This window comes from Rhizobium cauense (assembly GCF_019511525.1).
Lineage (GTDB): Bacteria > Pseudomonadota > Alphaproteobacteria > Rhizobiales > Rhizobiaceae > Rhizobium > Rhizobium cauense.
Genome location: NZ_JAEUAT010000028.1, coordinates 1 through 57,671 on the forward strand (window position 1 = coordinate 1; position 57,671 = coordinate 57,671).

47 protein-coding genes, 2 pseudogenes and 1 riboswitch are annotated in these 57,671 nt (G+C 58.3%); of the genes and pseudogenes, 31 read left to right on the forward strand and 18 right to left on the reverse strand.

Translation table 11 applies throughout. From position 1 onward, the window contains the following. Window positions 1-207 precede the first annotated feature (207 nt). Complete coding sequence (locus JNB88_RS30875; RefSeq protein ID WP_220358779.1) at window positions 208-1,287, reverse strand: diguanylate cyclase; 1,080 nt, start codon at window positions 1,285-1,287, stop codon at window positions 208-210. A 202-nt stretch (window positions 1,288-1,489) separates the two neighbouring features. Next, on the reverse strand, window positions 1,490-2,194 hold the full coding sequence (locus JNB88_RS30880) for an MOSC domain-containing protein (protein ID WP_220358836.1): 705 nt from the start codon (window positions 2,192-2,194) through the stop codon (window positions 1,490-1,492). Window positions 2,195-2,559: 365 nt separating this feature from the next. On the opposite strand from JNB88_RS30880, the gene JNB88_RS30885 reads away from it, so the two are divergent. Beyond that, entirely contained in the window at window positions 2,560-2,745 is a 186-nt protein-coding gene (locus tag JNB88_RS30885; protein WP_220358780.1) for a hypothetical protein, read from the forward strand. Window positions 2,746-2,945: 200 nt separating this feature from the next. Here the strand turns inward: JNB88_RS30885 and JNB88_RS30890 are convergent, their stop codons facing one another. Genes JNB88_RS30890 through JNB88_RS30900 form a run of 3 tightly spaced genes read right to left on the reverse strand, consistent with a single transcriptional unit; the run spans window position 2,946 to window position 6,812 of the window. Next, window positions 2,946-3,914 carry a substrate-binding domain-containing protein gene (locus JNB88_RS30890; protein ID WP_037136154.1) on the reverse strand — a complete coding sequence of 323 codons (969 nt, stop codon included), beginning with the start codon at window positions 3,912-3,914 and terminating at the stop codon, window positions 2,946-2,948. Beyond that, a complete protein-coding gene (locus tag JNB88_RS30895; RefSeq protein ID WP_220358781.1) occupies window positions 3,901-5,226 on the reverse strand; it encodes an ABC transporter permease in 1,326 nt (441 codons plus the stop codon). Before JNB88_RS30895 ends, JNB88_RS30890 begins: the two co-directional genes overlap by 14 nt. Next, entirely contained in the window at window positions 5,223-6,812 is a 1,590-nt protein-coding gene (locus JNB88_RS30900; RefSeq protein ID WP_220358782.1) for a sugar ABC transporter ATP-binding protein, read from the reverse strand. The genes JNB88_RS30895 and JNB88_RS30900 overlap by 4 nt, the downstream gene beginning before the upstream one ends. Before the next feature lie 214 nt (window positions 6,813-7,026). Here JNB88_RS30900 and JNB88_RS30905 point away from each other — a divergent pair, with 214 nt between their 5' ends. The 3 genes from JNB88_RS30905 to JNB88_RS34465 all read left to right on the forward strand — a co-directional run bounded on the left by JNB88_RS30905 (window position 7,027) and on the right by JNB88_RS34465 (window position 8,972). After that, complete coding sequence (locus JNB88_RS30905; protein WP_220358783.1) at window positions 7,027-8,046, forward strand: LacI family DNA-binding transcriptional regulator; 1,020 nt, start codon at window positions 7,027-7,029, stop codon at window positions 8,044-8,046. A 221-nt stretch (window positions 8,047-8,267) separates the two neighbouring features. Further along, window positions 8,268-8,540, forward strand: a complete 273-nt coding sequence (locus tag JNB88_RS30910; RefSeq protein WP_220358784.1) for an antitoxin — start codon at window positions 8,268-8,270, stop codon at window positions 8,538-8,540. Between the two features lie 93 nt (window positions 8,541-8,633). Then, window positions 8,634-8,972: a PIN domain-containing protein gene (locus JNB88_RS34465; RefSeq protein WP_338111062.1), complete on the forward strand. Its 339-nt coding sequence runs from the start codon at window positions 8,634-8,636 to the stop codon at window positions 8,970-8,972. On the opposite strand, the gene JNB88_RS30915 is transcribed toward JNB88_RS34465, so the two are convergent. The 4 genes from JNB88_RS30915 to JNB88_RS30930 all read right to left on the reverse strand — a co-directional run bounded on the left by JNB88_RS30915 (window position 8,870) and on the right by JNB88_RS30930 (window position 14,112). Further along, entirely contained in the window at window positions 8,870-9,670 is an 801-nt protein-coding gene (locus JNB88_RS30915; RefSeq protein WP_037136143.1) for an inositol monophosphatase family protein, read from the reverse strand. The two genes, JNB88_RS34465 and JNB88_RS30915, sit on opposite strands and share 103 nt — an antisense overlap. A gap of 34 nt (window positions 9,671-9,704) precedes the next feature. After that, window positions 9,705-10,766: an ABC transporter ATP-binding protein gene (locus tag JNB88_RS30920; protein WP_220358785.1), complete on the reverse strand. Its 1,062-nt coding sequence runs from the start codon at window positions 10,764-10,766 to the stop codon at window positions 9,705-9,707. Then, window positions 10,763-13,000, reverse strand: a complete 2,238-nt coding sequence (locus JNB88_RS30925; protein ID WP_220358786.1) for an ABC transporter permease — start codon at window positions 12,998-13,000, stop codon at window positions 10,763-10,765. Before JNB88_RS30925 ends, JNB88_RS30920 begins: the two co-directional genes overlap by 4 nt. Before the next feature lie 83 nt (window positions 13,001-13,083). Next, entirely contained in the window at window positions 13,084-14,112 is a 1,029-nt protein-coding gene (locus JNB88_RS30930) for an ABC transporter substrate-binding protein (RefSeq protein ID WP_220358788.1), read from the reverse strand. Window positions 14,113-14,292: 180 nt separating this feature from the next. On the opposite strand from JNB88_RS30930, the gene JNB88_RS30935 reads away from it, so the two are divergent. From JNB88_RS30935 to atzF, 14 genes and pseudogenes are all read left to right on the forward strand, one after another. Further along, window positions 14,293-15,309: a LacI family DNA-binding transcriptional regulator gene (locus JNB88_RS30935; RefSeq protein WP_220358790.1), complete on the forward strand. Its 1,017-nt coding sequence runs from the start codon at window positions 14,293-14,295 to the stop codon at window positions 15,307-15,309. 388 nt (window positions 15,310-15,697) lie between these two features. Beyond that, window positions 15,698-16,519 (forward strand): DUF1206 domain-containing protein, encoded by an 822-nt coding sequence (locus tag JNB88_RS30940; RefSeq protein ID WP_220358792.1) that lies wholly within the window; start codon window positions 15,698-15,700, stop codon window positions 16,517-16,519. A gap of 419 nt (window positions 16,520-16,938) precedes the next feature. Further along, complete coding sequence (locus JNB88_RS30945; protein ID WP_220358794.1) at window positions 16,939-17,688, forward strand: GntR family transcriptional regulator; 750 nt, start codon at window positions 16,939-16,941, stop codon at window positions 17,686-17,688. 68 nt (window positions 17,689-17,756) lie between these two features. Continuing rightward, a complete protein-coding gene (locus JNB88_RS30950) occupies window positions 17,757-19,280 on the forward strand; it encodes a putative N-acetylmannosamine-6-phosphate 2-epimerase (protein WP_338111063.1) in 1,524 nt (507 codons plus the stop codon). Between the two features lie 41 nt (window positions 19,281-19,321). Beyond that, window positions 19,322-20,650 carry an extracellular solute-binding protein gene (locus JNB88_RS30955; RefSeq protein WP_220358798.1) on the forward strand — a complete coding sequence of 443 codons (1,329 nt, stop codon included), beginning with the start codon at window positions 19,322-19,324 and terminating at the stop codon, window positions 20,648-20,650. A gap of 53 nt (window positions 20,651-20,703) precedes the next feature. After that, entirely contained in the window at window positions 20,704-21,576 is an 873-nt protein-coding gene (locus JNB88_RS30960; protein WP_220358800.1) for a carbohydrate ABC transporter permease, read from the forward strand. Then, complete coding sequence (locus JNB88_RS30965; RefSeq protein ID WP_220358802.1) at window positions 21,573-22,394, forward strand: carbohydrate ABC transporter permease; 822 nt, start codon at window positions 21,573-21,575, stop codon at window positions 22,392-22,394. The genes JNB88_RS30960 and JNB88_RS30965 overlap by 4 nt, the downstream gene beginning before the upstream one ends. 376 nt (window positions 22,395-22,770) lie before the next feature. Beyond that, a riboswitch (guanidine-I (ykkC/yxkD leader) is annotated at window positions 22,771-22,879 on the forward strand. 74 nt (window positions 22,880-22,953) lie between these two features. Further along, window positions 22,954-24,027 carry a putative urea ABC transporter substrate-binding protein gene (locus tag JNB88_RS30970; RefSeq protein WP_220358803.1) on the forward strand — a complete coding sequence of 358 codons (1,074 nt, stop codon included), beginning with the start codon at window positions 22,954-22,956 and terminating at the stop codon, window positions 24,025-24,027. Window positions 24,028-24,084: 57 nt separating this feature from the next. After that, window positions 24,085-24,903 carry an ABC transporter permease gene (locus JNB88_RS30975; RefSeq protein ID WP_037136125.1) on the forward strand — a complete coding sequence of 273 codons (819 nt, stop codon included), beginning with the start codon at window positions 24,085-24,087 and terminating at the stop codon, window positions 24,901-24,903. After that, window positions 24,900-25,724, forward strand: a complete 825-nt coding sequence (locus tag JNB88_RS30980) for an ABC transporter ATP-binding protein (RefSeq protein WP_220358804.1) — start codon at window positions 24,900-24,902, stop codon at window positions 25,722-25,724. Before JNB88_RS30975 ends, JNB88_RS30980 begins: the two co-directional genes overlap by 4 nt. Further along, window positions 25,721-26,542, forward strand: a complete 822-nt coding sequence (locus JNB88_RS30985; protein WP_220358805.1) for an urea amidolyase associated protein UAAP1 — start codon at window positions 25,721-25,723, stop codon at window positions 26,540-26,542. The genes JNB88_RS30980 and JNB88_RS30985 overlap by 4 nt, the downstream gene beginning before the upstream one ends. Before the next feature lie 10 nt (window positions 26,543-26,552). After that, on the forward strand, window positions 26,553-27,203 hold the full coding sequence (locus JNB88_RS30990; RefSeq protein WP_220358806.1) for an urea amidolyase associated protein UAAP2: 651 nt from the start codon (window positions 26,553-26,555) through the stop codon (window positions 27,201-27,203). Window positions 27,204-27,205: 2 nt separating this feature from the next. After that, window positions 27,206-30,745, forward strand: coding sequence for an urea carboxylase (gene uca, locus JNB88_RS30995; RefSeq protein ID WP_220358807.1), 3,540 nt, complete (start codon window positions 27,206-27,208; stop codon window positions 30,743-30,745). 3 nt (window positions 30,746-30,748) lie between these two features. Further along, window positions 30,749-32,559, forward strand: a pseudogene (atzF, locus tag JNB88_RS31000) (allophanate hydrolase). Between the two features lie 244 nt (window positions 32,560-32,803). On the opposite strand, the gene JNB88_RS31005 reads toward atzF, so the two are convergent. Then, a complete protein-coding gene (locus tag JNB88_RS31005; RefSeq protein ID WP_220358808.1) occupies window positions 32,804-33,445 on the reverse strand; it encodes a metallophosphoesterase family protein in 642 nt (213 codons plus the stop codon). Between the two features lie 453 nt (window positions 33,446-33,898). Between JNB88_RS31005 and proV the strand changes: the two genes are divergently transcribed. From proV to JNB88_RS31030, 5 genes are all read left to right on the forward strand, one after another. Beyond that, window positions 33,899-35,131 carry a glycine betaine/L-proline ABC transporter ATP-binding protein ProV gene (gene proV / locus JNB88_RS31010; protein ID WP_051977118.1) on the forward strand — a complete coding sequence of 411 codons (1,233 nt, stop codon included), beginning with the start codon at window positions 33,899-33,901 and terminating at the stop codon, window positions 35,129-35,131. Window positions 35,132-35,166: 35 nt separating this feature from the next. Continuing rightward, the gene (locus tag JNB88_RS31015; RefSeq protein ID WP_220358809.1) at window positions 35,167-36,048 is read left to right on the forward strand and encodes an ABC transporter permease; all 882 of its coding nucleotides are present in this window, start codon (window positions 35,167-35,169) and stop codon (window positions 36,046-36,048) included. 67 nt (window positions 36,049-36,115) lie between these two features. Then, window positions 36,116-36,988: a glycine betaine ABC transporter substrate-binding protein gene (locus JNB88_RS31020; protein WP_220358810.1), complete on the forward strand. Its 873-nt coding sequence runs from the start codon at window positions 36,116-36,118 to the stop codon at window positions 36,986-36,988. A 64-nt stretch (window positions 36,989-37,052) separates the two neighbouring features. Beyond that, a complete protein-coding gene (locus JNB88_RS31025; protein WP_220358811.1) occupies window positions 37,053-37,325 on the forward strand; it encodes a helix-turn-helix domain-containing protein in 273 nt (90 codons plus the stop codon). A gap of 43 nt (window positions 37,326-37,368) precedes the next feature. Next, on the forward strand, window positions 37,369-37,683 hold the full coding sequence (locus tag JNB88_RS31030) for a DUF7674 family protein (protein WP_220358812.1): 315 nt from the start codon (window positions 37,369-37,371) through the stop codon (window positions 37,681-37,683). Window positions 37,684-37,796: 113 nt separating this feature from the next. Here JNB88_RS31030 and JNB88_RS31035 read toward each other — a convergent pair whose 3' ends face one another. Then, window positions 37,797-38,474, reverse strand: coding sequence for an HAD hydrolase-like protein (locus JNB88_RS31035; protein ID WP_220358813.1), 678 nt, complete (start codon window positions 38,472-38,474; stop codon window positions 37,797-37,799). A gap of 365 nt (window positions 38,475-38,839) precedes the next feature. Here JNB88_RS31035 and JNB88_RS31040 point away from each other — a divergent pair, with 365 nt between their 5' ends. The 3 genes from JNB88_RS31040 (at window position 38,840) to JNB88_RS31050 (ending at window position 42,784) form a co-directional block, all read left to right on the forward strand. Then, window positions 38,840-39,037: a hypothetical protein gene (locus JNB88_RS31040; RefSeq protein ID WP_220358814.1), complete on the forward strand. Its 198-nt coding sequence runs from the start codon at window positions 38,840-38,842 to the stop codon at window positions 39,035-39,037. Window positions 39,038-39,415: 378 nt separating this feature from the next. Further along, a complete protein-coding gene (locus tag JNB88_RS34250) occupies window positions 39,416-39,538 on the forward strand; it encodes a hypothetical protein (protein WP_262928102.1) in 123 nt (40 codons plus the stop codon). Between the two features lie 345 nt (window positions 39,539-39,883). Further along, window positions 39,884-42,784 carry an ATP-binding protein gene (locus JNB88_RS31050; RefSeq protein WP_220358816.1) on the forward strand — a complete coding sequence of 967 codons (2,901 nt, stop codon included), beginning with the start codon at window positions 39,884-39,886 and terminating at the stop codon, window positions 42,782-42,784. On the opposite strand, the gene JNB88_RS31055 is transcribed toward JNB88_RS31050, so the two are convergent. Further along, window positions 42,781-43,989 carry an MFS transporter gene (locus JNB88_RS31055; protein WP_223217402.1) on the reverse strand — a complete coding sequence of 403 codons (1,209 nt, stop codon included), beginning with the start codon at window positions 43,987-43,989 and terminating at the stop codon, window positions 42,781-42,783. The two genes, JNB88_RS31050 and JNB88_RS31055, sit on opposite strands and share 4 nt — an antisense overlap. 169 nt (window positions 43,990-44,158) lie before the next feature. Between JNB88_RS31055 and JNB88_RS31060 the strand changes: the two genes are divergently transcribed. The 4 genes from JNB88_RS31060 to JNB88_RS31075 all read left to right on the forward strand — a co-directional run bounded on the left by JNB88_RS31060 (window position 44,159) and on the right by JNB88_RS31075 (window position 47,953). After that, on the forward strand, window positions 44,159-45,013 hold the full coding sequence (locus JNB88_RS31060) for a VOC family protein (protein WP_220358817.1): 855 nt from the start codon (window positions 44,159-44,161) through the stop codon (window positions 45,011-45,013). Window positions 45,014-45,105: 92 nt separating this feature from the next. Further along, window positions 45,106-45,534: a putative quinol monooxygenase gene (locus JNB88_RS31065; RefSeq protein ID WP_220358818.1), complete on the forward strand. Its 429-nt coding sequence runs from the start codon at window positions 45,106-45,108 to the stop codon at window positions 45,532-45,534. A 116-nt stretch (window positions 45,535-45,650) separates the two neighbouring features. Further along, entirely contained in the window at window positions 45,651-46,370 is a 720-nt protein-coding gene (locus tag JNB88_RS31070) for an SDR family NAD(P)-dependent oxidoreductase (RefSeq protein ID WP_220358819.1), read from the forward strand. A 350-nt stretch (window positions 46,371-46,720) separates the two neighbouring features. Continuing rightward, window positions 46,721-47,953 carry an MFS transporter gene (locus JNB88_RS31075; protein ID WP_220358820.1) on the forward strand — a complete coding sequence of 411 codons (1,233 nt, stop codon included), beginning with the start codon at window positions 46,721-46,723 and terminating at the stop codon, window positions 47,951-47,953. Window positions 47,954-48,419: 466 nt separating this feature from the next. On the opposite strand, the gene JNB88_RS31080 is transcribed toward JNB88_RS31075, so the two are convergent. From JNB88_RS31080 to JNB88_RS31090, 3 genes are all read right to left on the reverse strand, one after another. Beyond that, window positions 48,420-49,790, reverse strand: coding sequence for an NAD-dependent succinate-semialdehyde dehydrogenase (locus JNB88_RS31080; RefSeq protein WP_220358821.1), 1,371 nt, complete (start codon window positions 49,788-49,790; stop codon window positions 48,420-48,422). 134 nt (window positions 49,791-49,924) lie between these two features. Beyond that, a complete protein-coding gene (locus tag JNB88_RS31085; protein WP_220358822.1) occupies window positions 49,925-50,665 on the reverse strand; it encodes an SDR family oxidoreductase in 741 nt (246 codons plus the stop codon). A gap of 42 nt (window positions 50,666-50,707) precedes the next feature. After that, window positions 50,708-51,127 carry a GlcG/HbpS family heme-binding protein gene (locus tag JNB88_RS31090; protein ID WP_220358823.1) on the reverse strand — a complete coding sequence of 140 codons (420 nt, stop codon included), beginning with the start codon at window positions 51,125-51,127 and terminating at the stop codon, window positions 50,708-50,710. Window positions 51,128-51,547: 420 nt separating this feature from the next. On the opposite strand from JNB88_RS31090, the gene JNB88_RS31095 reads away from it, so the two are divergent. Beyond that, window positions 51,548-53,242: an FAD-dependent oxidoreductase gene (locus JNB88_RS31095; protein ID WP_220358824.1), complete on the forward strand. Its 1,695-nt coding sequence runs from the start codon at window positions 51,548-51,550 to the stop codon at window positions 53,240-53,242. Here the strand turns inward: JNB88_RS31095 and JNB88_RS31100 are convergent, their stop codons facing one another. From JNB88_RS31100 to JNB88_RS31105, 3 genes and pseudogenes are all read right to left on the reverse strand, one after another. Then, a complete protein-coding gene (locus JNB88_RS31100; protein ID WP_223217405.1) occupies window positions 53,243-55,828 on the reverse strand; it encodes an ATP-binding protein in 2,586 nt (861 codons plus the stop codon). Between the two features lie 56 nt (window positions 55,829-55,884). Next, window positions 55,885-56,130 (reverse strand): annotated as a pseudogene (locus JNB88_RS34470) (winged helix-turn-helix domain-containing protein); the annotation flags it as partial. A gap of 336 nt (window positions 56,131-56,466) precedes the next feature. Then, window positions 56,467-57,573, reverse strand: coding sequence for an NADH:flavin oxidoreductase/NADH oxidase (locus JNB88_RS31105; RefSeq protein ID WP_220358825.1), 1,107 nt, complete (start codon window positions 57,571-57,573; stop codon window positions 56,467-56,469). Window positions 57,574-57,671: the final 98 nt, after the last annotated feature.

The window sequence follows — 57,671 nt, forward strand, 5'->3', positions numbered from 1 at the left end:
CTTGACCGGCAGACGCCGGATCAGGCTTACTTCAACGCGCTGACGCCAATGATGGTGGCGGCATAATCGAGGCGGAAATCCACTTAGCGAAACGCCCCAATCTGTTCAGACAAACCGAACCAGCTCTTTCCGCGACTACGGTTCCTTCTGTCAGATCCATGGGACGGGCCAACTCCCGAACAATTCGGTCTGCAACCCTTTGTGCGACTACTTCTCCCCTTCGAGCAGCACAGCAAATTCATCGCCGCCTAACCTTCCTACGGCATCGCTCGGTCGCACCGCAGCCCTGAGTCTTGAGGCCGTCTCGATGAGAACGCCGTCGCCCGCGGCGTGACCGAGGGTGTCATTTATCTCCTTGAAGCCGTCGAGATCTATCGTAAGCACCAGGTAACCCTTGTCCTTCCGAACGCGGTCGAATTTCTTCTGCAGGCCTCTCCGGTTGTAAAGGCCTGTCAGCGTATCTGTGTCGGCATCACTCTCGAGCTCCACCCAGCGTGCGTGCTCCTCGCTGTAATCGATGACCACACCGATTATACGGAACGGCTTTCCCGAGGCATCTCTGAGAAGGCGGCGGTCACAACGCATCCACCGTTCACCGTCGACAGTGTTCAGTCGATACTCAGCCACAGCCTTCTCGACATGTCCTTCAAGCAGCGGCGTCAAGCTAGCCGCTGAATGGTCATCTGGATGCATTTTCTTCAGATAGCCCTTGAGGTCCAGGCGGGCGGCATCTTCTCCGCCGATGAAACGCGACAGGCGATCGGACGTTTCAAATGTCTGCGTTGTCACATCAAGGTGCCAGAACCCGCCTCTAACCGCCTCCATTGCGAGCTCCAGCTGGGTCGCCCGCTCGATAAGCTGCCGTTGCGTGCGCTTGGCCTCAGTGACATCTTCTATCATCGAGAGAAGCCTGACGACCTCGCCCGAAGCCTTTCGCATAGCAATCACCGTCAACTCGGCTTCGACAATGGTCCCGTCGGGCCGCAAGTACCGCTTCTCGCGCTTGAAGCCATCACGCGACCCGTTCAGAATCTCGTCAAAGAAGGCCCTGTCGATCGCGCGGTCGTCGGGGTGAGTAATCTCGCCAAAAGGAAGTTTTGTAAGCTCGTGAGCATTCCGCTGCAGCATTTTGAGGAGGCTCCCGTTTGCCTTCACGATTTGACCATTGGGGGCGACGAGAGCGACGCCGATAGGCGCGGCTTCGAATGGGTAATCGAACAATGCTGCGCGTTCATCGAACGGGCTGAGGGCGAGGCCGCGCATTGGTCTGGCGTTCTCGGGCTGCATGGTTGCTCCCCTCATTTGAAATGCATGATAGCGCATATGAGCCGACGTGACCGAGCGTCAACGGTTGAATGGACAAATGTAGGTTAGGGATTGGTCCAATGCCTGCTGGAAGCTTCTTACAAGAAGGTCAGCCAGGGCCGTTACGACAGCCGAAAACCAGATAGTGCCGTACCCGTAAAAGTTTCGTTCGGTTATAGATGCGCTATTGCCGGGAAGCTAGTTCGGTGCCGTCCAATCGGCGGCCCCAGTCTTCCACGCGGCCACTTTCTAGTCTCCTAGACGCATAGCTTCGCCAGCCCTCTGCCAGCCAAGGAAGTTCAGTGATAGCTTTCAACTCCTTCAGGTTGAAGGTATCGACATAAAACGTCTTCCAGATGCGCTGGATTGTCCATTCGGGAGCCTTCCTGTCCAGAAGGATTAAGGTGTCCTCTGGCTTCACAAGGCCTTCCTGCCGAACTCGATAATACCATCCCGTTCTGCCGGTGTTCTGAACCTCGCGCGACATCGTTTTTCTACCAAATCGCTCATTAAGGCGCCAGCAGGGTTGACGCCCTTGGCTCACCTCGACAACCGCCGCGCCGAGGGCGAATACGTCGCCAATGGCGACGACGTCCTCTGTCAGTCGCATCGTAGACAGGTTCTCCCCGAATGCACCCGGTGCCATGAGCAGATCATGCTCTCCAAGGTCTTCCCTCCACGCTCCATAGTGCTCGAACGGGTAGTGGTGAACAGCTTTTTCAGGGCCCCCATGTTTGATGGTATCGCCCTGCGCGTCTCCTTCTAGGCCAAGGCTAGAGAGCATTAACGCCTGGTGCACCTGATGCTTGACAATGCCGCTCGCTACCCCGCGTGGACCAAGCGGTGCAACCTGCCCTATGCACAGGCCAAGTAGTGGGAAGGTGTTCATCATCCGCACGGGAATGCTCCGTTGCTTTCTTGCAAGTCGTCCATCGTGGTGTCCATCGGCATCCCCTATTGCGTGCCAATACTGACACATTAATCTACCGACCGCTTTGCCCGACTTGTAAACTGCCATAGGTTGTGTATTCTTGCGCCGTATAAATCAATCCAAAGGAGGCGTGTAATGGCTGTATTCATCATTTCCCACGCCACCGTGGCCTGAGATTTCATCTCCTTCTGACGGCTTTACAGCTGTCTCGCCTTTTCAAGCTGAAATCCTGAAACGGACTGGCGGTTCGCGCGGGACGTTGAACGCTCCGCAAATCCTCTTCCATGCTTGAAGAAGGCGCGGCTGATTAGTCGCGATCCATCATGAGAAAAACCAGAACGACGGCCGTCGACGAAACGTCTTTCACAACGGCACAACCATTCCTGGCGGCGATTGGATCAATTGGCGTACTCGTCATGCTTGTCGTTGCGCGTATTGGCGTCAAACGCCGCGTCGACACGGTGACATCCCTATCTGACTGGATCAGGAAAGATATCGGAAGCCTCTGACTGACTCAGGGCGACCTTAGGTGAGAGTCTGAGGTCGCGTTATCCTGGCTCCACCGCAAATCTGCCTCGAGTTGAAAATCGAACGGGCGCCATGCGCCGACATTTCAGCGTAGCAGACCGGTCGAACGAACGCAGACGCACCAAAGCAAAGAAAGGGCCGGCTGCAGCCGGCCCCGTTATGCATTGCGCGACGCGCGGCGTTAGAGACCGTTGTCCTTCATGATTTGGCCCGCGTTGTCCTTTGTGACCTTTAGCGTCGGCAGGACGACATTCTTTTCGACTTTCTCACCACCGAGATATTTTATCGCCTGGCGCAGGCCTTCCGCTCCCGGTGTCGCGTAAAGGAAGGTTGCACTGAGTTCACCATTGTTCACCCAGGTCACACCTTCGCCGGGCAACGCATCGATGCCGATGAACTTGATCTCCTTCTCGCGGCCTGCGTCCTTGGCGGCAAGATAGGCTCCATAGGCCATCGGATCGTTGTGGCCATAGACGAGGTCGATCTTCTCATTGTTGCGCAGCGCGGTGGCCATGATGTTGTAGGCCTGATCCTGTTTCCAGTCACCTGACTGCTGGTCAAGGAGGTTCTTGATGCCGGGCTCCTTGTCGGTGAATTCATGGAAGCCGTCGTGGCGATCATGCGCCGGCTGTGTTCCCATGCCGCCCCAGATCTCGACGATGTTGCCCTGCGCCTTCCCGGCGCCGCCGAGAAGTTCAACGGCATATTCGCCCGCCGCCCGACCAATCAATTTATTATCGCCGCCGACGAACTGGACGTATTTGTCGGTCTCCACGTTACGATCCAACACGAAAACCGGGATCTTTGCGTCGATTGCTTGCTGGACGACACCCGTCAGGCCGGCGGATTCCTTCGGCGAGATCAGGAGCGCATTCACTTCCTGGCGGATGAGGTTCTCGACATCCGCCACCTGCTTTTCGGTCTTGTCTTCGCCGTCGGTTATAATCAGCTCGACTTCAGGATGCTTCGCGGCTTCCGCGATGATGTCCTTGTTGAACTGAGCCCGCCAGGGCTCGATGGTGGTCGCTTGGGAGAACCCAATGCGCCATTTCTTGTCTTGTGCTAGCGCGTCATGCGTAGTGAAAAGCGATGTGGTGGCGAAAAGTGCGGCAGTGACGACCGCGAACTTGAATATGTCACGACGTTTCATTTCCGTTTCCTCCAGTGTTGAGAGACATTGTCTCCTTGCGCGGACGCTCCTCCCTGGATGCCTCCGATCGGGCGGGTCGCGGCAATGCCAGCCTCAACCGCGCCAGAATATCGCGCGCATTGCGCTCCTGAACGAGCACAGTGCCAATGATGATCAGCCCCTTCAGCACAAGCTGAAGATTGGAATTGATGTTGTGTAGCTGAAGAATATTAGACAGCAGCCCGAAGATCAGCACGCCGCAAAATGTGCCGGCAAGGCTGCCGCGCCCACCCATCAGACTTGTACCGCCGATTACTACGGCCGCGATTGCATCGAGCTCCAGACCAGTCCCTGCATCGGGTTTGCCCTGGCGATACTGGGCAACATAGAGGATGGCAGCGATGCCTGCGAGCAGTCCGGAGACGGCATAGGTGACGATCTTTACCCGACCGCTGTCGATGCCCGATAGCCGCGCCGCCTCCTCATTGCCACCGATTGCATAGACGAAACGCCCGAACGGTGTGTACTTGAGGACGACCGCGTAGATCGAGATTGCGACGATGAAGAAGATACCCGGCATGGGAATAATGCCGAAGACCAGTGAACGCAGCACATCGAAATCGGCTGTAGCATTCGAGCCCGTGTATACAGGCAGAACCGCGTTGTTTTGACCCGCTGTCAGCCGCGCGATGCCAAGCGCAGTGACCATCATCGCCAACGTGACGATAAAGGGCTGAAGGCGGCCGACGACAATGATGATGCCGTTCATGGCGCCAAACAGAAGTCCGACGGCCGGCACCACCACGAGCACGCCCAGCACGCCGAACTTGGTCTCGCTCTGCGACACGATGTAGAAGAGCAGCACGATGCCGAGCGCGATACCGACGAGGGCTGGAAGGTAGATGCCCCGAATGCGGTCGAGCGTCAGGTCGCGGCCGTGAGTGAGGTCAGTGCGGCTCTTTTCGAGATTGGAAAAGATGAAGCGGGTGACGGCGACCCCGATAACAAGTGCAGCAAGCATCACCGACGGCACGCCGAGAAGGAAGGCCGGCGTCTCCCCCGGCACCGTCAGCAACATGGCGCACACGACAGTACAGATTGCCATCAGTGAGCCGACAGACAGATCGATCCCACCTGTGATGATGACAGCCGTCATGCCGGTTGCGATAAGACCCGTCGTCGACACCTGGCGCAGTACGTCGAGCAGATTGCCACTCGAAAGAAATATGTTCCTGCCCGAAGATGTAACGGGTGACCAGACGACACCGACCAGGAAAATTGCGATCAGGCCCCAGTATAGCTTCGTGCGGGAAACAAGCCTTATGACGCTCATGTAGAAGCCTTCCCGTGCCTGATACCGGATCGCGGGGCCGCCAAGTGCATGATCCGCTCCTCCGTCGCCATGGCGCGGTTCAGGATGCCGGTCTGGTGTCCTTCCGACATGACAAGAATTCGGTCCGAAAGATGCAGCAGCTCAGGCATCTCCGAACTCACGACGACGATCGACATACCCGCTTCTGCCAGGCGGAAGACCAGATCGTATATCTCGCTCTTTGCCCCTACATCGATGCCGCGGGTTGGTTCGTCGAGCAGCAGGATATGCGGCATCGTGGCGAGGCATTTCCCGATCACGACCTTCTGTTGGTTTCCGCCAGACAGGGTCGCCGTGACCTGTTCGATGCCTGACGCTCGAATACCAAGCGTCCTGATGGCAGTGGCGGCAACCGCCGCTTCCGCGCCAAAGTTGCGCAGTCCGAAGCGCGCCAATCGGCTGACAAGCGGCAATGCGACGTTATCCGTAATAGTATCGTGCAGGTGCAGGCCCTGCGTCTTGCGGTCCTCCGTCACGAAGGCAATCCCAAGCCGGCGCGCGTCGGCCGGTGAGCGGATCGCTGCCGGCTGCCCGTTAATCAGGATCTCGCCGCCGACCTCGCCATTGCTGGCACCCGTGATCGCCTGGAGGATTTCAGTGCGCCCTGCCCCGAGCAAGCCGCCGATGCCAAGGATTTCTCCTGGAGCGACATCAAAATCGATGCTGCTAAGGACCTGTTTCCAGCCCCGCCGGGTGGCGACCGATAGCGAAAGATTCCGAACCGACAGCACCGCACCGCCCGTGGCGGTCGCCTCATGCCTGGAACTCTCGGCGCGGTTGAGATTGCGGCCGACCATCGCCGCGATGACCCTGTGCTCGTCGATCTGCGACTTTGGCCTGGTCCAAACGTGCCGTCCGTCCCGCAATACGGAAACGCGGTCGCTGAGCTGCATCACCTCGTCGATCCGATGTGAGATGTAGATGATACCCACCCCTTCTGAGGCAAGCTGGTGCATGATGGCGAAAAGCCGCTTGCACTCGTTTGGCGACAGCGCTGATGTCGGTTCATCCATGATGAGAATGCGGGCGTCGAGCGACAGCGCCTTCGCGATCTCGACAAGTTGCTGTTCGCCGATCCTGAGCGATGAAACGCGTGCTTCAGGATCAAGATCAATACCAAGCCGGGAGAGCAAGCGTCGGGCAGCATTCAGGCTTTTGCGCCGGTTGACAAAAAGCCCGGCGATCAAGGGTTCCCTACCGAGAAATATGTTGTCGGCGATCGAGAGTTCGGGAACGAGATTGAGTTCCTGGTGAATGATGGCGACACCGGCAACCTCCGCATCGCGCACGGTTCCGAACCGAGCGGGAGACTGATCTATCATGACGGAGCCGCTATAGTCGGTGTAGACGCCGGCAAGGATCTTCATCAGCGTGGACTTGCCCGCGCCGTTCTCTCCCATCACCGAATGGATCTCCCCGGCGAACAGGTCAAAATTCACGTGGTCAAGGGCGACGATTCCGCCAAACGTCTTCGAAACGCCGACCGCTTCCAGCACGGGGGACGAAGTGGGCGCACGTGAAGGCAATTGGTTCACTTCTTCCTGCATGACAATGACGGCCTCCCTTCCATCTTTGTCTCGCGGCTGTAAGCGACAGTAAAAGCTAATCTAAACGTTTCAATTTTGTCAAGGTATACTCGAGACGAAGCGCCGTGATCTTGATAAGAACCGGCCATTCTCGTACGATGCTCGACGAATTCTGAATCTAAACGTTTTGATCATGGACAGGGTTTCTTCCAAAAGGCGAAAATCCCAGCCGACCATGCTGGACGTAGCTGCAACGGCGAGCGTGTCAGTTGCTACGGTCTCGGCAGTCGTCAACGGCACCGCGCCGGTCAGCCCCGAATTGAGGGGACGGATCGAAGATGCGATTGCTGCCATTGGCTACAAACGCAACGCCATTGCCCGGAGCCTGAAAACCGGCGCTACCAAGACGATCGGGCTCGTCATCGCAGATATCACGAACCCGTTTTTCACCGATGTCGTCGCCGTCATCCAGGATGTGCTGCACCGCGCGGGTTATGCGATGATGCTCTGCTGCACCGATGAGGATCCAGAACAGCAGGAAGAGCAGATTTCGCTTCTCTTAGACCGTATGGTGGATGGACTGATTATCGCGCCGGCTGGCGACGACCACGCCCTTGAGCGGGTACTCAAGCGTGCCGGCATTCCCACTGTTCTCATCGATCGCATCAACCACGGCATAGCAGCGGATGCCGTCGTCCTCGACAACCAGCGCGCTGTTCTGGACGCCATCGACTATCTTGTTGGCCTTGGGCATTTGCGGATCGGCTACATATCGGGTTCGCATGACACATCCACCGGCCTTGGTCGGTTGGCAGGCTATCGCGGCGCACTTGAGAATGCCGGCATTCCATACGACGACGCCCTGGTTCGGATAGGAAATTTCCGCGAGAAGGATGCCTATCATGCGGCCATGCAATTACTCGTCATGCCAGATCGGCCAAGTGCTATCTTTTCAGCTAACAATCTAATGGTCATCGGCGTGATGAAGGCCATCCGGGACATGGGGCTCCGCTGTCCGGACGACATCTCTGTGTCGAGCTTTGACGATTTTCCCTGGGCGGATGTCTTCCAGCCGAGCCTCACGACGATTGCTCAGCCGGTGCAGGCCATTGGTGAACACGCAGCCCAGCTCATTCTCGAGCGCCTTGCCACTCGCATGGACCGGCCTCCACGGCAAATCGTGCTTTCAGGTCGCCTGATGATCCGATCGTCCTGCCGCCCGTTTTACGGGGCTGACAGGTCAACCGTCGCCTGACCGCAAACGGTTGTCTTTCGCTCTATCCATGTGAACTCTAGCATCCACGGCTTGAATTGGTGGTTGCCACGAACTTCCATGGGAACTCCAGATCCCACGCGCAGCATTCGATCAAGCGTTAGGCGTAGCGCAGCTTTATTTGACGACTGCGAATGTGCCGTACTTTATCTGAGTTGGCTTGGCATATACGTTGGAGCATATACGAAGGAGGATTTGCACTGATGCCAGGTCCGTCAATACCATCACGATCGAAGGAAGTGAAGCTATTTCGCAATAACCGCAGCCAGGCAGTTCGTATTCCAGCGGAATTTGAATTGCCGGGAGATCGTGTGTTGATCCGTCGCGATGGAGATAAACTCATTATCGAACCGGTGGTACGGCCTACAAATATTGTGGAGCTACTCGAGGAATGGAAGAAGGAAGCACGCCTCGGTCCCGAAGACCATCTCCCCGACATTGAAGATGCTCCTGCTCGGCCGGAGACGCTCTTTTGAGCGCGTCAGAGTTGCGATACCGCTGCGCAAAAAAGGATCCGAGAGGTTGCTGCAAAGGTTGAAAGCCTACTGACGATTGTTCCGACACTGCCCTTGGATGTTCGAACCGACATTAGGTATGGAGGCATCCGCGCCGAGTTGGAGGCGGCGGTTCAAACCATTGGCTTGAACGATCTGATGATCGCCGCGCATGCGTGTACTCTCAACATGACGCTCGTTACTGGCAATGTTCGTGAGTTCCAACGTGTCCGTGGTCCGCGCGGAACTCAATGCTTGTTACCCGGCCGCATCTGCTCACGCTCCAACAGTGCGCGCCCAGCAGACGTTTTTCAAACACCTGCAATACTTCTTAAGTCGTCAATTGCTCCTGGTGCGGCCGCAAGGACCGGCGCGCCTTTGGTCAGTCTTTCACCCTTTGCCGGGAAAGGGTGATACCAGCCACCCGCTTCCTTCACGAGACAATAGCCAGCCATGCAATCCCAAGCATGCATATACGGCTCGTAGTATCCAACCAGCCGGCCCGCCGCGACGTATGCGAGCATCAGTGCGCCGGAGCCGTTGCGGATAAAATTGCCGCCTGCGTCCAGTAAGCTTTCGACCATTTTTGCAACGACGGCAGGCGAGACGTAGTTGTTTGCACCGATCCCGGTCACCGCGTTGCGGATGTTGCGCGTTGGGTCGAGTGCGAGTGTTTCGCCGTTGAGCGTGGCACCCATGCCGAGGGCAGCAGAATAAAGTTCGCCGTGACAGGGCGCGGAGATAACGCCTACCACGGGCACCTCATCATGGAGAAGGCCGATCGAGACGCACCAATTGGGCATTCCGTTAACAAATGGACTTGTGCCGTCAATCGGATCAACGACCCAGGTGAAGCCCGATGAGCCATGTTCGATCCCGTACTCCTCACCAAGGATGCCGTCTTCAGGATAGGCTTCATGAAAACGTGCGCGGATGAGGTTCTCTACCTCGCGGTCGGCGATTGAAACCACATCCTGCGGATCTCGTTTCGTCTCGATAACGAGGGTTTGGCGCTTCCTGAAATAGTCGAGCGCTACTTCGCCTGCCTCGCGAGCAACGGCCTCAGCAAGTGCGAGACGTGCCTCGAGACCAGGTAGGATATGCGATGCCATGAAATGCTTTCCTTCTTGCAGGAATGGATTTGCCTCAACCGATAATGGCGATGCCGCGATTCTTGAAGCCGATTGTCACTTCTGTTCGGGGCGCAAGTGCCTGCTCGACAGTCGGATCGACAACGAAGAGCATTCCGTTGCTCGTCTTGACCTCGTATTCGACATGGTCTCCGAGGTAGGCGGCATGGGTGATCTCGCCGTTGAATGGCCCGTCGGGCGTGCGGGGCGAGAGAGTGATTGCGTTCGGACGGATGGCGAGTTGCGCAGGTCCGGTGCGGATATTGCGGCCGACAACGCGATGCTGCAGGCCCTCAACGCTGATCGTTGCATTGTTACCCTCGATGTTTACGACTTCACACGGCATCACGTTTGCTTCCCCCATGAAGTCGGCGATGAAGGCGGATGCCGGACTGTCGTAGAGGTCGCGCGGGGCACCCGCCTGAGCGATCTGGCCATCTTTCATGACAATGATGCGGTCGGAAACGGCAAGTGCTTCGTCCTGGTCATGGGTGACGTATACCGCCGTGAAGCCGAGACGCTGCTGCAGGTCACGAATTTCCGTGCGCACCCGCCGACGAAGGCGGGCGTCGAGATTGGAGAGTGGCTCGTCGAGCAGCAATACCTGTGGCTCCAGCACCAGGGCACGGGCAACGGCGACGCGCTGCTGTTGGCCACCGGATAGTTCGGCTGGCAGGCGTTGCCCCATGCCGGCGAGACCGACCAGCTTCAGCCCTTCTTCCGCCCGCTCGCGCGCCTCCTTGCGACGAAGGCCGGAGGATTCCAGGCCATAGGCGACGTTGTCGAGGGCCGTCATGTGAGGAAACAGTGCGTAGGACTGAAAGACCATCGAAACGTCGCGTTCGTTGGCCGGAAGCATCGTGACGTCTTTGCCGCCGATCAGGATGCGGCCGGCGGAAGGGTGTTCCAGTCCTGCCAGCATGCGAAGTGTCGTCGTCTTGCCGCATCCCGATGGCCCAAGCAGCGTAACGAGCGTTCCGGGCTCGATGGTCAGTGAAAGGTCGGGGATCGCGGTGAAAGCCCCGAAGTTCTTTTGAACATTTTCGAAAACGACGGAGCCGGCGGCGGTAGTGATCATACGATTTTCTCCTGACCGAGGGGCGCGGAAGCGGCAGTGGGGCCAACAAGGGCGACCCGATTTTCGCGCCGCAACCTACGTTCGCCGACAAGTAGCTGGAAGCCAGTGATGACGGTGATCATCACCAGTATTAGCGCTGAGGAATAGGCGATGGCCACGCCATATTCACCGTTCTCGACAAGGCCGACGATATAGGCGGTGGACATGTTATATTGCGCGCTCACCAGGAAGATCACGGCACTGATCGAGGTGATTGCCCGCACGAAGGAGTAGACGAGTGCTGCGGTGATTGCCGGCCGCAGGAGCGGCAGGATAACCTTGCGGATTGTGCGGAAGCTGTCGGCGCGCAACGTCAGCGACGCTTCGTCTAGGCTCTTGTCGAGCTGGCTCATGGCCGCCACACCGCCTCGCACGCCGACGGGCATGTTGCGGAAGACAAAGCAGGCGACGAGGATCAGCGCTGTACCTGTCATCTCGAGCGGAGGCAGATTGAACGCCATGATGTAACTGATGCCGATGACGGTACCGGGAATGGCGAAGCTCATCATCAGCGCAAATTCGAAGAAGCTGCGACCGACGAACCTCTGGCGGACGATTAGATAGGCCGTGAGGAGGCCGACGGCCGCCGTGAGCGGTGCGGAGATCAGGGCGATCTCCATTGTCGTCCAGAAAGAGTCCCACGCGACACCCGTCCAGGCAATCCCACCATCTTCACGCCAGCCGATGGAAAAGGCCTTCACGTAGTGTTCGACCGTCAGGGTGTTGTCGAGGCCCCAGGTGCGTACGAAGCCGCCAAACAGGATCATCGCGTAGACGACGACGGTGAAAGCCATCCAAGGGATGACGATGGCATGCACGCCGATCGACAGCCCACGCGGTAGGGCGATGTGGGCGCCTGAATCCCCCTTCCCTGTCACCGTGGCAAAACTCTTGCCCGAGAGCCAGACACGCTGCGCGACGAATGCCGACATGGTGAATAATAGCAGTATCATCGCAAGGACGGCGGCCCGCGAGGGATCGTTCTGCGAACCGACGACGGCAAAGAAGATCTCCGTCGACAGAACACCATGGCTGCCGCCAAGCACCATTGGGTTGCCGAAATCTGCCATGCTCTCGATGAAGGCGATCAGAAAGGCATTGGCAAGGCCGGGCTTCATCAGCGGCAAGGATACCCGAAAGAACGTGCGCCAGCGGTCGGCGCGCAGCGTCTGAGACGCCTCCTCCATCGATGGGCTGACGCCTTCCACGACACCGATCAGCACAAGGAAGGAGATCGGCGTGAACGAAAGAACCTGCGCAATCCAGATGCCCGTCAGCCCATAGAGCCATCGGCCGGGTTCCGTACCAAAGAGGGTTGCCGCCATTTGGGTGACGACGCCGGCACGCCCGAACAACAGGGTCAGCGCCAGTCCGACGACGAAGGGTGGCGTGATGATCGGCAAGATTGTCAGCAGCCTTAACCCCTTCTTGAAGGGGAACCGTGTGCGGGTTGCAACGAGCGCAAAGCAAAGACCGAACAGCGTTGCACCGCTCGCTGTCAGGATGGCGAGCCAGAGCGTGCGCCAGGCGACACCGCAGCGCTCGCCTCCAATGACACAGCCGAGGCTCCAGACGGAAGAGTCCTGAATGTTGGTCACGAAGCCTGTTGGATCGAATGAACCGTCGAAGGCCTGAAAAGCGCCGACGAACATGCTGCCAACCGGATAGAAGACAAAGATTGCGACGAGTACGACGAGCATGGTGATGGCGCTGACAAGAAAGGCATCACCCTTCATTGCGCCGCGCTCGGCAAGGCCGAAGGAGAAAAGAAGGACAAAGACGACGCCAGCAAGGATAGCGCCTGCGCCCATTGAGGGTTGGCCGTCAGAGAGCGCGCCGAAAAGCGTCTCGCTGATCGTCCAGCTCCACCCAGAGGACGCAATTGCCAGGCCCTGCAGTGCCAGGTAGGAAAATCCGACGACACCTGCCCACGCAAGCACCGCGCCGCGGCGGATCGGATTAGACATAAAGCGTGCTGCGCCGCCAACAATCAGGAGCACGGGGGCAACGGCAAGCCACCATCGTCCGTGCATCAAGATCTGCAAGATTCCGGGAGCCGCCGAAGGGTCACCCGGAAAGCCGGAGAGCCATCCGAAACTGTAGAATCCCCCCTCGATCCTGTACCAAGGAAGCAGGGCGAAGGCTGCAAGACCAAGAAGCAGAGCGATATCGATCCGTCGATTACCATGGGTCATGATCGCGTCCGCATCTCCTTACATTTCCAGCTGAGCCTGCGGGCCGGACATATATGCCGGCCCGGGCATTGGCGACATCAGGCTCAGTTGGCCTTGGCGCCGATTTCCTTATCCCAGCGGGCAAGAAGCGCCTTGCGAACATCGGGATTGCCGTATTTCGCGAAATCGTAGTCGATGAGCTTGATGTCCTCGAATTTTGGCGCTTCCTTCGGCACTTCAGCGGACTTATTGGACGGAAGCTGGTAGGATTTCGCTTCCTTCATGTGCGACTGCGCCTCGGCCGAAAGCGCCCAATCGTACCACTTCTTGGCATTTTCCAGATTTTTGGCGCCTTTGACGATCGACATCGAACCGATCTCGTAGCCAGTACCTTCGCAAGGCGCGACGGCCTTGATCGGGAAGCCTTCTACGGTCTGCGCGACGGCATCGTGCATGAAGACGATACCGATGGCGGATTCACCACGAGCGGCCGCCTTTACCGGCGCCGAACCGGACTTGGTGTACTGCGAAACATTGGCATTCAACTTTGAAAGATAGTCGAAAGCCTTGTCCTCGCCCATGATCTGCACCAGCGTGGCGAGCGTGTTATAGGAGGTGCCGGACGAATTCGGGTTGGCAATCTGGATTTCGCCCTTGTAGCTCGTATCGAGCAGATCAGCCCAACACTTCGGTTCCTTGAGCCCCTTCTTGGCAAGGATCTCCGTGTTGTAACCCCAACCAAGCGCGCCCGCATAAACGCCAACAGTGCGGAACTTGGCGCTTTCTGCCTGTTTCTTCGCCCAGTCTTGAAGCTGATCGAAAAGTGGTGATTTGTATTCCTGGGTCAGGCCCTCTGCTGCTGCCTGCAGATGGGGATCGCCGGTGCCAGCCCACCAGATATCGGTCTTTGGATTGCGTGCTTCGGCGCGAATCTTCGCATAGGTTTCACCGGCCGACAGGCGAACCATGTTCACCGTGATGTCAGTCTGCTTCTCGAAAAGCCCCTTCATCAATTCGCAGACCTGCGGGTCGGCCGAGCAGATGACATTTAAATCGCCGGCGGCGTGAGCCGAAAAGGCAACGAAGGACGTACCCGCGGCAAGCAATGCCGCAGCCAATTTGACCGATCGCATGATTTCCTCCTGGTTGGGACGGCGCCTCCACGCCGCCGCTTTTGCAAGCGTGTGCAGAGCTTGCATATGATAAAAATAACTGTCAACTCGTTTTTCACAAAAACATCACGAAGGCATCACGCAAATCTCTTGCACGCACGTGCAACAACCGGCTAAGGAAAGACCGCGTGGGAGGGAAACGTGCGGTCGAAGATTTTCGTTAGTGCGCAGGAAGTCGCTGAAAAGGCCGGGGTGTCGCGGTCAGCCGTCTCTCGGACCTTCACCCAGGGTGCAAGCGTTTCGGCAGAAACGCGCGAACGTGTGCTGCGGGCGGCCGAGGAGCTTGGCTACCACGTCAACCATCTCGCCCGTGGCCTGATGCGCAACGAGAGCGGCATTGTCTGCCTTATTGCGTCCGAGGTCGCCACGCCTTACCGGTCGGCCCTGCTCAGGGAGCTTACGCTGCAACTGCAGAATGCCGGCAAGATCGCGATGTTCATCAACACGGACCGTTCCGACGGCAGTGTCGACCGGGCACTTCAGCAGGCCATCCGCTACCGCGCCGATGCATCGATCATTCTTTCAGGATTGCCGGACAAGTCGATAACGGAGCTTTGTCTTCGCAATGGCCAGCGCCTTGTACTCATCAACCGTGACGAGGACCAACCTGGTCCGCTTCGGATCAATCTGGACGACGACGAGGTTGGTGGTCGGGTCCTGACGGCCTTCGCGCGGGCTGGGTGCCGCAGGCTCGCCTTTGCCAATTCCGAGGCCGGAACGCCGAGCCTCATGGGGCGTGAGCGCGCGTTCGTTGCTGCTGCCCATGGGCTTGGAATGGATGTGATCGTAAAACGCCACGGCTGGACGGGCTATGAGGCCGGGCGCGTTCTTGCCCACCGGCTACTGACTGCCAAGGAGCGTCCCGACGCTGTCTTTTGCGCGACCGACCTTTTGGCCTGTGGTTTCATGGATGCGGCAAGGCATCAATTCGGCCTGTCCATCCCAGACGAACTCTGCATCGTGGGTTTCGATGATATCGAGCAGGCATCCTGGTCTTCCTACGAACTGACGACATTCGCCCAGCCTGTCGCGGAAATCGCTTCAAGGGCCATCGAGTGGTTGAGCAGGTTCGGGCCTAAAGACGGAAAGGGCGAGGTTCAATCCATCAGGTTGAAGGCCGAGTTGATTTGGCGGAAGTCTGTTAGGGCAAAAAAATGACCCCAATCGCGCGCCGATCGCCGGACGATCGTGCTTGTGCGTGTAAGTCCGTCCGGCGACCTTTGTGGTGGTGAACCCGCTTCGGTTCCCTCCTCACATCCTTATTCACCAGATGGCAGCAACTGGTATCGGGTATTGTGAAGATGAGACGCCCCTGTTCGGGACGCCCCCGAAGATGCAGCCGCCGAAGCCGCCGAGTGCGAGCGGATCAACGCCGTGGAGAAGCTCATCCTAAACACGGTTACTGTGCTGGTTCCAGGCCATTGCCCTCAAGCGATATCGACGGGAAACCGCTGTTCCGGCTGCGGCTAATTCAATCAAGGCAGGCAAAACCTTTTGGGCATTCATACGTTCTGATAGACGCCACAGTCCCCGGTAGGATGATTTCATGCCTCGAAAGCCCAACTTTGAATTTCTCGCCAGATCGGGCTATGCCGCTCGCGGGATCGTCTTCCTTCTGGTTGCCGGGCTCGCACTCCTTTCGGGTGTAGCCGGAGGCAAGGCAGATACGAAGTCGGCTGTATCGACCTTGCTGCAGCAACCATTCGGTCGCGTTTGGGTCGGGCTTATAGGTCTCGGTCTTCTCGGCTTCGTTGGCTGGCGGTTGGCGCAGTCGCTGGGTGATAGCGACGGTCACGGCACGGATCGGAAGGCGATCGTGATCAGAACGGCGATGTTCGGTAGCGCGATCACCTATCTAGGCCTCGCTGGCTACGCACTTGGTCACGCGCTTGCAGGCATAGGCGGTAGTGAGGAGCCCGGCGAGAAGGGCCTTGCTCAATGGGTCATGTCCCAGCCGTTCGGATCGTATGTCGCAATCATTATCGGCATCGGCTTTATCGTCGGTGGCCTGGTGACATCGGCGAAGGGCATAACTCATAAATTCGAAAAGCACCTGCGGCTTCCTGATGCCAAAGGCGTCCTCAGCATGATTTGCATTTATGGGTTGGTGGCACGGGGCGTCGTCTTCGCAATTACGGGCGTATTGTTCACCTACGCGGGATTTATGGTGGATCCCACGCAGGCTGGGAGCATCTCGGAGGCTTTGTCCTGGCTAAGGCAATTACCCTTTGGGTCAATTCTCTACATGGCCGTTGCCGTTGGATTGGCGGCATTTGGAGTATACAATCTTATTGAAGCCCGCTACCGGATCGTGCGGGGGCCATCCGTCGGCGATGTCAAACGCGCACTGCCAGTTAGAGGCATCTGACGCGCCAGTCCGCGCAGTGGAATACAAAGAGCGGCGTCGTGTTGAGGCAGATCATGGAGGAAGCCCAGGAGGGAGCCTCAACCTTCAAAGCTTGCCCTGTAATGTCAGACGCTACCTCCTCCGCTCAGCATCTCCCAAGCTCCTTGGCGTTTTGTTTCAAATTCGAAGGCGCCGAATTGAATCAAAGGGTCGATATGCCGCGGTGAGGTTGGCCGCATCTATGGCATAGCTTGTCCGGCTGCCATCTCGACACCTGTTTGTTGCAGCTTTGCGTCGTGGGCCGCTGGCGATTCATTCAAAGCCTTCTTCCGCTAAAAATGTTCAACATTGCGGAAGTCCTCATGCAATCATTTGTCACCATACGATAATACCAGTATATATCCAGTCAGTTTTCTTGAGTCGGCGGTTGGTGGATTTCCATGGCAGAAACCCAGGTCATCGATGCGATTGGAAAATCCCTGGAACAGATACCGGCCGATATCCCGCTCTATAAGCGGTTAAAGCTGGCAATCGAGCAGGCGATCCAAACGCGAGCGTTTCAAGCCGGTAGCGTTCTACCGGGCGAGCGTGTGATAGCCACTTCTTTTTCGCTTTCACGGGTCACCGTGCGAAAGGCGCTGTCCTTGTTGGAAGACGAGGGGTTGCTCAGCCGCCGCCACGGTTTCAAGACGGAAATCGGGTCGCGCGTCGAGAAGTCGTTGTCGACGCTTACCAGCTTTTCCGAAGATATTCGCGCCCGCGGCCAAGTGCCTGGATGTATTTGGATATCAAAGCAAGTCTCCCGTGCGTCCTCGACGGAAATGATGGCGCTCGGCGTTGCGGGAAATGCGAATGTCATCAGGATGAAACGAGTTCGAACCGCGAACGGACTGCCCATTGCCTTGGAAACGTCAATCGTTCCTGTCCGTTTTGTGCCCACTCCCGACCTGATCGACCAATCACTCTATGAAGTGCTGCAAGAGCGCGGTTTCATGCCTGAGCGAGCGATACAGCGCATGCGCTCACGCGCCGCCACTGCCGAAGACGCGGGCCATTTGCATTGCGAGGCAGGGTCGCCACTCCTTGTCACCGAGCGTCGCTGTTTCACTGCCGATGGCCAGATCGTCGAAGTATGCGAAACGCGCTACAAAGGCGAGGTCTACGACTTCGTCTTCGAACTGCAGAGATAATACCAGATATAAACTGGTTGCTATCTGGTATTTTCCTACTATCGTGATGCCCGGAAATGGAGCATCCCGTGAAGCGCGACGACGTCAGTAACAGCCTTATCGTTTCCTGCCAGCCGGTACCCGAGGGTCCGATGGACGACGCCCGGTTCGTCGTTGGTTTTGCCAACGCAGCCGCCGCAGCAGGTGCAGCCGCTGTCCGCATCGAATCCGTTGCCTATGTGAAAGCTGCCCGACCGCATGTGACAGTACCGATCATCGGTATCGTCAAACGTGACCTTGGCGACAGCCCGGTCCGCATCACCCCATATGCTGCTGATGTCGTTGCGCTTGCAGAGGCGGGTGCCGACGTCATCGCCTTCGATGCTACCGATCGTATTCGCCCTGCCCCCGTTGCCGCGCTTGTGGAGGCAGCAAAAGCCAAGGGCAAATTGACGATGGCCGATTGCTCGTCGATCGACGACGCCAGGCGGGCACTTGCCGCCGGTGTCGACTTCGTCGGTACGACGCTTTCCGGTTATGTCGGCGGACCCGAACCCGTCGAGCCGGACATCGCATTGATCTCTGCGATGCGCGAGCTGACGCCCTATGTGATCGCGGAAGGTCGCATACGAACACCAGAGCAGGCAGCCCAAGCAGCGTCGGCGGGCGCCTTTGCTGTTGTTGTCGGTTCAGCCATTACGCGCACCGAACATGCGACTGCCTGGTTTCATGAGGCCCTCGACGCCGCCTTTGCTCGGCAAAAAGGCGCGGGCAAACCTGTGCTCGCGATCGATATCGGTGGTACGAAAACCATGGTGGCTCTCGTTCAGGAGGATCAGGTCCTGGAAGAGCGCATCGTGCGAACACGGCGCGATGAAGGACCGGACACCTGGTTGGACGCGATTGTAGCAGAGACTGCGATGTGGGCCGGTCGGTTTGCCGGTGCCGGGATCGCCGTTACGGGCTTTGTCGAGGAAGGCAAATGGTCGGCGCTTAATCCGGCAACGCTTGGAATTCCGGACAATTATCCGCTGGTCGATAAAGCAGAGGCTCGCCTCGGCGTGCCGGTGATCGCCATCAACGATGCCCAGGCCGCCGCTTGGGGCGAATACAAGTTTGGGGCCGGTCGAGGCGAGGATATTGTCTTCTTGACGATCTCGACGGGTATTGGCGGCGGGATCGTCATCAACGGCAAACTCGCGTCCGGCCTTGCCGGTCATTTTGGCTTGATCCGCAGTCCAGCGCATGGAGCGGAGCCGCTCGAAGACATGACATCGGGCCTCTGGATCGCCGCAAGCGCGAGACAGGCAGGCCATGAGGTGGATGCGGTGACTGTCTTTTCAGAGGCCGCAAATGGCTCGACCTGGGCAAAGTCGATTGTCGAACAGTCTGCTGCACGTGTCGCCCTTCTTTGCCGGGATATCAAGCTGATGCTCGATCCCCAACGCATTGTCATCGGCGGCGGCATCGGTCTCGCTCCCGGCTATCTCGACCAGGTCCGTTCGCAGCTTGGCGAACTGAATTTCCGTATCACTCCCAACCTCGTTGCGGCCGAGCTCGGCAGCCGCGCAGGCATTATCGGCGCCGCGGATCTGGCGCGCAGCAAAGCATGAAGGTCACCGGGTAAAACACTGAAAAACAAAGAAAGGGAACAATGATGAAACTGCGGAAGATAATCACTCCGGCTTTCGCCGCGCTTCTTGCGAGCGCCGCTCTGCCAGGTCTCGCCAATGCCACGGTCACCGTCCTTGGCTGGCCTGGCGGGTCAGAAGAAACAGCGCTGCGTGCGACGGTCGAGGCCTATAACAAGACTGCATCCGATGCCGACAAGGTTGAACTGCTGTTTTTCAATCGCGATGGGTTCTTCGACAAGCTGCAGGCCGATATGGCTGCGGGTTCCACGGCATTCGACATCAATCTTGTCGCCACCTACTCGATCGGCCGCTACGCACCTTTTATGGAGCCGGTTGATCTTGGCGCCGATGCGGGCAAGGTCTTTGGCGATTCCGTTCTGAAGACAATGCAGTTCGACGGCAAGCAGTACGGTGTGCCGACCGATCTGTCGCTGCATTTCATGTACTATCGCAAGGACCTGATTGACGCGCTTCTGAAAGACGACGCGGCCAAGAAGTCGTATTCAGAGCTCGCCAAGAAGGTGCTCGGCAAGGACCTCCAGCCGAAGGAGCCGGACAGCTGGACTTGGGACGACTGGGCAGCGACCGCGCTCTATTTCTCCAAGCAGGCAAATCCTGACAGCCCGGTTCGCTATGGCACCGTGCTGCAGATGAAGAACCTGCTGTTCAACATGATGGTGTTCCAATCCTTGCCTCGCTCCTATGGCGGCGACTGGATGGATGCCAGTGGCAACGTGACAGTCGATTCCGACGCCTACAAGACAGGGCTGCAGCTTTATAAGACGCTCTATGATGCCGGCGCTTCCCCCAAGGACTCCTTGAGCTACGAATATCCGGAGACCAACGCCGCCTACGCCGCTGGTCAGGCTGCAACCGCGCTGCAGTGGAATGCGGCTGCCGCCGATCTCACCAGCGCGGAGAAGTCACCCGCCGTGGCCGAGGTGACGGGCATCGTCGCACCACCCGCCGGTCCAAACGGCCGCGCCGACCATATCCACGGCCTTGGCCTTGGCCTCAACAAGAACGCCAAGAACAAGGAAGGCGCAGTCAAGTTCCTGAAATGGCTGGCGAGCGAAGATGCAGCGCTGACATATGCGCGAAGCGGCGGCTCGCCAGCGCTGGCGCCTGATGTGGTGGCCAAGGTGGCTTCTGAACGCCCCGATCTCGTCAAGCTTGGTGAATTCGCCAGCAAGTATGGCTACGTCATGAATGGTGCCACCTCGGCCAACGCACTCTCCGTATACGAGCTGCAGGCCAAGGAATTCACGGGCTACTGGTCTGGCCAGCAGAGCCTCGAGGATGCGCTTGCCCATACCAAGGCGGGCATGCAGGATCTCTTGAAGAAGTAACCTGATCGGGATGCCGGGTGATCCCCGGCATCCCTCCCATCCGGCGGAGCGAAATGGCTATCGTAACACGTGCCGAAGGCAGGGCTTATTTCTCGCCGCTGATCGGCTTCCTGCTGCTTTTCCTGGGCTTTCCAGCTCTCGTCAATCTGGTCTATTCGGTCTCGACCGTTGGATTCCAGAACCTGCGCAGCCCCGAGTTGACGGGCTTCGGCAACTATCTCGCGGTCGTCCAGGATCGGACGTTCTGGCAGGCTACCTTCTTTTCCTTCCGCTTCGGTATCCTGACCGCCGTCGCCGAATGTTTGATTGGTCTGTTTCTGGCGATCTTCCTCGCACCACTGCTTGCGAAGCGCTCGGCGCTGATGGCGCCGCTGATGCTGCCCTTGATGGTGGCGCCGGCGATGATCGGCCTGATGTACCGGCTCGTGCTGCATGAATTCGCCGGTCCGGTGCCCTACTACCTCTTCATGTGGTTCGGCGACAGTCCCGCCTTCCTCGACGTCAACAACGCCTTCAAAACGCTTGTCGTCGTCGAGACGTTGCAGTGGACACCATTTGCCTTCCTGCTCTTCTACGTCGCCTATTCAGCGATTCCGCTCGATGTCCGTGAGGCGGCATCCCTGGACGGAGCATCCTCGTGGCGTGTGCTGTGGTTGATTGACCTGCCGCTGATGATGCCGACGCTGGTCATCGCCTTCTTCATCCGGTTCATCGATGGTTTCCGGGTGTTTGACAATGTCTACGCCTTGACCGGTAGCGGCGCCGGCGGCTCCACGACTTCGCTTTCCATCTACATCTACCAGGCTTTTTTCAAGGATGGCTCGATTGGCAAGGCGGTGGCAGCTTCCGTCGTGCTCTTCGTGGCGTCGCTTGCGGTCCTTTACGCGCTGAACTGGTTGGCCAGCCGAAGGAGCAAGGCAGCATGATCAATACGCTTCGCTGGATCGTCTTTGCAGTTGCGGCAGTGGCGATGAACTTTCCGATCATCGTCACTCTTGTTACGTCCCTGAAGAGTGCCCGCGAGCTTTCGAGCAATGCCGGCCTCTGGGTCAGCCAGCCAACGCTGGCAAATTATGCCCGTATCCTGACGGAGACCGATCGCTTCAATATTTACGCCTATCTCCTGAACAGCACGATTGCCGCGGTCCTTGGCACCACGCTCGCAATCGTGCTCTGCCTTCCGGCCGCCTACGCTATCGCCCGCAGCGAGGTCGGCAGGCGGGTGATGATGCCACTTGTGATCAACCTGCGTGCTGTGCCTCTGATCATCTTCGCGATACCGCTTTATATGATGTACCAGTGGCTCGGCCTGCTCGACACCCAGCTTGGTCTCGGTCTCATTCTGACGATCGTCAATATCCCGCTCGCCCTCGTCATGCTGGTCAACGCTATCAATGACGTTCCGCTCGAACTCGATGAGGCGGCCCGCATCGACGGCGCGTCCTCATTCCAGGCAATGATCGGCATCATTGCGCCTGTCATCAGGCCAGCGCTCGTGACCGCTTTCATCTTCGGCTTCATCACCGCGTGGAACGAGTTTCTGTTCGGCCTGATGCTGACGACCAACAAGGCAGTGCCAATGACTGTGGGGGCGTCCTTTTTCTTCGCTGCCAGCGGAGGGGGTGTCCAATGGGGTGTGGCCTCCGCGGTGATGGTGCTCGGGGCCCTACCCCCCGCTTTGCTCGGGCTTCTGATGTATCGGCAGATCTCGGGATCGATGACAGCGGGTGCCGTAAAGGGATGATCCGCTTTGCCGCGCCATATCAGTGCGGAAAGAGATAAAACACTAATGACGAGTGTGCTTGGATAAAGGCAGGCACAAGTGCGATCCGTCTGTCGCGCTCACTGGATGGATGCTTGGGGCTTAAACAGCTCAGTCGAGTTTTCAAGCGGACCCTGCGAAAGCAGCTGGAACCACCTTGCACAGGAACGTCCCTTCACGGAACGAGCCCCAAGGGCCGCGTTTGGATGCCGAAGCGCGATTGGTTCGGCGCCTCGCCAGGTGGCGCTCAAATAATAAGCAAATGCCGCAAAGTGCACACAGAAACCCTTAGCTCCAGAATCAGGGGTATTAAAAATCAAATGGTTATGGATTGGCACGGCTCTTGCTTCGAATAAGTTGAGTTGGTGGCTAGGGTTCCGGCGCTTTGAAAGCGTGCTGGTCCGAGAGCCACCACCGACGGGAGAGAAAACCCGTCGGGTGCACGGCGGGAGAAAAGCCCGGGAGACCTCGTAAGCCAAGGGATTGGCGGCGCGATGGTCATTGCCGATCCCTTTTGAAGAAAAGCAAAAGGGGAATTTCAATGCAGACTTTTTCGAAGATCCTTTCCATCACAGCCCTCTCCGCGTCCCTGGCGCTGGGATTTGGCTCCTTTGCCAGGGCCGAGCAAAAGACTGAATTCAAGGTGGCCTGGTCCATCTATGTCGGATGGATGCCCTGGGGCTATGCGGCCGATCATGGCATCGTCAAGAAATGGGCCGACAAATACGGCATCAAGATCCATGTGACGCAGTTCAACGACTACGTGGAGTCGATGAACCAATACACGGCCGGTGCCTTCGATGCCGTGACACTGACCAATATGGATGGGCTCTCCATCCCGGCTGCGGGCGGCGTCGATACGACGGCCGTTATCGTCGGCGACTTCTCGAACGGCAACGATGCGGTCATTTTGAAGGACAAGGCGAGTCTCGCCGATATCAAGGGCCAGAACGTCAACCTCGTCGAGTTCTCCGTCTCGCACTACCTGCTTGCCCGTGCACTCGAAAGCATCAAGCTAACCGAGCGAGACGTGAAGGTCGTCAACACGTCGGACGCCGACATGGTCGCGGCCTACAAGACCGCTGACGTTTCCTCCGTGGTCACCTGGAACCCGCTGGTATCGACGATTCTGGAAGATCCAACGGCGAAGAAGGTCTTCGACAGCTCGCAGGTCCCGGGCGAGATTATCGACCTCATGGTCGCCAATACGGGTGTGCTCAAGGACAATCCGAATTTTGGCAAGGCCCTTACAGGCATCTGGTACGAGACGGCTGCCCTGCTGAAAGCCGATAGCGCCGAGGGCAAGGCAGCCCGCGAGGCAATGGGCGTGGCATCGGGCACCGACCTTGCCGGCTTTGAGGCCCAGCTCGCTGCCACCAAGCTATTCGACAAGGCGGCTGACGCCGTCGAGTTCACCTCTTCGCCGAACCTGCCGAAGACGATGGATCTCGTGCGCAACTTCCTCTTCGAGAAGGGCCTGCTCGGCAATGGTGCGCCCTCTGCCGACGTGATCGGCATCGAAATGCCTGACGGCAAGGTGCTGGGCGACAGCGGCAACGTGAAGCTCCGCTTCACCGAAACCTACATGAAGGCCGCCGTCGAAGGATCGCTCTGATCTCAATGGCGGCGCGCTCAGCCGCGCCGCCTCCCTCATGACAAGCGGAGCATTTCCATGCGCTGGATCAACACGAGGCCGAGCCGGGGCGCGCAGTTTGCGCTGATGGTACTGCCATTCGCGCTGCTCGTTCTCGCCTATGCCTTCGGCTCGGCCGCACGTCTGGCAGAAAACGCCAACGACAAGCTCTTGCCAAGCCTTGCCGGTTTTGCGGATGCGATCAACCGCCTTGCCTTCGTCGCCGATCCGCGCACCGGAGAATTCCTGCTCTGGTCGGATACCGGCGCTAGCCTGATCCGACTGCTCTCCGGCCTCGGCATTTCCACAGCCATCGCGCTCATCATCGGCATGCTGATCGGGATGCTTCCCTATCTGCGGGCGCTGCTCGCCCCGTTCATTGCCGTCATTTCGATGGTGCCGCCACTGGCGCTGCTGCCGATCCTGTTCATCGTCATGGGCCTTGGCGAAACTTCAAAGATAGCCCTGATCGTCATCGGGGTTGCGCCGACGATGATCCGCGACCTGGCGCTCAAGGCGCTGGAACTGCCGCGCGAGCAGATCGTCAAGGCGGAAACGCTGGGTGGTACGTCATGGCAGATTGGCCTGCGTGTGGTTCTGCCGCAGATCTTGCCGCGGCTGATAACCTGCCTGAGACTGCAGCTCGGGCCGGCGTGGCTGTTCCTGATCGCGGCAGAGGCGATCTCGTCTGACTCCGGCCTCGGCTACCGCATCTTCCTCGTCCGCCGCTATTTGTCGATGGACATCATCTTTCCCTATGTCGTCTGGATCACGCTGCTCGCCGTCGTCATGAATGCCCTTCTCGATCGCCTGCGCATCGCCGTCTTCCCTTGGTCGGAACTGGAGAAGCAGGCATGAGCGAGCTCAAGATCGAACGCGTCTGGAAGGAATATGGCGACCAGATCGTGCTTGAGGATGTGTCGTTGACGGTCGAGTCCAGAGCCTTCGTCGCACTGGTCGGTCCTTCGGGCTGCGGCAAGACGACCTTCCTGCGCATGCTGCTTGGCCAGGAGCAGCCGACGAAGGGCCGAATTCTGCTCGATGGCGAGCCCCTGCCCGCCGAGCCGGGACCCGATCGTGGGGTCGTGTTTCAGCGTTATTCTGTCTTTCCGCATCTGACCGTGCTCGGCAACGTTCTGCTCGGCAAGGAGTTTTGCGCCGCGCGATACAAGGCCAGGCTCTTTGGCGCCGCCCGGCGCACTGCCGTAGAGGAGGCACGTCAGTTGATTGCGGACGTCGGCTTATCCAGCTCGGAGGGAAAATATCCAGCGCAGCTTTCGGGCGGCATGCAGCAGCGCCTTGCGCTTGCCCAGGCGTTGATCATGAGGCCGAAGGTGCTGTTGCTTGACGAACCCTTCGGCGCGCTAGATCCCGGCATCCGTGCCGAAATACACACTTTGATGAAGCGGCTCTGGCACGAGACGCAGATGACCGTTGTCATGGTGACCCATGACATGCGCGAAGCCTTCACACTGGCAAGCCGCGTCGTCGCCTTCGAGCGGAGCCGCGACAGGCCCGAGGAGAAGGTGCGCTACGGCGCCACCATCACTAAGGACATTTCAATCTGGCCGCCGCGCCTTGCCGGCCAGTCATCAGTTTTCAGCCCCGACCGGGACGGCCCGGTCGCTTCCCTGGGGCGCCGCCGGGACGACCTGGCACCGTCAGGAGAGATGCAATGATGCATGTGAGACGCTCGCCAGAAGAGATCGCCGCCAACAGGGTGCGCTATGAAGAGCATCAAAAGAAAGGTCTGGAATTCGCGCCGAAGGCCCTGCCCGGTCTAAGTCCTCTACCGGCGCCTGCTATCGACACCGCTGTTGTCATCCACCAGGAAACGGTACCGGGCGGCTGGTACTGGTCGACAAGGCTTATGCGCGGAGAAGCTATCCGCATCGATCAGGCGGAAGGCAATTCTACCGTGGCGCTGGTCGCCTGGAACGCCGCCGATACGAGCGAACGGATCAATCTCGTCGATACCGCAAAGGTCCAATGGACGACCGCGCTCGGCAAGGGGCGCGTGATCTTCTCCGACATGGGCCGCGTTATGTTCTCGATGATAGAGGATAGTTCAGGCGCCCATGACTGCCTGATGGGCGGCTCGACGGCTGCATCCAACGCCGCGAAATATCCGGGCGAGAAAACCCGCAACACGCGTGACAACCTCATCCTCGTGGCGCTCAAGCTTGGCCTCGACCGCCGCGATATTCCGGGCATCCTCAACCTCTTTGCGCCGGTCCGTCTCGCCGAAGAGGGCGGTTTCGGCTGGCAGGGCAAGCGTTCCAACAGCGCTGACTATGTCGAGCTGCGAGCCGAGATGGATATGCTGGTCGGCTTTTCGAACTGCCCGCATCCTCTTGATCCGGATCTGACCTATCAACCAAAGCCGGTTGTTATCACGCGCTACTCGGCAGCAGCCCCGACCACGGACGACCTTTGCCGGACCGCGACTGCTGAGGCCCTGCGCGGCTTCGAAAACAACGCTCTGATGCTGGCGTGAGGAGAAGACGATGTCAGATTTCATCCAGACCTCCGCTATCCGTACCCCTGAGAATGCCGCTGAAGACCATTTCATCGCGGCTGAAGCCCCATGGTCCGGCGTCATTCGCAAGGGCCAGACGATGCGTATCGAGGATAGCTACGGCCAGCAGGCTATCGACACGCTATTTTATCGTGCCGACGATTTCTCGGAGCGCTATTCGAACCAGGATACGATGCGCATGCAAGGTGCCGCCTATGTCGGTATCGGCACGAAAATCATGTCGAACGAAGGCAATGTAATGCTGACCATGACGGCCGACAGCTGCGGCCGCCATGATACCTCGGCAGGAGCGTGCTCCTGCGAGAGCAACACAGTGCGCTTCGGCCACGGGACGAAATACCTGCATGCGTGCCGCGACAACTTCGTTCTCGAAGTTAGCAAGCACGGCATGGGTAAGCGAGATATCGTTCCGAATATCAATTTCTTCATGAACGTACCAATCAAGCCGAATGGCGAGATGACGATCGTAGACGGCATTTCCGCGCCGGGAGACTATGTCGAACTCGTCGCCGAGATGGACGTCCTCTGCGTCATCTCCAATTGCCCGCAGATCAACAACCCTTGCAACGGCTTCGACCCGACGCCGATCCGGGTGCTGATCTGGAACGGCGAGGACTGAGCATGTTCAAGAAAGTTCTGATTGCCAACCGGGGTGAAATTGCCATCCGGGTCATCAAGACGCTGCGACAGATGGGGATCGCCTCGGTCTGCGTCTATTCCGATGCCGACCGCTTCGCCAAGCCCACGACGATGGCCGATGAAGCAGTGCGTCTCGGGCCTGCCGCGGCCAGCGAGAGTTATCTCAACGTCGATGCGGTCATTGCCGCATGCAAGGCGACAGGTGCGGATGCGGTTCATCCTGGCTATGGCTTCCTGTCCGAAAACATCGCCTTTGCCGAGCGCCTTGCCCACGAAGGCATAGCCTTCATCGGCCCACGGCCCGAACATCTCTCGGCCTTCGGACTGAAGCATACAGCGCGCGAGCTTGCCCAAGCCAGCGGGGTCCCTCTCTTGCCGGGAACCGGTCTCCTTTCGAGCAGCGATGAGGCGCTCCTGGCTGCCGAGACGATTGGCTATCCCGTGATGCTGAAAAGCACGGCAGGTGGTGGAGGCATCGGCATGCAGCTTTGCGCCGATCCGCAAACACTGAAGGCATGCTTCGAAAGCGTGCAGCGCACGGCGCGGGCGAGCTTCGGCGACGCACGTGTTTACATCGAACGGTTTGTCGCTGAGGCCAGGCATGTCGAAGTGCAGATCTTCGGAGATGGCAAAGGCAAGGTGGTTGCGCTTGGCGAACGGGACTGCTCGTTGCAGCGACGAAACCAGAAGGTGGTGGAGGAGACCCCTGCTCCTGGCCTTTCGGCAACGACACGTTCCCGTCTGCACAAGGCCGCCATCGATCTCGGCACGGCTGTCTGTTACGAGTCAGCCGGGACAGTTGAATTCATCTACGATCCTGTTCGCGCGGAGTTCTATTTCCTCGAAGTGAACACGCGTCTGCAGGTCGAGCATCCGGTCACCGAAGCCGTCTTTGGCATTGATCTCGTCGAATGGATGATCCGCCAGGCTGCGGGCGAGACCGTGCTTTCGGGCGCAGAAGCCCTGCAGCCAGAGGGCGCTGCGATCGAAGTACGTCTCTATGCCGAGATGCCCCATGCCGAATTCCGTCCGAGCGCCGGTCTTCTGACTGAAGTCGTGTTTCCCGAAGATGCGCGTATCGACAGCTGGATCGAGACCGGAACGGAAGTCACACCATTCTACGATCCGATGCTTGCCAAGGTGATTGTGTCCGCCGCGGATCGAGAAACGGCAATCGAAAAGCTGAAGGTCGCACTTTCGAATACGTCCATATCTGGCATTGAGACGAACCTCGATTATCTTCGCGCCATCGCCGGGTCCGACCTTATGGCGAGCGGCAAGGTTGCGACGACGGCGCTTCGGGATTTTTCATTCGTGCCTGACGTGATCGAAGTGATTGCGCCCGGAGCGCAGTCGAGCATACAGGAATTACCAGGCCGCCTCGGGCTCTGGCATGTCGGTGTGCCGCCAAGCGGCCCGATGGACGAGCGCTCCTTCCGGCATGCCAATCGGTTGGTCGGTAATGGCGATATGGTTGCGGGGCTGGAGCTGACCGTCTCCGGTCCGGTCCTGAAGTTTTACACCGACACCATTGTCGCGCTCGCCGGCGCGAAAATGGCGATCAGCGTTGATGGCGTGCCTGTGGAGCATAACCGGGCTTTGACCATCCGCGCCGGCCAGATCCTGCAGATTGGCAGCATCGACGGTCCAGGACAGCGGGCTTATCTTGCCGTTGCAGGCGGGTTTGCCGCCCCCTTGGTGCTCGGTTCTCGTGCCACTTTCGGCCTCGGCCAGTTCGGCGGCAACGCCACGGGGACGCTGAAAACAGGTGATGTCCTTCATCTGGCCCGGCAGGCAACTGCCGCGCCTTGTGAGCCGGTGACCGAGCCGGCGGAACTGACGCGGGAATGGGATGTCGGGGTTGTCTATGGCCCTCACGGCGCCCCTGATTTTTTTGAGGATGGCGATATCGATGCGCTGTTTTCGACCAGCTATGAGGTGCATTTCAACAGTGCCCGTACCGGCGTGCGCCTGATCGGCCCCGCGCCGAAATGGGCGCGCAGCGATGGCGGCGAAGCCGGCCTTCACCCCTCCAACCTGCATGACAACGCCTATGCGATCGGTGCGATCGACTTCACGGGTGACATGCCCATTATCCTCGGGCCGGACGGGCCGAGCCTCGGCGGCTTTGTCTGCCCGGCTGTGATTGCCCGCGACGAGCAGTGGAAAATGGGGCAGTTCAAACCGGGCGACCGGATCCGCTTCCATCCACTTGCGCGGCCAGATGATCCGCTTGCCGGCCCGGCCATTAAACGGACCTTGGAAGAGGCTGGTTCGCCGATCGTTGGCAAATGCGACGACGGGCCGGTTTCTGTCGTCTACCGCCGGCAGGGCGACGACAACCTGCTGGTCGAGTACGGGCCGATGACACTCGACATCGCACTTAGGCTGAGGGTTCATCTGTTGATGCAGGCGGTATCTGAAGCGCGTCTGCCCGGCATTATCGACCTGACACCCGGTATCCGTTCTCTGCAGATCCACTACGACGGCAGGGCTCTGACCCGCAGGCGCCTACTTGGCCTGTTGCAGGAGATTGAAGCGAGCCTGCCGGGGGCGCAGGACGTCAAGGTGCCAAGCCGCATCGTGCATCTTCCGCTCTCCTGGAACGATCCGGATGCAGAGCTTGCCATGCGAAAATATCAGGAGCTCGTGCGGCCGAATGCGCCCTGGTGCCCTGACAACATTGAGTTCATTCGACGCATCAATGGTCTTGCCGACGAACAGGCGGTACGCAACATCGTCTTCGACGCCAGCTATCTCGTCCTTGGGCTCGGTGACGTCTATCTTGGCGCGCCAGTTGCCACCCCGATCGACCCGCGCCACAGGTTGGTGACTACGAAGTACAATCCGGCCCGTACGTGGACGCCGGAAAACGCCGTCGGCATCGGCGGGGCCTATATGTGTATCTACGGCATGGAAGGCCCGGGCGGCTACCAGCTCTTTGGCCGCACCATCCAGGTCTGGAACACCTGGCGGCAGACGTCGGTTTTCAAAAAGGACAGGCCATGGCTGCTCGATTTCTTCGACCAGATCCGCTTTTTCCCTGTCAGTCATCAAGAACTGGCAGAAGCCCGTAGCGCCTTCCCTCACGGCGGCTATCCGGTCAGGATCGAGGAAACGGAATTCTCCTACGCTGCCTACGAGAAAGAGCTGCGGGCGAACGCCGATTCGATCGCGGGCTTCAAGGCAAACCAGCAGGCGGCCTTCAATGCCGAGCGCCAGCGCTGGAAGGACGCAGGGCTCGACAGTTTCGTTGCGGACGAAGGTGCCAGTGAAAGCCTCGACGGTGACATACCCGAAGACTGCTTCGGCGTCGCCAGCGCCGTCCCTGGCAACATCTGGAAACTTCTCGTCGAGCCGGGCTCGACGGTCGCAGCCGGCGATACGCTTGCCATCATCGAATCCATGAAAATGGAAATCAACGTCACCGCACATGCAGCCGGTCGCGTCCGCGACCTGCGCGCCGGACCGGGCCGCAACGTCAAGGCGGGCGATGTCATTGTTGTACTGGAGGAATACTGACCCATGCTGCCAACCATTCTTGATCTGACGAGTCTTCGCGCAGCCTATGAGCAAGGCATAAGCCCGCTCGATGTCATCGAGACGGTCATTGCCCGACGCGCAGCATCCAACGATCCTGCCATCTTCATCACGCCGACCGCGGACGATGCGATGCGTACCGAAGCACGCGCGCTGCTTGAGCGTGCACCGGTGCCAAACAGCCTGCCGCTCTGGGGCATTCCATTTGCTGTGAAGGACAATATCGACGTTGCGGGCCTGCCGACGACGGCGGCCTGCCCTGCTTTTTCCTATCAGCCTGAACGCGACGCGACAGTCGTCGCAAGGCTGCGGGAGGCAGGTGCAATCGTGATCGGCAAGACCAATCTCGACCAGTTTGCGACAGGCCTGAACGGTACGCGATCGCCGCATGGGGCGCCACGCTCTGTTTTCGACAAGGACTATGTGTCCGGGGGGTCGAGCTCCGGCTCGGCGGTTGTGGTTGCTTCGGGCCTGGCAAGCTTTGCGCTCGGCACTGACACAGCTGGCTCCGGACGTGTGCCGGCCGCTTCAACAATCTCGTTGGAATAAAGCCGACACCGGGGCTGGTCCCGAATGTCGGCGTCGTGCCGGCCTGCCGCAGTGTCGACGTCGTTACTGTCTTTACGCCAACGGTCGGCGACGGTGTAGCGATCCGGAAGGTAATGGAGGGCCATGATGCGGCAGATCCGTTCTCGCGCAAGGCGGTTCCCGCCAATCTGCCCGTTTCGGGCTTGCGTATTGGCGTGCTCGGCGGACCCGAACGCGAGTTCTTCGGCAACAGACAGGTCGAGGCTCTCTATGATGCGGCAATCGAAAGGGCACGTGCACTCGGCGCGACAATCGTCCCCTTCGACTACGCACCATTCCGGGAGGCTGCCGAGCTGCTCTACAATGGACCTTGGGTCGCCGAACGGTTGGCGGCGGTAAGGGATTTTCTAGGGACAAACGCTTCGGACTTCGACCCGACCGTTCGCACCATCATCGAGGGTGCCAGAGCTTATGACGCGGTCGATGCCTTTCGTGGCAAGTATAAGCTGGAGGCACTTCGACAGACGATCAGAGAGGTGTGGGAGAAGGTTGATATCCTGATGTTGCCGACCTCCCCGACCATTTACACGGTTGAGGAGCTGGTAGCGGATCCGATCGTCAAGAACGGCCATTTCGGTCGGTACACCAACTTCGTCAATCTGCTGGACTATGCGGCGATAGCCATCCCGGCCGGCTTCGACACCGACGGACATCTGCCTGCTGGAGTGACGTTGGTGGGACCTGCCTTCACCGACGATGCCCTCGCCCCTTTCGCGGACGCCATGCACCGCAACTTGAATGCCGGGATGGGTATGGATCGCTGGGCTGTTATCCCCGAGGCAAGCCGGGTGCCCCAGGGCGATGACGGTCTGGTGCCGATCGTCGTGGTCGGCGCGCACCTCACTGGGATGCCCCTAAACCACGAGCTGACCCGTCCAGGAGGCAAACACGTCAAATCCTGCCGTACGGCACCGGATTACCGCCTGTTCGTTTTGCCCGATACCACACCGCCGAAGCCCGGTCTGATCCGGGAACCGGGCTTTGCCGGCAAGGGACTTGAAGTAGAAGTCTGGAATGTGACGCCAGAGGCTTTTGGCCGCTTTGTGCAGAATATCCCGGCTCCGCTCGGCATTGGAAAGGTAACGCTCGATGACGGCTCACAAGCGTCCGGATTTCTATGCGAAGCTCATGCCGTCAGGGCGGCGCGGGAGATAACGGAGTTCGGAGGGTGGAAAGCCTTCATCGCAGACCAGAGGATGGGAAAATGAAAGAGAACACGAAGCGTTATCTGAAGAAAATCCTGTTGGCCCTTCTGGCTGGCCTCGAGGCTAGAATTGCACTGCGACGGTTTGGTCGCGGAATTTGGTAGGCGATCGAAGGTAGCGACGATCGCCCTTAACTCCACTTGAAAGAAGCATGGCTTCGAAGGGGACGGTGGATCGTACCATCTTGGCATGATCAGTTCCGCCCGCGGAACTGATCAGCTTCGACCCTGCTAAAGACGGCACGGCGTCACACCTTTACTTCGATGAAGTCGATCGGTCCGCCTGGTAGATCATCATCAAAGACAGCGCACGACAGTCTTCCGTCGAATACGCATGCACTATCTACGTTCGTTCGGTTGCCGATCGTTTTGGGATTGGACGGTGAAGGCGTGTGACCGTGGACAAGGTGCTTGCCCCAAAACTCGTCGGAATCTGCGGCCGTAAAGCGGGTCCACAGCAGATCCTCTGGCGTCTGATCCTCGAAATAGACGCCTTCCTTAACGCCCGCGTGCACGAAGATGCGATGTTCGTCATGATGGATCAGAGGTAAGGAGCTCGCCCATTTGAGATGCGTTGTCGGAATGAAGCCGCCGTATGACCTGAGAGTTTCGGTCCCTCCATTGGCAAGCCACCAACCTTCGTCGTAGGAGCCGTCTTGGGCGCCCACCATCATATCCTCGTGATTTCCCTTCAAAGCGATCCACTTCCAGCTCAATGAACTTGGACCGGCCATCAACGTGTCAACGACGCCCTGGCTGTGTGGTCCACGGTCCACGTAGTCACCGAGAAAGATGACACTCCCTGAGCCAAAGGAATCAATACGACGGAGCATCATCTGGAGTTGCGCGAGGCATCCATGCACGTCACCAACTGCGAAAGTAAGGCTCATGCTTCGTTCCTTTCACACATGACGTTTGCCCTTCCTGAGGATGGGCTGATGGTCCGGAGATAGGGTATGTGCCCGTGTTGTCGCTGCCAATTTATCACGTCTGAAGTAGTTACCCATTGCTGAAGCTAGCGATTTTATGTCGACGAGATCTGCCGGAGCGGAGGGTGATCACGGAATTGTGATATTTACCGCCAAGGGTTGTCGAAACCACTTAAAGTCAGGCGATGCGGGCAAGGGCATAGTGGTCCAAAAGAGCTGCACGATGCACAAAAAAGACAGCTTTAGGTGGACATTCGACGCTGCAAATTTAAAAAGGGCGCATCGCTGCGGTGTGATCCGCATCCATCAACTGTTTTCCATCCTTGATCGCTGCAAGCAATTTATGGCGCGGCCAGATCCCTGGAATTTTAAGCAAGGAGAATGCCCGAGCTGCCGAGCCGGGCCCACGAATGGATGATTTTAAAAACTGAAAATGACGCGCCGGCACAATCGGCTTCGACCAAAATCAGTCTCAAGAATGTCTACAAAGTCTTTGGCGAGCGTCCGGAACGGGCGATGGAGATGATCCGGGCCGGAAAGACCAAATCCGAAATCCACACCAAGCATAAGTGCTCCGTTGGCGTCAACAACGCCAGCTTTGACATCAGGACCGGCGAGATCTTCGTGATCATGGGCCTTTCTGGCTCAGGAAAATCCACCCTGCTACGCCTTCTCAATCGACTGATTGAGCCAACCTCGGGGTCGATCGAGATCGATGGCAAGAATATCACGACCATGTCTCGGCGCGAGCTCATCGACCTGCGCCGCAAGGACATCAGCATGGTCTTTCAGTCCTTTGCGCTCCTGCCCAACCGCAATGTGCTCAACAACGCTGCCTTCGGCCTTGAAGTTTCCGGTATCGGCGAGGCAGAGCGCAAGGAGAAGGCGCTTGCGGCATTGAAGGCCGTTGGCCTCGACACCTATGCCGACAGCCGCCCGGATGAGCTGTCCGGCGGAATGAAGCAGCGTGTTGGCCTTGCCCGCGCGCTCGCCAGCGAACCAACTGTCCTTTTGATGGATGAGGCTTTTTCCGCCCTCGATCCGTTGATCCGCACGGAAATGCAAGACGAGCTCGTCCGCCTGCAGGCTGAGCACAGCCGCACGATCGTCTTTGTCAGCCACGATCTCGACGAGGCCATGCGGATCGGCGACCGCATTTGTATCATGCAGAACGGTCATGTCGTCCAGGTCGGCACGCCAGACGAGATCGTCATGAGCCCGGCAAATGACTACGTTCGGTCCTTTTTCCGCAACGTCGACGTATCGCAGGTCTTCAGGGCCGGCGATGTTGCCCGCAAGACGCAGGTGACGATCATCGAGCGTCAGGGTGTTTCTGCAGCGGCAGCATTAGAGCGCATGAAGAACTATGACCGCGAATACGCCATCGTTATTGGGCGCGACAAGACCTATCAAGGCGTGGTTAGCCAGACCTCGCTTATCGAGAAGTTGCGTGCCAACTCCAACGATCCTTATCGCGGAGCTTTCCTCTCCGAGATCGAGCCGATCCCGGCTGACGAACCGTTGTCGAACGTGCTCGGCAAAGTCGCAGCCAGTCCTTGGCCTGTGCCTGTCGTCGACGACGGCAAGCACTATCTCGGCTCTATCAGCAAAACGACGTTGCTCGAAACGCTCGACCGCGCAAGCTGATTTCTCCCCTAACCGGCCAACCACCGGAGACAGATATGAATTTCGATATTGGTGACGGCATCGACGCCGCCGTCAACTACATTCTGGACAATTTTTCGCCCAGCCTCGACCTCATAGCCGGAACAATCGGCTTCGTGACGGGTACGATCCAGAATGCTCTCATTGCCATTCCAATGCCCGTCGGCATCGCGATCTTCGTCGTCCTCTCCCTTTGGCGTGTCGGCATTGGCTTTGGTGTTTTGACCGGGGCAGCGCTGTGGCTCGTCAACCACATGGGTTTGTGGGATGCGATGATGGAAACGCTTTCGCTTGTCATCGCCTCGACGCTGTTGGCGCTGATCGTTGGCCTGCCGCTTGGGATTGGGATGGCGCGCAAGGATTCGGTGGCTGCAACCGTACGCCCCGTTCTCGACCTGATGCAAACGATGCCTGCCTTCGTCTATCTCATCCCGGCCGCAATGTTCTTCGGGCTTGGTTCGGTTCCAGGTGCAATTGCCACCGTGATCTTTTCGATGCCGCCAGTTGTAAGGCTGACCAATCTCGGCATCCGTCAGGTAGATGCCGAGTTCATCGAGGCGGGTAACGCCTTTGGGTGCACCTCGATGCAGTTGTTGTTCAAGGTGCAACTTCCAAACGCCTTGCCGTCGATCATGGCCGGGATCAACCAGACGATTATGCTGTCGCTATCGATGGTGGTCATTGCTTCCATGATTGGAGCTGGCGGTATCGGCAACACGGTGCTGACGGGCATTCAGCGGCTCGATGTCGGCACCGGTTTTGAGGGCGGTCTCGCCGTCGTCATTCTCGCTGTCATCCTTGATCGCATCACCCAAAGCTTGGGAAAGCCCCGCGCCGCCTTCTGGCAAGTGCTGTTCAAGAAGAACGAGCGCGAGACCCTGGAAGCGGTCACTGCCTAAGCCTTCTGCGCGCGAATCATGCGGGTCCTGAACCCGTGATCACGAAAACCTCCCCGAAGGAGAGAATATGTTCAAAACCCTTGCAACCCTTGGCCTGGCTACAGCCATCTTTGGCGGCACCTTCACGACGTTGATGGCTGAGGACACGAAGCCCATTAAGCTTGGTTGGGCCGCCTGGTCCGATGCTGAATTCGTGACCAAGCTAGCAGCCAAGTTGATCAAGGACGAGCTTGGCACTGAGGTCGAACTGGTTCAGTCGGATGTGGCTCCACTTTACCAGGGTGTCAGTCGCGGTAATCTCGACGCGATGATGATGGCCTGGTTGCCGCAGACCCATGCCGAGTACTATGCCAAGGTTAAAGACCGCGTGGAGCCGCTGGGCACTGTTTACGACGGCGCAAAGCTCGGCTGGATTGTCCCGGACTATATTCCGGAAAGCGAGGTCGCCTCGATCGAAGACCTGAAGAAGCCAGACGTGCAGAAAAAGCTGTCCGGAACTGTTCAAGGCATTGATCCAGGTGCAGGCCTGACGCGTCTTTCAGAAAAGGCGCTCACGGATTACGGCCTCGATGGTTATAAGCTCCAGACTTCGAGCGAGGCCGGAATGCTGACCACTGTCGATCGAGCCGTGCGCAGTGAGAAGTGGTTTGTCGCAACCTCGTGGAGCCCCCACTGGATGTTTGGCAAGTACAAGCTGCGCTACATCGCCGATCCAAAAAAATCGCTCGGCGAAGCCGAACACGTGGAGGTGCTCGCCCGGAGGGACTTCAAGTCTGACAATCCAAAGGTTGCCGGTTTCCTGTCGCGCATGAAGCTGCCGATTTCCGACCTCGAGGCGGCGATGTTCAATGCACAGCAAACCTCATACGACGAGGCAGTGACAAAATACATCAAGGACCACCCTGATCAGATCAAGGCATGGCTCGGCGAACAGAGCTAGGGGGCCGAAAGGCTTCGGCTTTCGAATGAGCGAAGCCGAAGCTCTGACGAGACAGGAGGTTTTCATGTTTTGCGATTACCCGGATAGGGACGTTCCCGCCGACGACACACTGGGCGGAAGGATTTCTCTGGCACGCGATGCTCGCAAGCTTTCGGTATATAGCGCCGCTGGCATCCTTTGCGTTCCGCCCGAGACGTGGTCGGCCTGGGAAAACGATCGCGCAGAACCTCCGGCGGATCGGCTGAAGGTCATGGCAAGGACACTTGATGTCAGCCTTTGGTGGCTGTTGAGCGGCAGGGGTGCTGGTCCGGCCTGGCCGACAGACGATGCTGCGTAACTGCGCAGTCAACTGAGACGAAGAAAATCAGGAGAATGACAAGATGGACAGCAAGACCTTGGCCAAAGAGCTGACGCGCTACATCCCCTGCCCCATAGAGGTCGAAAGCTCGAGCATGCAGACTGTCTTTGAGGAGATGGGCTGGAGGATTGCCGAGAACTTTTCTGCAATCGAGGAGCGCGACAAGGTTTTCGACCTGATCGAGTTCGGTATGCGCAACGGCGATCGACGCCTAAGGAATGTTGTTTCGACCGGCCTCATCGAGGCAATGATCTCCCGCACTGGCGCCCAGCCCGCACGCTGGCGCCAGATCTCGTCTCATCTTGGGGCACTGTCGGCAGCCTATGCCCACGGCTAGCCCCCGCTCTTCTGGCCGGTCGGCGGGAGAGCTATGAAGCGACCTTCCCGTTGGAGGGGTGGCGGCCGTCTCAGGCAGCTCATCGTCTCCGACATAGCGACAGAGCCTCTTGCTCAGGTTGCCTTCGGAGACGTGGTCATTCCGAGGGCTATCTCAGCGAGCTCCTGGGTCGTGTTGATCAACTGATCCGCGCCAGCGCTCTCCAATTCGTCTCTTGTTCCATAGCCCCAAAGCACGCCTATCGCGCGAACTGAGTTCGCATGCGCGCCGGCAATATCGTATCGACGGTCCCCGACCATGACGCAGCGATCGGGATGGAGCTCATTCACCCTAATGATGTGGGCGATCAGTTCCGGCTTGTGGTCGATATCGCCGGCTGGCGTCGATCCATAAATGCCGGTGAACAGCGAATCTAAACCTTTGTTCGCAAGGATCCTGCGCGCAAATGTCTCCCGCTTCGACGTGGCAAGGTACAGATTGGCCGACTGACTCATCGCCCCGAGAGCCTCCTCAATTCCGTCGTAAACTTCGCTGAGCAGGAGACCTCTTGCTCCGTAGTCCTGCCGATAGGCATCAACAGCTTCCGCGACGCGATCGTCGCCAAACTGTTGAAGGAGGTACCGCATGACGTCTTCGATCGGTGGGCCGATGATCGAGGCTATATCCATTCTCGGATCAGTGTCGTGCCCAAGTGAACGAAGTGCCGCCCGGCAGCTCGACAAAATCCCAGGCTCTGACGCAATCAGCGTCCCATCGAGGTCAAGTAGAATGGCGGACTGTGCAGCTGACATGTGGCGGCCCTCGTTGACTGACTTCATCGGCAATAGCCGACACAATGGTAAAACACACGCGCGGATTTTTTTCGCTCTTGCAGTCGGAGCGGATGGCCGGCTCAAACCAGTCGTCATTCCCTTTGCACCACCCCGCATCTGAAGCTTGGTACGACGCAGTCTATTGCTATCGTGCCCGCGGGCTCGCTTATCCACAGTCCGATCGTATCATTTCGGGACAGGCAACTCTCTGGTGGCAATTGGATTTCTTCGACGCGGCAAATCTCGTTTGTTGGTTGGTAACCTCGAGACTTGGCGGCGGGAGCATACGAGGACCAAATCACCTATTTTCTGCCTCGCTTCAATGAATGAAGAGGTGATGAAACATGTTGAATCCTGGCCGCGTTGCCAAAAGTATGGCTACGGATCAGTCCATTGGCGACGAGGAGATCCTTATCGCCATAGAACACTTGAATGGCGCAATCCGGGCATCCGCCGATGCCGGTAGTTCTCCATCCCAAGACGTACTTCGCGTCAAGCGCATCCTCGAAGAGGTAGCAACACAACGAAACTTGGCGAAGTAGCACTCGCAATCGAGCCTGCCGTGCATTGGGACCAGGCGGTGGTGCGTTGATATACGGGAGAGTGGAACCTTTCCCCTAATTGGGGGTTATTGTTATAGCGACGCACGAAAACTGTGCCGCTAAGTGACTGTAATCCCATACGACAGTCAACTAGGCCCGGAGCTGCACCTAGCAGCACCGGGCTTAATCGTTGCGAGAGGGCACATTGTCATGTCTGCCTTACACCTCCGCCCAGACCTTCCCCCATTCATCCAGGATGAAAATGGCCACATACCTATGGCCGATGACACTGCGAATTGGCTCGTAATCGTGACCAGGGAAGCCATGGAGGCGGTGGCGTCACCCCCCGATGCCACTCAAAGGAGACTGCTGGAACACATGACGACATTCGGTTCGGTTGCGACCTACAAACTGGAGCATGGTCGCGCTGGAAAGGAAGAAACGATCTGGATCCTAAAGGAGGATGTCGCCGAATGGCGAAGGAGCCAGTCCGACCACTAGCAGCCTGTCCGGGCAGTGGATCATATGATTTGCGCGAACCTGCAACTCAAACGCATCCGGGATCCTAAGAAGAAATTGGGCAGCAGCGATCGCCTTGTCGTGTGCGGCGGACTGGTTACGCGGCCGAGCGGCCGCAAACCGCCGATTGCTTGCGAACGCCTGATGGCACAGGACCTGCACCTTCTGTGCATCAAACATGCGGCATTGCCGTCATTCGTCCCAAATGGTCGAAGCTGCAGTCTGGGATCCCCTTGGTGATCAATCTGCGATGTATTTAATATGTGATAGCGGTTAATGTCCGGACCCGTAACCATTTTGGTTGAACGATCGTCCGGGGCTTCGTCCGTGCTTTCCTATTCCTTTGGTCCATATGTGCTAGTTCCGGATCGGCAATCGCTGACGCGCGGTCAGGCGACCGTTCGTATCGGTAGCCGCGCGCTGGAAATTCTGGCGGCGTTGATCGAGCGTCCTGGCGAACTAGTGGGTAAGGCAGAGTTGGTGTCGCGTGCCTGGCCGGATACCTTCGTCGAGGAGAGCAATCTCAAGGTGAATGTTGCAGCGCTTCGTCGGGTGCTTGGTGATGCTCCGGACGGTATGCAATACATAGCGACTGTCAGCGGCCGGGGCTATCGCTTCGTATTTCCCGTACGCATTTCGGAGCGGAGTGGCGCCGTTGTCACGGCGAAGTCGCAAGGTGCCCGCACGAACAACCTGCCGGTTTCAACGACCCGTTTGGTGGGACGAGGCGAGGCTATCGATGCAGTCCAGTGTGTCCTGGAGACATCGCGCCTTTTGACGATCGTTGGCCCGGGTGGCGTCGGCAAGACGAGGTTGGCTCTCGCAATCGCTGATCGACTGAAAGAAGCTTACGAGCATGGCGTCTGGTTCGTTGATCTGGCGACTGTGAACGATGCGGCTCTCGTGCCGACTTCAATTGTCACGACAATGGGATTGAGGGTCCACTCGGCGAATATTACAGGTGCAATAGCCGCCTTTGCGGCCGATCGGGAGTTCATCCTTGTCCTCGACAATTGTGAGCATGTAATCGAGGCGGTGGCGGCGTGCGTAGACGCTTTGTTGGCGGCAGGCGCAAGGCTACGAATTCTTGCGACGAGCCGTGAACCAATACGTGTACGCGGCGAACAGATCTATCGCCTGCCGCCGCTCGAAACACCGCCGGACGTGTCCGAGCTTACCGCCGCCAGCGCCTTGACGTTCCCAGCAGTCGAGCTCTTCGTCGAGCGGGCAGCGGCAAGTCGCGGCAAGTTCGAGCTCAACGACGCAAACGCGTCAATCGTGGCCGAGATCTGCCGCAGGCTCGACGGACTGGCGCTTGCGATCGAGCTCGCCGCGCCTTGTCTGGATGCGTTCAGCACACGCGAACTTCTCAACATTCTATCCGATCAATCTCATGTTTTGAGTGATAGGCGTTGCCGGGACCCTCGACACCACACATTAGATGCGACGCTGGACTGGAGTTATGGTCTGCTGGCCGAGCCTGAGCGCGTTCTCTTGCAACGCGTCTCGGTTTTTGCCGGCGCCTTCAGTCTCGAATCTGCTTGTGCAGTTGCTGTCGACAAGGGGCGTGCCCGCTCCGAATGCATGCACGCTGTTGCGAGCCTCGTTGCGAAATCGCTTGTCTCGACAGAGAGAGGTGAGCATGGAACGCACTATCGATTGCTCGATACGACGCGCCGATATGCGCTGCAGAAACTCGTCGAAAGCGGAGAAAGTGACAGTCTTCGCCAACGCCACGCGGAGCATCTCCTCGAACTCGCCAAACGCGCTGAGGCAGAATGGAAAATTCGACCGACAGCCCACTGGCTCGCCGAGTACGGGCGAAAGATGGATGATGTCCGCAGCGCATTGGCGTGGGCGCTCGCCGGGGACCGGAACGCTGCCATCGGCGTAGCGCTCACGGTAGCTGCTCTTCCCTTTTGGGAGCATCTATCGCTCGTTGAGGAATGCCGAGCGGGTGTCGAAATCGCTCTCGCCGAATCCTTTGCTAGCTTCCGCAATGCTGGCGACGAAATGAAACTGCAGTTTGCCTACGGCACGGCACTACTTCATACCCGCGGGCCGCTTCCGGAGGTAAAGGAAGCCTGGACCACAGCGCTCGGCTGCGCCGAGGCACTCCATGACACCGACTATAGGCTCAGATGTCTTTGGGGCTTGTGCGACTACTTCACATGGACGGGGGACCATCGCTCGGCCTTGGAAATGGCGCAAAAGCTCCGAAAGCTGGCAACTGATCGTGGAGACGTCGATGCGCGCAACAATGTCGACAGACAAGTGGGAACCGCTCTGCGCTACCTGGGCGATCTTGCTGATGCGCGCCATCACCTTGAACGCATGATAGCCCGATACATTCCTCCCGTGGCTCGCTCGGACATCGCCCGGTTTCAATTAGACCCGAGATCTGCAGCGCGGGGCACTCTTGCGAACGTGACCTGGCTGCAAGGACATCCGGACAAAGCGGTTGCGATGGCGCAACGTCAATTGGAGGAGGCGCGGGCCGCGCAACACGCCCTCGCGCTCTGCAATGCTGTTGTCCACACGACCTGCCCCATCGCGCTGCTGACAGGCGACCTTGCCACCGCGGAACGCCTTATTGTCGGTATCGAAGCGCATGTTGCTGAACATGCGATGACAGTTTGGAGCGCCATGAGCCGCTGCCTGCGCGCGGAGTGGCTCATGCAGAGCGGTGATGCATCCGGACTGGCAATGTTGCGAGGCGCGATTGATGAGCTTCTTGCTGTCCATTTCCGCATGCGGTGCCCCTTCTATATCGGTGTTTATGCTGCGGGTCTCGGCGACCATGGAGACGTTGATGCCGGCAGAATGGCAATCGACGAGGCAATTGCCCTTTCGGCATCGACGGGTGAAATCTGGTGCATGCCTGAGCTGTTGCGCATAAAGGCGGATTTGTTGGCCATGGAGAGCGTCAACGGGACGGCGCAGGCAACCGAGGCGCTTTATGTCCAAGCGCTCGATCTGGCGCGCCGGCAGGGTGCACTGTCATGGGAGCTGCGCGCCGCTACGGCATTGTCCGAGCATTGGCTTCGGGCGGATCAGGGCGGAATGGCTGCCAAAGTTCTGGCGCCGGTTTACGGGCGGTTCAACGACGGATTCGCTACCCGCGATCTACTGAAGGCACGCAAGCTTCTCGATCTTCTGGGAGAGCTTGGCGAGAGGCGCGCCGTGGCCCGACCCGACGCCAGGCGTGGCAGGCCTACGCATCCTTAGTCGCGTGCTGTAAGTGTTCGCGTACGTCGATCGAGCATCAGCAGTACTGGAGCAATCACCGCAATTACAGCAAACAGGGTGAAGGCCTGAAGGTAGTGGGCACCGTCGCCGGCTATGATGTGTAGCGAGGCCGGTCCAAGGCCGGCACCAAACGTCAAAGCCATGTAGTTGACACCGAAGAGCTTGCCGAAGCTTCGCATTCCGAAGCGTTTTGCCAGAAGATAACCGATAGCATCACCCTCCGCTCCGGTGGCAAGGCCAAAGAAAACGGCGCTGACATAAACAAGGACCAGGTTCTCGGAATTCAATAATATGAGATGACCAACAGCGGGCGACATAAAGGCCAGACTGGTCAATGGAACCGGGGGCAGCCTGTCGAGCAATGCGCCGAAGCCGAGACGCATGGCGATGAAGGCGAGACCTACAAGACTCATGACAAAGGCCGCGTTCGCCGGATCGGCGCCACGATCCGCCAGTACGACAGGGAGTGAAATGGAACCGGCCGCTGCAGCGAAGTAGTTGAGAAAGAAGGCGCCGAGCATCAACCAGAAGCTCGCTGTCTCCGCCGCCTGGCGAACCGTGTGGCCCTCACCGCCCGAGCCATCCGGCTCCCGGCGTGCGGGTGGATCGCGAATGACAAAGAGCGCGACGGGAAGTGTTACTGCCATTGACATCAGACCCGCGGCGACGAATGCAACGCGCCAGCCCAATTCGGAAATCAGGAATGCGAGGAAGGGAGGAACGGTCGCAATCCCAAGCCCGACAAAGGCTAGCATCGCACCCAATGCGAGGCCGCGTCTGGTGGAGAACCATCCGACGACCACATAGGTGTAGGGTACGCCGGTCTGTGCCGCGCCCATGAGGCTCGCCACGACGACCGCCACGATGAACGTCGCCAAGCTCTGCGGCACAGTCCCGACACCGACAAGGCCAATGGCCATTGACACGGATGACACGACAAGCACCCGGCGTGGACCAAATCGATCTGTCAGGGCCCCGACTACAGGCGACATCAGACCATTTACGATGGCAATCGGTGCGACCACGGCGGCCACGACGGTCCGATCCCAATGAGTATCCGCGGTGATTGGTACAATGAAAACGCTGAAGCCATAGATCAGAATGATCCCGATGCTGAAATACATCCCCGCGCCTGAACCAAGCACGATCGCAATCCGCCTGGTACGCCCCGCCGTCGTGTCCATATCCAGAGTGTGCCCTTGTTGGCGGGTTGTCGGAGGCCGCACTCCGATCTCAGGAAGAGTGGTGACGGATCGCGGATAGCTTCACCAAATTTCCCTTATCTTAACCAGCCTCGCAAGCGCAGCCGCGTTAGAATTTGCGTATTCACCTCGCGAACAACAGGAGGCAATGATGTCGCACGAGCAAAGGACCTCTCTTCAACCGAACGACCCTGAGCGCCGCGCCGTTCTTTGCGCCGCGGGAGGCGTTGCTCTCGGCGGAATTGCCGCCGCACTGATCGGCAATGCGACTGCGTCCGCCGAGGAAAGGCCACTAGCAACACGCGCTCCGGGATCGCTCGGCGCCCGTCTCCAGGGCGTACAGCACTTCGGCCTGACGGTGCAGAACATGGAACGCGCCTATGAGTTCTACACGGCGGTGCTCGGCGGAACCGAAGTCTTCCGTCACGGCGATTTTCAAGGCGATGCCGTGCAGAACACGCTGCTTGCCGACCAGGAAATCCTTGCCAACCAACTTGGCGTAAATCCGCGCACGATCGGCGTTCCTGATCTTAGAGGCGGCTCTCAACGCCTCGACGTGCGGTTCATCCAGTTCGACAACGTTGTCATCGAGCTGTTGCAATACCGTGATGCAGACCAACCGATGGGTGGCCCAAAGGCCTTCGCCGAGCCAGTCGAGCACATGAGCCCGGCCTTCCCGCGAATGATGCACATCTGCTTCCATGTCGGAGACGATGTCGACTTCAACCAGTTTATCGCCGATCTAGAGGCGGAGTCCGCACGACGCGGCATGACTCAGGTGCGAGCAAACCGCATCATTCGCGTTTCGACTGAAGAGGAACGAAAGGCGGCCCCCATAAACGCCAACACCAACAAGGTGACCGTCGCGCCATCGGACGGCTGGGAACTGATTTATTGCAAGGGGCCCGAAGGTGAACAACTGGAGTTTGTGAAGGCCCTCGGACCTGTGAAAAAGCGGTTCGCCGATGCACTGGCGGCGCATTTGCAACTTGCCAGCGCGAAGTAAGCACAGCAGGCGCCAGCATCACTTTGCAAGCCATCGGCGAATTTGGCCAGCGGCCGATTTGACCGCGGCCGAGCGAGATAAGGAGACACGACATGATCACAGCACTGCGGCTGCAAACTTCAGCGCTTCTTCTCGGCACCCTGCTTGCAGGAGCCGTTTTTCAAACAGACGCACGCGCACAGGAGGGTCCGGGTCAGGGCTACGCCAAAATTGCCAGCGGAGCTTATTCGATCGTGGCAGAAGTCCGTGCTAAACCGGGCAAGGAGGCCGAGCTGCGGGCCATCACACTTCCGCTCATCGATCTTGTCCGCGGCGATCCCGCAAACCTCGTCTATTTTCTCCAGGAGAGCCGCGAGACCCCCGGACACTTCATCTTCTACGAGATATTCGCCAACGAGGCCGACTTCGAGGCTCACAACGCAATGCCCTATGTGAGGGAGTGGTTTGCCAAGCTCCCCGAACTCGCCGAGGGCGGCGTGAAGGTGATGCGAATGCAGATCCTGACGCCAGCTAGCGACTAGCGCCCCCACCAAGCCATACATCGATGAACGAAAGCCATCGCGAATTGCGGAGAGCAGGTGTCCCGCACGACGAAAAGCTTTGCGTGCGACACCGCCAATCAGGAGGGAGTTTCGATATGAGACTGGAAGGCAAGGTTGCACTGGTCACAGGGGCTGCTGGCGGTATCGGCTTCGCCGTCTCAGAACTATTCTGCAACGAGGGCGCTATTGTCGTCGCCGGCGACATCAAGCCGCCCGAGCAACCGTACCCCAAAGGCGTCGAAGCAATGACGCTTGATGTGACCAGCGAAGAGCAGTGGGCAACGGTCGTGGGCGCCATCGTCCGAAAGCATGGCCGCCTGGACGTACTGGTAAATAACGCCGGCATTATCGCTTACGAGCCACTCGACAAGCTGGAGATGAAAGACTGGCTGAAGATGATTGGCGTCGACCAGACTGGCGTCTTCCTCGGCATGCGGGAAGCCGTTCGTGTCATGCGCAAGCAGCAGGCGGGTTCGATCGTCAACATTTCCTCGATATGGGGCAGTGCCGCAGTTGCCGGTGCGCACTCGTACCATGCTGCCAAAGGCGCTGTTCGCAACATGTCCAAGAACGCAGCGATGACATATGTATCCGATGGCATCAGGGTAAACTCCGTGCATCCGGGCTTCATTCATACACCGTTGACGGACGCGCAGGCGTCAGAGCTCAACGATGCTGTCATCGCCATGACGCCGATGAAACGTGGCGGCAAGCCGGTCGAGATCGCCTATGGCTGCCTGTATCTGGCTTCGGAGGAGGCAAGCTACGTGACTGGCGTCGAACTCAATATCGACGGCGGCTATCTCGCCCAGTAGCGCAAGGCGCATGCGGGTCAACGTGGTCGGTTTTTCGCGAAAGCGGCTAAGGCGTACCCGATCGAGCAGACAACAATCCTTACAAACGTCTGCCTGTCGGGCGTGTCAAAACGCAGACAACGGTGGTCCTCAAACCCGGCACAGGGGATGATAGTAAGTGTCGAACGCAGCATATTTTTCCGGAGCTTAACCGCATTTAACAACTGCGATGGCTTCACAGCAGTATGGTTTGCGGTGGCGGCTTGATCGGTCGCAATTCCAATGCGGAACCTTGCCCGGCGGCGCGATCCGAAACGGATGCACCGAGCTTCGGGCGGGGCCAGACGCTCCCTTAAGCAATGGAGGCCAACATGCACGGCAAAGCCTTTGAAGCCCAATGCGCGGCCGTAAAAGTGCATTGCACTGATCCTCAGCAACGGCAGAAAGCGGGTTTGACGCTCTTTGCGCTTGCGCTTGGGAGTTTCTGCATCGGCACATCCGAATTCGCAAGCATGGGGATACTGCAACTCTTTTCGGCGAGCCTTGAGGTAGATCTGCCCGCCGCCACGAACGCGATAACTGCATATGCGTTTGGCGTCGTTATCGGCGCGCCACTCGTCACACTTGCCGCAGCCCGGTTAAATAGAAGAACTTTGCTTCTGTTGCTCATGATACTCTTCGTGTGCGGAAACATCCTATCAGCCTTGGCAACAGGCCTCGGAACGTTTGCGGTGGCCCGCTTTATCAGCGGCTTGCCTCAAGGCGCCTACTTCGGAGCAGGCGCGGTCGTCGCATCGTACATCGTTGGCCCTGGACATGGAGGGAAGGCATTTGCACTCGTGATGACCGGCCTGACGGTCGCCACGATTGTCGGGTCACCACTCGCCACCTTCCTTGGTCAGACGCTTGGATGGAGGAACACTTACCTGGCGGTCGCGGCACTAGGAGTGCTGTCCGTCGCGACGTTGTGGTTATGGCTTCCCAGGACGAATTCCTTGAATGGCGGTTCGGTCGCGGGGGAACTCAGTTCGCTTGGTAAGTCTTCGGTTTGGTTGATGATGCTGGTAGCCGCGCTCGGGGTAGCGAGCATCTTTGCCGTCTATACCTTTATTGGTGCCTTTGTCACCGACGTGGTCGCCATGGATCCAGTATGGATTCCAATTGCCCTGGCCTTGTTCGGTATCGGCATGACAGCAGGGAATCTGCTTGGAGGCAGAATCGCCGATGTGCACCCGGCCCGTGGCATTGTTATCGGCTTCGGAAGCGCCATCATCGTACTCGCTGTTGTGGCCAGCTTCGGCTCTAACGTCCCGACGCTGTTCGTCGGATTGTTTTGCATTGGAGCGACAATGATGACAGCGATACCGACAATCCAGGTCCGCCTCACACGGCTTGCGCCGGAGGCCCCAACCCTGATGGGCGCAATGAACCTTGCCGCTCTCAATGTCGCGAATGCCATCGGCGCTTGGGGGGGTGGGCTTGCAGTGGCGAGTGGCTTCGGTTTGCTGTCTGCGGTATGGGCAGGGTTTTGCCTCACTCTCCTGGGGCTAGGGGTATTTGCAGTGATCGCGCGTGGAAGCCCACGCATGGCTTCCGCCCATTGAGGCAAAGCTCGTTGCGGAAATCTGTGTGATCGCGTGTCGATTACGCTTCCAAGGTCACTCGAGAGAGGTTTGCATGCAGGAGCAGTATCATCGGGTGGGGGTCCACTGCCTCGGGAAAGGTTTAGCGGCGAAAAAAATCTCCGCACCCGTGGTCTTTATGGTTCGATATCGCATGCGTGCCATCGCCTCCCCCTCAGATGTTGGGTATTCTGCCAAGCCCTCCTCCCCCTGGAGTTCCGATGATTGTGAAGCAGATCCCTGAGGATGCACCAGGAAGGTTTTCCTTACGCCACTCATTTGACCCTGCGCGAACAGACTGGCTTGTTGAAACCGATTTAACCAAACTGAGAGGACGTGGCGCTACCCGACACTCTTGTCTTGCGCCAATCCGGCGATCTCAAGCAAGAAGGGCCACTGTTGTGGCCCATCCTGTAACTGGATCTCCGTACGATGCCTGCGACGTCGATCAATGCGCGACGAGTACCATCTTCTGGTTTACCAACTCCTTGATCCCCGCGCCTGCGAGTTCACGACCGTAGCCGGACCTTTTTACCCCACCGAAGGGAAGCTCTGGACCAGTAAAGGAGGATGTATTGATCCACACGGACCCGGTCTCGACTTGCGAAGCCAGGGTTTTCGCGCGTTCGACGTTGGCGGTGAAAATGGCACCTGAGAGGCCGAAATTGGAGTCGTTTGCTATTCTCACGACGTCGTCATCGCTCTTGATCACATGTACCTGTGCCACGGGTCCGAAGAACTCCTCGAAATAAGCGGGATTATCCCGTGATACCTCGGTGAGGATGGTCGGCTTGTAGTACGCGCCCGGTCCGTCGATCACCGTTCCGCCGACCAGGACTTTGGCCCCGGCCTTGACCGCACGCTCGACCTGTCCGGCGATGTCGTCACGGGCTCCAATCGAAGACATTGGTCCCAATCCGACGGTTTCATCCATAGGATCGCCAATCTTGGTGCCTGTAAACTTGTCGGCAAGCTTGGTGACGAATTCGTCGGCGACCTTCTCATGGATGAGGAAACGCTTCGCGCCATTGCAGACCTGACCGCAGCCGCGCAGCCTAGCCTCGGCTCCTGCGGCGACTGCTTTGTCCACGTCCGCATCGTCGAGGACGACAAAGACGTCACTGCCACCGAGTTCCATCACTGATTTCTTGAGGTTCTTGCCTGCGTTCGCCGCCACGATGCTACCTGCCCCCTCCGAACCGGTGAGCGCTACGCCCTGCACGCGATCGTCAGCGATGAGTTTTGAAATCTGCTCACCCGTCGCAAAGATGTTCGTCCAGGCTCCCTCAGGTGCGCCAGCCTCACTAAGTAGCTCCTCGAATGCTACGGCCGCCTGGGGGACCATACTGGCATGCTTTGCGAGAACAGGATTGCCGACCGCAAGGTTCGGTCCGGCAACACGGATAAGCTGGTAGAATGGAAAATTCCAGGGCTCGACGGCGACGACAACGCCGATCGGATGATACTCCAGCCACGCCTCACCCTTCGGTGTTGTTACCTTCTCACGAGCGAGAAAAGTCTCAGCGTTGTCGGCATAGTACTGGGCGATGTCGGCGGTGATCCGCACTTCAGTCCGCGCCTCATTTATTCGTTTTCCCATTTCCAGTGTGAGGATGCGCGCCAGGTCGTCCACGCGTCCGCGCACCAGTTCGGCAAAACGGCTCAGGACTTTGAGCCGGGATGCTCTGTCGCCCTTGCACCAGGGCGACTTATAGAGCGATTGTGCAAGGGCGAGCGCCCTTTCGATTTCCTCGTCGCTGTGGTTGTTGAATGTCTTGAGGACCTTGCCGGTCGCCGGATTTACGCTCTGGTAAGCCATGTCACATTCTCCTTTGGGTGTCAGGGTTGGAAAACGACCGGTCCTGGAAACGTTGGGCGTGGTCGCGCAGCGACACGATCCGCCAAGAGCCGTGGTCGGTTGAGCTGCATCTGCCGCGGAGTTAAATACGCCGATTAGAATTCCTGCGCTGTGGGCCGCAGAACGATTTCGTTGATGTCCACGTCATCCGGCTGTTCGATTGCGAACGTGATCGCCCTTGCGACGGAGCTGGCGGGGATCGCCGACTCGTAGAATTCCATGACCGCGCCCTGCGATGTGCCGCTGGTAGAATGCTTGAGATCGCTCTCGACAGCGCCTGGCTCGATCGAGGTCACTCTGATCTTGCTGCCGATCTCCTGGCGCAACCCCTCGGAGATGGCCCGAACAGCAAATTTGGTTCCGGAGTAGACGGTACCGCCTGGTGCGAAAACCTTTACGCCCGCGACAGAGCTGATGTTGATGATGTGGCCTGTCCCCTGTTTGATGAACATAGGCAGAACCGCAGCGATGCCGTAAAGGGTTCCTCGGAGATTGACGTCGATCATTGCGTCCCATTCATCCGTGTTTACTTCCGCCATCGGGCGGATGGGCATCAGGCCGGCATTGTTGATCAGCACATCCAGCTTTCCGAAATCGGATGCAGCCGCATCCACGACCGATTTGAACTGATCCTTGTTGGCTACATCCAGCTCGTAGGCTTTCGCCTTGCCACCGGATGAGGAAATCCTGGAGACGACTTCTTCGAGTTTGCCACGCCTGCGTGCGGCGATGGCGACCCTTGCCCCTTTCGATGCAAGCATCTGGGCGGTCTCTGCACCCAGTCCCGTACCACCACCGGTGATGAGCACAACCTTTCCTTCGATGTTGGTTGTCATCTTCCTTGCTCCTTTCCTGAAGCTCCAAATTGTGTCGGCTGCTTAAACGTTCATGACGGATACAGCGGCTTGAGTGACAGCAATGTCCTGCTCCACCGATCCAGCACTTGCCCCTACGGCACCGATCAGCTGCCCATCGCGAACGACAGGAAGGCCGCCGCCGAAGATGACGACGTTGCCGTCATTGCTCTGATCTATGCCGAAAAGCGGTGCGCCGGGCTGAGCGAGCTCTGCCAGGTAATCGGTTTTCTTGTCGAATAGCCTCGAGGTCACCGCCTTCTTGATTGCCAGGTCGATACTGCCGATCAGAGCGTCGTCCTGACGGACGAAGGCGATCAAATGTCCACCGGCGTCGACCACTGCAATATTATAGGCGATACCAAATTCAGCGGCCTTAGCTTCCGACGCTGACAACATCAGCTTGGCATCATCCAGAGTGAGAGTAGCGATAAGCCTGGTCATCTCGCATCCTCGGAATATCCGATGACGGCACATTGCCCGAGCGAACCTTAAGTACATTCTGGAGAGCGGGGGTGTTCGGACGGTGCCGCCGTTCGAACTGGATGCAGGCTAACATCTGATCGCGTCGATGCACGCTAAACGCCGTCAATGCGTGCGAAATCCGGCATGTCGTTGCTCATGCTCAATTTGCACGGCGCCTGTCATTAAAAATTTGCGCGCTCCGCCGCCAATAGCGCGCGCCGCCCGACAAATGAGGATCGTATCGTTGTTTTCGAAAACGGCCCCGTCCGCAATCATCGATAACTCCACTGTTCACTGCATTTCGCTATGATAAGCGCTGTTTAACAGGCAGCGCTTCGCGAGCACGCGTAGGCTTTCCCGATCAAGCCCGCTGCGCGGGCTGCGACCGAGGTCTTCCTGATGGCCGAAACAGCTCAATTCAGCACTCTCAGCAGTCCGGTTTCCGCCACGCTGCGTGAAATTCCGGGAGAGGCTTTCCCTCGTCTTACGCCCGAAATGGTGGCGCGCATCGTCCCATTCGGACGGGAGGATCGGTTTGATGGCGGCACCTATTTGTACGAGGTCGGCGATCGGGAGGTTGACTTCTTCGTCATTCTGAACGGATCAGTCGACGTCTTGGAAAGCGATGGACACGGCGGACACGCGCTAATCGCGACACACCGCGAAAACCAGTTCACCGGCGAGTTGCACCATTTGAGCGGGCGGGCGGTTCTGGTTTGTGGGAGAGCGACCGTTTCGACGTCCGTCATCCGTCTTTCTCGGGCATCACTGCTAAGACTGGTCAGCGCTGAACAGGATATAGGAGAGATCATCCTGCGCTCGTTCATACTCAGACGAGCAAGGCTCCTCGAGCATGCAGAAGGTGGCACCGTGGTCGTGGGCAATTGTCGCGCTGGAGATACGGTCCGCATCCAGACATTTCTCGAAAGGAACGGCTATCCCTATCGCTGCCTCGACACCGAGACCGATGAGATTGCGCGCGCGGCGATGGAAACCTTCCATGCAGATGCCGACAGTCTGCCGATCGTGGTTCTCAATGGCGTCAGGGTGCTTACTCGACCAACCAACCGCGACCTTGCCGAGGCTCTTGGAATTACCGAGCGACTGAACCCGTCACATCTATACGACGTGGTTGTCGTGGGTGCCGGGCCATCGGGCCTCGCCGCGGCCGTTTACGCTGCATCTGAAGGGCTTGACACGCTGATTGTCGAGGCGGTTGGCCCGGGCGGACAGGCGAGTACGAGTTCGCGGATCGAAAATTACCTCGGATTCCCCATGGGCATTTCGGGGCAGGATCTTGCTAGGCGCGCGCAAATACAGGCGCAAAAATTCGGCGCACGGTTTGTGGTCGCCGATGCGGCGTGGCGACTCGATTGCACTCGGTACCCATTCGCCGTGCAGTTGGAAGGCGGCAATGTAGTGCTTGGTCGATCAGTCGTAGTCGCGACTGGTGCGCGATACCGACGATTGGATATTCCCGAGTCTCAGAGGTTTGAGGGCAAAGGAATACATTACGCGGCCACGTCGATTGAGGCGCAGCTTTGCGAAGGAACCGAAGTCGTGGTGGTGGGCGGGGGAAACTCCGCCGGTCAGGCGGCGGTCTTCCTGTCGGCGCAGGCGCGCCATGTGCATCTTCTGGTCAGAGGCGACGGGCTCTCCGATACGATGTCGGAGTATCTCATTGACCGCATCCTCCTGTCCCCACGGATCACATTGCATACCCGGAGCGAAATCACATCGCTTTTGGGCGATAACTATCTTGCAGGTGTCCGATGGCAGCAACACGGAAACGAGAGAAGCGAGCGGCCTATTTCAAATCTCTTTCTGATGATTGGAGCCGTCCCGAACACCGATTGGCTCGACGGTTGCGTCGAACTCGACAACCGGGGCTTCATTCTCACCGGTTATGCCGAGAATGGCATGCCCGGGAACTCGCCCTATGCGACCAGCATCCCTGGTGTATTCGCGGTCGGCGACGTTCGCGCAAAATCGGTAAAGCGCGTTGCCTCAGGCGTCGGCGAAGGATCGGTCGTGGTGCACGCAATCCACAGCTGGTTGGCGAGCAAGCCCGTGAGCCGCGAAACCATTAGATGATCAGTGGATAGTTGAGGAACCGCCGGGCACCTCGCCGCGCGCTCGAAATGAGCGAGAACCCTGCAACTCGGTCAGGAGCTCGCGGGCCCTTTGCAAGTCAGGCGTATCGAATCCGTCTATGAACTGACGATATAGCGGCTCAAGCACGCTCCTGGCATCGTCGATCTGCATTCGATCTCTCAAGAGGAGAGCAAGGTCTGTTGCACAACGGATTCGCCATGCCCATGCCCCATTTCCCTCTGCCGCTATCAAGGATTGCCGCAAGGTTGAAAGCGCTTCATCATCACGACCGGTTGATCGTTCCTTGACTGCCCTAAGACGTAGCAACTCAGGCACCATTGAGCGTTGCGGTCCTATCTCGAACAGGTAGTCGAGAATTCGTACGCCCTCTGGCACGTGTCCGATCGCATAGAGGGCCCTAATCAGAAATGAATAGTAGACGTGACGTCCTATCTGCGGCACCCCATTGCGAAGTCCGTCAAACGCGGACATCAGCCCGTCCGGGTCCCGGCGAACGTCGGTGACCGCGTCAAGCACCTGGTCGAAGCACTTTGCGAGGGGGATCCACTCAGGCATGCCGTGACTATAAATCGTTTCCTTGAGCTGGTCGGCACATAGCCTTGCTAGCGAATACTCTTGGCACTCGCACAAGATGAAGAGTGGCCCGCGAGTGTAGCAGTAGATCAGCGTCCACCCGTGATTGATTTCCGATATTGCCTTGGTGACAGATTTTGTCCCTTTCAGGCCAGTACCCGGTCGGGTTGAACCAAGCCACTGCAGGGCAGCCAACGTGTGTTCCGTCCTGAGTCTTGGATCAAGGTCGAACCTGGAGCCACTGCTATCAGCGGTCGTTTGGAGTTCGCGATGCAGCTTTTCCAGACGCGCGATCGCCGAAGGATATTGGCAGCGAATAATATCCAGCTCGGTGAGAAGATGTTCGTGCTCCCAGAGCGCCCGTTGGTTGTTTGAACGTATGGCTACACGCTTCAATGCCTTGAGTGTATCGAGAACAGCCGTCTGTTGTCCCGGCATGATCTGGTACCGCGCCAAGGCCCCCAAGGCCTGGCACTCTGCACTAGTATCGGCTATCTGGCGCGATAATTGGATTGCACTCTCAAAGGTCTTAACGGCCTTCTCCGCATCGGCTGATACATAGCTGCTAATCGCTGCAAGCCCAGCGATCAGCCTGAGCTTCAAGGCTCGATCCTCGCAGCCGATGCGTTCGAACTCAGTGAGCGCCTGCTCGCAGTTCCTGCGGGACTCTTCACTCAGCGATAGCTCGTGCCACAACGGAATGCCGGACGCGACCAATTGCATGCCAAGCATCGGATCGCCGCGAAAAAAGAGCGCCCAGCGGATTGCTTTGCGCAAATCATCCGCGTAGTTGGCATAGGCGGCATGCCATTGCCGTGCTGAAAGCCTCGCCTGGTCAGCATTTGCACGCGTGAGTATTCCCAATACAAAGCGAGCGTGGGCCCCTGAAACAAGGGGTAACTCACCCGACCTGTCCAGCAGATCGCCTGCGAATGCGCGCGTACTGTCGAGCAGACGGTATCGCATCCCGCCTGCTATCTGTTCGACGCTCAGCATCGACTTGGCGCGTAGCCCTGCGACGGCATCGAAGACGGCGGTTGGATCCATGTCATGATGGACGACGACACTGACCGCTGCATCCATATCGAACGTGCTCATGAAGATTGAGATGGCACGCAAAACGGCTGCCTCATTCTTCGTCAGAAGTGCGTAGCTCCATTCCAAAGTCGCGAGCAGGGTCTGCTGACGTAGTGGTCCTTCATGCTCAGGTCCAACCAGTGTGGTGAAACGATCGCCTAGTTCCTTGAGGACATCAGGAGCACATAGGCTTGCCATTCGGGACGAAATGAGCTCGATGGCGAGAGGTGATCCATCGAGGCGCCTGCAAATCTCGGCAATCGCAGAGGCATCTTCATCCTCAATCGTATATTGCCCTTTCTCGGCCGCTCGCTCGACGAGAAGTTGGGGTGCGGAATAACGAACGACTTGTTGAGCCGTGTAGGCGCGGCCAGGCGGCGGAACCTCCAATGGAGCAAGCCAAAATACCTCTTCTCGCTTCGCTCGAAGAACCTGGCGGCTTGTCGCGACGATCCTGACGTCCCTGGTGTTGGCAAGGATGACGTCACATAGATGTGCGACGGCATTGAGGACATGCTCGCACGTGTCCAGAAAGAGCAAGGTCTTCCTTCGAGCGACGATTGATGAGATTGCCTCTAGGCGATCCTGGCTACCTGAGCTGATGCCAAGTGCCGCTGCAACCGATGGAACGACGAACTCCTCGCCGGTCGCGCGCGAGAGATCGATGAACGTGACAAGACCTCCTTCCTCGTCTTCGAGCAATTGTACAGTGGCGATTGCAACGGTGGTCTTTCCAATGCCGCCGGGGCCAACGATCGTTGTCAGGCGGTTGACAGCAATACTGCGTCGCAATTCAGCGATTTCGGTATCTCGCCCGATGACCGTGCCAAGTTCGGGAAACCGGGTATTCGCCACGACCGGCAGATCCACGATAATTGGCATATTTTCGGCGACCGCCTGATCGCTTTTAACCAATAGCCACGTCCTATCAGTGTCCTGATATAATCCTCCGTCGGAGAATATTCTCTTAGTGCTCGCCTGAGCGAAGCGATGGTCACTTTCAGATTGGCCTCATGGACAAAGATGCCGGGCCACGCAGCATTGTATAGCTCCTCCTTGTGGACCAGCTCACCCTTCTTGCTTGCCAAGGCGACGAGCATCTCCATTGCCCGTCCGCCAAGCTGTACTTCCTCGGCACCGCAGAACAATCGGCGATGAGCTCTGTGAAGGCGAAAGGGCCCAAATGCAACCAAGTCAACCGGTTCCGTAGATACCATGTGTTCCTCTTCGCAGGGTGAATGGCTCCGCACAGAAATGATATTGAGGTCACGATCGCGTGTGGATGGATGCGTCCCCCATGCATCGTTCGGCTGCCAACGGGGTCAACCGTCGCAACAACCTACTTCAGTTAGTTCCTTTTAGCATGTCATCGCCATCACCGGCTGCCAAATTTCACCGCTTGGAACCATACTTGGATCATCGCGCCGGCCGGCCGCGCAATCTTCAGCAGTTCCGCTGCACCACTACCACTGGCGCAGCCACGGCTAACCAAAGTCGATTCAGTGTAGGGACGCTCTGTGCAGATCTTCGATGCACTAAGGTGGCGGCCACTTTCATTCGTTTTCGAATAGGTTTTTGAAGCGGCTGGGTTGAGACCGGAGGTATTGCTTCGGAACCTGTACCCTCCCCCCAAGCTCTGCGGCAGCATGCCAAGGCCAATTCGGATCGAACAAGATGGTCCGGGCGAGCGCAATCATGTCGGCGTCACCCGTTCCGATGATGGCTTCTGCTTGTTCGAAGCCCGAGATAAGTCCAACCGCGACGACGGGGATCTTGAGTTCCTTCTTGACCATTCGGGCAAAGGGGACCTGATAGCCTGGCCCAATCGGGATACGCTGATCGGGATGCAAGCCGCCGCTCGAGACGTGTATGGCATCGCAACCTCGGCGCTGCAGTTCCACTGCGAAGCAGAGCGTTTGCTCCAGGTTCCAGCCCCCCTCGACCCAATCGGTAGCGGACACCCTGATCGATACAGGCATTTCGGTAGGCAGTGCCGAGCGGACGGCATCAAATACTTCGAGGGGATAGCGCATCCGATTTTCCAATGAGCCACCGTAATCATCGCTCCTGTGATTTGTTAGTGGTGAAAGGAACTGGTGGAGGAGATATCCGTGAGCCGCATGGATCTGTACCAGGTCCAAACCAAGTTTGGCGGCGCGTCTTGCGGCGGCGACAAACGCATTGCGAACTTGCTTCAACCCCTCTCGATCCAACGCGACCGGGGTGACTGCTTCCGCGCTGTACTGAAGTCGCGACGGTGCAAATGTTTGCCAGCCGAGTGCTTCGGTTGGTGAAATCGGTTTGCCCCCTTTCCAAGGGACTTCGGTTGACGCTTTTCGACCCGCGTGGTTGAGTTGTATTCCGATCGGCATGTCCGTCCAGCGACGGATGCTCTCAAGGATAAGTCCCATCGCCGCGTAGGACCTCTCGTTCCACAAGCCCAGGTCTGCATAGGTTATGCGGCCCTCTGGCAGGACCGCGGTTGCCTCGATAGTCAGCAACGCTGCGCCTGACAAAGCGAGCTTTCCAAGATGAATGAGATGCCATTCGTTCATACAACCCTCTTCGGCGGAGTACTGGCACATCGGGGCGATCACTATGCGATTGAGGAGATTCAAGCCCCGTATTTTGATCGGTTTGAAGAGAGCTGCTGAGGACATTAGCTTCACTTCCTGTCTTTCGATCGGCCTGTCGAGAGGTGGCTTAATGCGATTGAAGCTCGGACACGCCAAGCCGCATCTTGGTCTGGGATTTCAAA

What these genes read in the sequence shown, in the direction of transcription:
- JNB88_RS31040 (WP_220358814.1), top strand. Translation starts at nt 38,840, where the DNA reads ATGTTGAATCCTGGCCGCGTTGCCAAAAGTATGGCTACGGATCAGTCC.
- JNB88_RS31055 (WP_223217402.1), bottom strand. Translation starts at nt 43,989, where the DNA reads ATGGACACGACGGCGGGGCGTACCAGGCGGATTGCGATCGTGCTTGGT.
- JNB88_RS30955 (WP_220358798.1), top strand. Translation starts at nt 19,322, where the DNA reads ATGATGAAACTGCGGAAGATAATCACTCCGGCTTTCGCCGCGCTTCTT.
- JNB88_RS31090 (WP_220358823.1), bottom strand. Translation starts at nt 51,127, where the DNA reads ATGACCAGGCTTATCGCTACTCTCACTCTGGATGATGCCAAGCTGATG.
- JNB88_RS30990 (WP_220358806.1), top strand. Translation starts at nt 26,553, where the DNA reads ATGTCAGATTTCATCCAGACCTCCGCTATCCGTACCCCTGAGAATGCC.
- JNB88_RS30915 (WP_037136143.1), bottom strand. Translation starts at nt 9,670, where the DNA reads ATGGCATCGCATATCCTACCTGGTCTCGAGGCACGTCTCGCACTTGCT.
- JNB88_RS30930 (WP_220358788.1), bottom strand. Translation starts at nt 14,112, where the DNA reads ATGCGATCGGTCAAATTGGCTGCGGCATTGCTTGCCGCGGGTACGTCC.
- JNB88_RS34250 (WP_262928102.1), top strand. Translation starts at nt 39,416, where the DNA reads ATGACGACATTCGGTTCGGTTGCGACCTACAAACTGGAGCATGGTCGC.
- JNB88_RS31085 (WP_220358822.1), bottom strand. Translation starts at nt 50,665, where the DNA reads ATGACAACCAACATCGAAGGAAAGGTTGTGCTCATCACCGGTGGTGGT.
- JNB88_RS30945 (WP_220358794.1), top strand. Translation starts at nt 16,939, where the DNA reads ATGGCAGAAACCCAGGTCATCGATGCGATTGGAAAATCCCTGGAACAG.
- JNB88_RS30960 (WP_220358800.1), top strand. Translation starts at nt 20,704, where the DNA reads ATGGCTATCGTAACACGTGCCGAAGGCAGGGCTTATTTCTCGCCGCTG.
- JNB88_RS30905 (WP_220358783.1), top strand. Translation starts at nt 7,027, where the DNA reads ATGCTGGACGTAGCTGCAACGGCGAGCGTGTCAGTTGCTACGGTCTCG.
- JNB88_RS31060 (WP_220358817.1), top strand. Translation starts at nt 44,159, where the DNA reads ATGTCGCACGAGCAAAGGACCTCTCTTCAACCGAACGACCCTGAGCGC.
- JNB88_RS30940 (WP_220358792.1), top strand. Translation starts at nt 15,698, where the DNA reads ATGCCTCGAAAGCCCAACTTTGAATTTCTCGCCAGATCGGGCTATGCC.
- JNB88_RS30885 (WP_220358780.1), top strand. Translation starts at nt 2,560, where the DNA reads ATGAGAAAAACCAGAACGACGGCCGTCGACGAAACGTCTTTCACAACG.
- uca (WP_220358807.1), top strand. Translation starts at nt 27,206, where the DNA reads ATGTTCAAGAAAGTTCTGATTGCCAACCGGGGTGAAATTGCCATCCGG.
- JNB88_RS30980 (WP_220358804.1), top strand. Translation starts at nt 24,900, where the DNA reads ATGAGCGAGCTCAAGATCGAACGCGTCTGGAAGGAATATGGCGACCAG.
- JNB88_RS31020 (WP_220358810.1), top strand. Translation starts at nt 36,116, where the DNA reads ATGTTCAAAACCCTTGCAACCCTTGGCCTGGCTACAGCCATCTTTGGC.
- JNB88_RS31035 (WP_220358813.1), bottom strand. Translation starts at nt 38,474, where the DNA reads ATGTCAGCTGCACAGTCCGCCATTCTACTTGACCTCGATGGGACGCTG.
- JNB88_RS30880 (WP_220358836.1), bottom strand. Translation starts at nt 2,194, where the DNA reads ATGAACACCTTCCCACTACTTGGCCTGTGCATAGGGCAGGTTGCACCG.
- JNB88_RS31095 (WP_220358824.1), top strand. Translation starts at nt 51,548, where the DNA reads ATGGCCGAAACAGCTCAATTCAGCACTCTCAGCAGTCCGGTTTCCGCC.
- JNB88_RS30910 (WP_220358784.1), top strand. Translation starts at nt 8,268, where the DNA reads ATGCCAGGTCCGTCAATACCATCACGATCGAAGGAAGTGAAGCTATTT.
- proV (WP_051977118.1), top strand. Translation starts at nt 33,899, where the DNA reads ATGATTTTAAAAACTGAAAATGACGCGCCGGCACAATCGGCTTCGACC.
- JNB88_RS30965 (WP_220358802.1), top strand. Translation starts at nt 21,573, where the DNA reads ATGATCAATACGCTTCGCTGGATCGTCTTTGCAGTTGCGGCAGTGGCG.
- JNB88_RS31080 (WP_220358821.1), bottom strand. Translation starts at nt 49,790, where the DNA reads ATGGCTTACCAGAGCGTAAATCCGGCGACCGGCAAGGTCCTCAAGACA.
- JNB88_RS30970 (WP_220358803.1), top strand. Translation starts at nt 22,954, where the DNA reads ATGCAGACTTTTTCGAAGATCCTTTCCATCACAGCCCTCTCCGCGTCC.
- JNB88_RS30975 (WP_037136125.1), top strand. Translation starts at nt 24,085, where the DNA reads ATGCGCTGGATCAACACGAGGCCGAGCCGGGGCGCGCAGTTTGCGCTG.
- JNB88_RS31070 (WP_220358819.1), top strand. Translation starts at nt 45,651, where the DNA reads ATGAGACTGGAAGGCAAGGTTGCACTGGTCACAGGGGCTGCTGGCGGT.
- JNB88_RS31075 (WP_220358820.1), top strand. Translation starts at nt 46,721, where the DNA reads ATGCACGGCAAAGCCTTTGAAGCCCAATGCGCGGCCGTAAAAGTGCAT.
- JNB88_RS30920 (WP_220358785.1), bottom strand. Translation starts at nt 10,766, where the DNA reads ATGATCACTACCGCCGCCGGCTCCGTCGTTTTCGAAAATGTTCAAAAG.
- JNB88_RS30890 (WP_037136154.1), bottom strand. Translation starts at nt 3,914, where the DNA reads ATGAAACGTCGTGACATATTCAAGTTCGCGGTCGTCACTGCCGCACTT.
- JNB88_RS31030 (WP_220358812.1), top strand. Translation starts at nt 37,369, where the DNA reads ATGGACAGCAAGACCTTGGCCAAAGAGCTGACGCGCTACATCCCCTGC.
- JNB88_RS31015 (WP_220358809.1), top strand. Translation starts at nt 35,167, where the DNA reads ATGAATTTCGATATTGGTGACGGCATCGACGCCGCCGTCAACTACATT.
- JNB88_RS30895 (WP_220358781.1), bottom strand. Translation starts at nt 5,226, where the DNA reads ATGAGCGTCATAAGGCTTGTTTCCCGCACGAAGCTATACTGGGGCCTG.
- JNB88_RS30925 (WP_220358786.1), bottom strand. Translation starts at nt 13,000, where the DNA reads ATGACCCATGGTAATCGACGGATCGATATCGCTCTGCTTCTTGGTCTT.
- JNB88_RS31005 (WP_220358808.1), bottom strand. Translation starts at nt 33,445, where the DNA reads ATGAGCCTTACTTTCGCAGTTGGTGACGTGCATGGATGCCTCGCGCAA.
- JNB88_RS31105 (WP_220358825.1), bottom strand. Translation starts at nt 57,573, where the DNA reads ATGTCCTCAGCAGCTCTCTTCAAACCGATCAAAATACGGGGCTTGAAT.
- JNB88_RS30985 (WP_220358805.1), top strand. Translation starts at nt 25,721, where the DNA reads ATGATGCATGTGAGACGCTCGCCAGAAGAGATCGCCGCCAACAGGGTG.
- JNB88_RS30900 (WP_220358782.1), bottom strand. Translation starts at nt 6,812, where the DNA reads ATGCAGGAAGAAGTGAACCAATTGCCTTCACGTGCGCCCACTTCGTCC.
- JNB88_RS31065 (WP_220358818.1), top strand. Translation starts at nt 45,106, where the DNA reads ATGATCACAGCACTGCGGCTGCAAACTTCAGCGCTTCTTCTCGGCACC.
- JNB88_RS30875 (WP_220358779.1), bottom strand. Translation starts at nt 1,287, where the DNA reads ATGCAGCCCGAGAACGCCAGACCAATGCGCGGCCTCGCCCTCAGCCCG.
- JNB88_RS31025 (WP_220358811.1), top strand. Translation starts at nt 37,053, where the DNA reads ATGTTTTGCGATTACCCGGATAGGGACGTTCCCGCCGACGACACACTG.